Below are 57,671 nucleotides of genomic sequence, written 5' to 3' on the forward strand. Positions count from 1 at the left end.
TCTTCAGCTTCCGGGCGGTTCATCCGGAGCGGATGATCGAAGAGGGACCTCTCATTCTTGCCTCCAATCACCAGAGCTATTTTGATCCCCCGCTGGTCGGCATCTGCTCAAGACGGGGCGTCTATTATCTCGCCCGCAAAACCCTTCTTCAGATCCCCTTGCTGGGAAAGCTTCTCCCCCATATCAATGTCATCCTCGTCGACCGCGATGGTAATGACATGTCGGCGCTCAAGATCGTGATCCGCACGGTCAAATCGGGCAACGCCGTCGTCCTCTTTCCCGAGGGAACGCGATCGGTGGATGGCACTCTCCAACCGGCAAAGGCCGGGATCGGCCTGGTCATTGCAAAGACCCGAGCCCCCGTGCAACCGATGCGCATCTTCGGCTCCCACGAGGCCTTTCCGAAGGGATCAGGAAAAGTTTCCCTGACTCCAATCAGCGTAGTGGTAGGCAACCCGATCCGTTTCACACCCGAGGAACTGGATCCAGCTACCCATGGTGGCGATGACCGGGCTCTCTATCAGCATCTTTCCAATCGTGTCATGGAAGCGATCGGAGCCCTATCGCTTCCGGGGTCATCCCTGGAATCACTCTCGTCATCTTCCCAGACTTCCTAAGCCTTGCCATCCTCGCCTCCGATGCCGAATCTCTAACTTTCATGAGCGAATCAAAGACCCATGCCATCGTTGTCAACGATCTCGTGAAATCGTTTGGCGAGCGCCGTGCACTTGACGGAATCTCCCTCGAGGTGCGCCGCGGCGAACTCTTCTGCCTGCTGGGTCCGAATGGGGGAGGAAAGAGCACTCTCTTCCGAATCCTGGCGACCCTCTCCCTGCCCGATTCGGGTACGGCTAAAATCGCGGGTCATGATGTCGTTTCGGCCGCAGCCGAAGTCAGGGCCCGACTCGGCGTTGTCTTCCAGTCACCAAGTCTCGACGGCAAGCTGACCATTCTGGAGAACCTCCGTTGTGGCGGCGCCCTTTACGGGCTTACGGGAACGGAACTCGAATCCCGCATCATTGAGGCCACAAAGGCCCTCAACCTGACGGACCGACTTAATGACATTGTCGAGACCCTCTCCGGCGGACTTCAGCGCCGTGCTGAAATCGCCAAGTGCCTCCTGATCCGTCCGGAGGTACTTCTGCTCGACGAGCCCTCCACGGGACTCGACCCTGGAGCCCGCCTCGATCTCTGGGCTGCCCTGGAAAAACTTCGAAACGAGCACAACGTTACCGCTCTCTGCACCACGCATCTCATGGAGGAGGCGGCGCGAGCCGACCGGGTCGGCATAGTCAGTTCCGGAAAACTTGTCGCCCTTGGAACTCCCGATGAACTCACCTCCGCCATCGGCGGCGATGTGATCAGCCTCGGAGTTTCCAAAGAAACCGGAGCCGATCAACTCGCCAAACTCATTACCTCGAAGACCGGCATACCCGCGACAGTCGTGGAGGGAGAGGTTCGCATCGAGCATGTCGAGGCCTATGCGCTTGCAGCTCGGCTGGCCGGGGAATTCCCGAAAGAGATCACCTCCCTCCGAATTGCCCGACCCACCTTAGAGGATGTCTTCATCGCGAGGACGGGGCGCCTCTTTGCCGATCAGGATCTGGAGCCCGACATGAATGCGCCCGTTAAGAAAAAGAAGCACTGAGTTGCCAAAGCAGTTCCTTATGAAACCCACACGCCTTCTCTGGACTCCCGCCCTCGCCTTCTGGTGGCGCGATGTCATTCGCTTCCTGCGTCAGCGTAACCGCATCATCGGGGCCCTTGCCACTCCGCTTGTCTTTTGGCTGCTTGTCGGTTCAGGCTTCGGACCTTCCTTCCGCAATCCCGGAGCCCTGACTTCCGCCGCCGCCACGGGCAGCTACCTCGCCTATTTCTTTCCCGGCACGCTAGTGCTGATCATGCTCTTCACCGCGATCTTTTCGACGATCTCGGTCATTGAGGACCGTCGCGAGGGATTCCTTCAGGGTGCACTCGTTGCGCCGCTATCCCCCGCCGCTATCCCACTTGGAAAATTCCTGGGAGGAACGACCCTTGCGGTCCTTCAGGCAGCGCTATTCTGCGTGCTGGCCCCACTGGCAGGCCTGCCGATCGGTTGGCATCAGGCGGCCCTACTCCTGCCCGCCCTCGTTTTTGTCGGCTTCGCAATGACAGGGATGGGCTTCCTTGTTGCCTGGCCTATGGACTCAACCCAGGGATTTCACGCGATCATGAACATCTTCCTGATGCCCCTCTGGATGATGTCCGGAGCCCTCTTCCCCATGCCTGCAGGAACCGGCTGGCTCTACTGGGCCGGAGCGCTCAACCCTGTCAGCTACGGGGTCACGGCAATCCGTTCGTCCTTTGCTGCGACCAGCGGAACGGCACTGCCCGCCGGATATCTGACAGGCCTCGTCGTCACGGCGCTTTTTGCAGCCGTGATGTTTGTGATCAGCGTTAACCTAGTTGCCAAGCGCTCCAAGCGCAACTGAGTCAAACCGTCCTATCCATGGGGAACCTGCCTGACTTATTTGAAGAACTGAAGTCTGCAGTGCTTTGCGGTGATGGAGCGATGGGCACGCTCCTGGCCGAGAGGGGCGTTCCTGCGGGAAACTGCTTTGAGGAGCTCTGTCTCTCCCAACCGGAAACAATCTCCTCCATTCACCGCGAATACCTGGAGGCCGGAGCCCAACTCATCACCACCAACTCCTTCGGAGCGAATGCACGCAAGCTATTCGCGTTCGGTCTTGAAGGACGGGTGGGCGACATCAACAGAGCGGCCACCCGCTTGGCTCGGGAGGCTGTGGATGCCTCCGGAAGGCCTGCCCTGGTTGCCGGAAGTGTGGGCCCCCTTGGTTCTCACCAAGCGGAAGCCGACCAGAACCAAGAAGTTCTTTTCCGAGAGCAGATCAGCGGACTGCTCGAAGGAGGTGCGGACCTGATCCTGCTGGAGACCTTCCAGGATCCCGAGGAGCTCTCGCTAGCACTGCAAGTAGCCAAATCACTCGGCAACAAGCCGGTCATTACCCTGATCGCCTCTCCCGAGAGCGGGCGCTTACCCGGCGGAGCCTGGATCGGAGATGTCCTGGAATCCCTTGGTGAACAGGGTGCGGACCTGGTCGGTCTGAACTGCGTGAACGGTCCCCAGGCGATGCTTCGCCTCGTCGAAAAAATCGCACCCGCCCGCCCTCTCGCCGTCTATCCAAATGCCGGGCGGCCTACCTATCAGGAAGGCCGCATCGCTTACGGCACGACACCCGAATATTTCGCCGATCTAGGCCGCCGGATGGCCGAGGCTGGCGCCGCCTTGGTCGGTGGATGCTGCGGAACCTCTCCTCTTCATATCAAGGCGCTCAGCAAAGCGCTGCAAGGCCTCAAACCGACAACACGACAAACAACGGGAGTCGTCACCAGTCTAGAACCTCCCCCGGCCCCGGAACCCACCGAGAAAAGCATTCTCGACCTGATCGCCGGGGGAAAGACCGTTATCGTCACGGAACTGGATCCTCCCAAGACACTCCCTTTGGAAAAATTCTTCACTGCCGCCGAAGCACTCACCCGGGCGGGAAGTGACGCCATCACCCTGGCAGACAATTCACTCGCTATCCTGAGGGTCAGCAATTTCGCTGTAGCCGCAATGTTGAAGCAACGGGGAATCACCCCCCTTCTGCACGTGAGTTGCCGGGATCGCAATGTGATCGGCCTCCAGAGCGAACTCCTCGGCATGGCAGCGATGGGAATGCGCCATGTGCTTGCCCTGACGGGAGATCCCGCCAAGGGAGGAGACCATCCCGACGCAACCTCCGTCTATGACGTGAACTCCGTCGGCCTCCTGGAGATCATCCGCAGACTGAATGAAGGATATACGCTGGCCGGGACCGACCTGCAGGCGCGGCCCGATCTCATTGCGGGATGCACCTTCAACCCCAACGCCCGGAGTCTCGACACGCAGATCCAGCGCCTCGAGCGCAAGATCAAGGCCGGGGCACGGTATGTCATGACCCAACCGGTTTTTGAAACCGCCTTGGTCGAAGAGACCGCGAGACGGACCGCTCACTTCGGAGTGCCGGTCTTTATCGGCGTCTGGCCTCTGCTCAACGGACGCCAGGCAAAGTTCCTCCATAACGAGGTGCCCGGCATCACGATCCCCGTTCCCGTCATGGCCCGGATGGAGGGTCTCGAAGGTGCTGAGGGACGCAAGGAAGGTGTCGCCATCGCTAAGGAGGTGACTCGCTCCGTGCTTGATCACTTCCCGGGCGTCTACTTCATGACACCCTTCCTCGCCTATCAGACCACCGAGGAACTCTCCTCATTCGTCAGAGGACGCTGATCCGCAAATGCAGTCGGGGCTCGAAAGAGCATGTTCCCAATAAAAAAGCCCCTCTGCCGAAGCAGAGGGGCTTAGAATAACTAAAGAACGGAAAGAAGTTTACTTCTTCGGCTTCAGCTTCGCCTTTGTCTTGGCAACCACCTTCTTGACCGCGGTCTTTTTCTTGGGAGCCTCGACCTGCTTGGCTCCTTTGGCAATACGGGTGTTCAGACGGCTCTTCTTACGGGAAGCGACATTCTTGTGGATAGCCCCTTTCTTGGCGGCTTTATCAAGCGCGGAGGAAAAGTTCTGGTAGAGGGCTGTCACCTCATCGACACCAGCATGGAGGGCGGCACGTAGTTTTTTCTCTTCGGTCTTGAGACGGCTCAGGACGCTCGTGTTGCGGGCCTCGCGCTTGATAGTCTGACGCTTGCGCTTGAGTTCGGAGTTGCTTTTTTTGACTACTACTTTGGTTGTTGCCATAGGAAAGGTGTTGGGTGTCTTGAGTGGGTACGGTGGATAGTCGAGTGGTGCCAGTAGCAGGATTCGAACCTGCGACCAAGGGCTTATGAGTCCCCTACTCTACCGCTGAGCTATACTGGCGATGAGGGCGAAGCGTACCAATTCAACGCATCTCTTCAAGGGAGAATATGAAGCGGTGAAGATTCCTCTCCACTAAGCAAAGCACTTATTTGCCTCCGGTCACATAGGAAGCAGGGAAAAATACCCGACTAATCTATTGACAACTTTCTGCATAGGTCCTACCACTCAGCGTGTCAGTACAACCATAAACCAAAACTAAATGAACAAAACACTTACACTCCTCGCAGTTGTGATTGCTACCGCAGCGACCTCGTTCGCCGGTTCTGCAGTCTCCTCCAAGAAAGTTGTCGTCGCCCCTCAGGAAGATCTCTTCCGTGCCGGTGAAGTCCAGCTCGACGTATTCGCAGCTGGTGCTGCCGGTAACTACAAGGGCGGATCCGTCAACGGATTCGGCGGCGGTCTCGGCCTGAGCTACTTCTTCACGAAGTACTTTGGTATCGGAATCGACGACACCCTCACCAGCCTCAATGGCAATGGCCACACCTACAACAGCACTCAGGGCAACCTGATCGCCCGTCTCCCGATCGAGAGCCTTCACCTTGCTCCTTACGCCCTTGTTGGCGGTGGTGCAACCTGGGGCACACAGATCCAGGGCAACGGCAACGTTGGTGGTGGTCTTGAGTACCGCATCAACCGCGGCATCGGCCTCTTCGCTGATTCCCGTTACCTCTTCGGTAACAACGGTCTCAACGAGAGCCTCACCCGCGCCGGTCTCCGTTTCATCTTCTAAGAATCTCCTCCCGACAGCCTGATTCTATGACAACACCTGCACCATCATCCGAATCCCGACGCGTTGTCGTGGGAATGAGCGGAGGAGTGGACTCCAGCGTGGCTGCCTATCTGCTGAAGGAGCAGGGATGGGAGGTCATCGGCGTCACCATGAAACTCTGGCCCCAGGACTGCATGTCCCGAGCGGAGGATAAGTGCTGCGGCCCTCAGGCTATAGCCGATGCTCGCGGCGTGGCCCATGCGCTGGGAGTGCCCCATTACGTAATCGATGAAGCCGTGCCCTTCGAGCGGTTGGTAATCGATTACTTTGCCGATGAGTACAAGGCCGGGCGTACACCGAACCCCTGTGTCATGTGCAACGAGAAGCTGAAGTTTGGTAACCTCTGGGACAAGGCGACCGCCCTGGGCGCGGCCTACATAGCCACGGGCCACTATGCCTCCGTCGAGCATCCCGAGGATACAGACAAAGATAACAAGCTGAAGGCCCCGATCCTCCGTAAAGGACTCGACCCCAAGAAGGATCAGTCCTACTTCCTCTTCAGTTTGCGACGGGAGCAGCTCGCACGGGCTCTTTTCCCTCTCGGTTCCCTCACCAAAGAGGAAATCCGGAGCATCGCCCGCAAACTGGGCCTCAAGGTCGCCGATAAGGAGGATAGTCAGGAGATCTGCTTCGTGCCGGGCAAGGATTACAAGGCCTTCCTCAAAGATCGTTTCACAGATCGCGGCGAGACCTTTCAGCCGGGCGGTTTTTACGACATGCAGGGTAATCACATCGGGCCGCATGATGGGATCGAACTCTTCACGATCGGTCAGCGCAAAGGTCTTCCAGGAGGGGCGGGAACTCCCCGTTATGTCATCGATATCGACGCCGCAAGCGGCCGTGTCGTCCTGGGGGGGGAGGAGGACCTGCTTTGCGAGGAGTTCCTTGTCAATCGGACTAACTGGCATGGAGAGGCACCCTCAACCCCACGGAGACTTTCGGTGAAAGTCCGCCATGGTCACTCGGGAGACTTGGCCGAAGTGACCGCAGGGGAGAATGATACCGCCGTCATCCGCCCCCTCCAGCCCCTACGGGCCGTCACCCCGGGACAAGCCGCCGTCTTCTATGACGGCGATCGCGTCATCGGTGGCGGATGGATCGCCCGACGCACCACCCTTGATCCGGCAATGCTTCAAGATATCTCCGCTTCCTCCCTCGCATGAAAAAACTGCCTGTGAAGCCAAGAAAAGCTCCTCAAAAAAGAGCTTCCATCAAAGGCGCCAAATCCTCCGCCTTTGATTCCATTGCCGATGTGATCGAGGAGATACGCAGGGGGCATATGGTCATCGTCACCGATGACGAGGATCGTGAGAATGAAGGAGATCTCGTCATGGCCGCCTCCAAAGTCACGCCACAGGCAGTGAATTTCATGGCGACCCACGGGAGGGGACTCATCTGTGTTCCCATCACCGAGGACCGGGCTGCCCATCTTGGCCTCCAGCGCATGGTGGCCCATAATCGGGAACTCCACGCAACCGACTTCACCGTCTCGGTTGATGCCTCCCACGGCACAACCACCGGCATCAGCGCCCGCGACCGCGCGGCGACGATCAAGGTTTTGGCAAATCCCACAGCTGGCTCGAAGGATCTCCGTCAACCGGGACACATTTTCCCGCTTCAGGCCGCGGAGGGGGGGGTGCTCAAACGGGCCGGTCACACCGAGGCGGGGGTCGACTTGGCACGACTCGCGGGACTCGACCCATCGGGTGTCATCTGCGAGATCCTGAATGAGGACGGCTCGATGGCGCGCCTGCCCGATCTTTTGAAGTTCAAGAAGAAGCATGGTCTCAGGATCTGCTCGATCAGGGATCTCATCGCCTATCGCCGCAAGAGCGAGAAGCTCGTCCGCAGGGAACAGGAGATTGAGATGCCGACGGATTTCGGTGATTTCAAGATGTTCCTCTATCGCGCCGAGGTGGATAACCATCACCACCTGGCCCTGGTAAAGGGCCCTATTGATCCCAAGAAGCCGGCACTCGTGCGCGTCCATAGCGAATGCCTCACCGGCGATGTCTTCGGTTCCCGCCGTTGTGATTGCGGAAGCCAGTTGCACCGTGCACTAGCACAGATTGCTGAGAGCGGGCACGGCGTCCTTGTCTACATGCGTCATGAAGGCCGGGGGATCGGACTGCCGGCAAAGATCCATGCCTACAAGCTTCAGGAAGAAGGACTCGATACCGTCGAGGCAAACGAGCGCCTCGGCTACCCGGCCGACCTCCGTGACTACGGAACGGGCGCCCAGATCCTAGCGGACCTCGGAGTCACCAAGATCCGTCTTCTTACGAATAACCCCAGAAAGGTCGTTGGGCTTGAAGGTTACGGCATGGAGATCATCGAACGTGTCCCCATCCGCTCCGAGCCCAACCGGCACAACTTGCGCTATCTCTCCACGAAGAAGAAGAAGCTCGGGCACATGATCTAGGTGATAGGTTCTAGGAAATAGGGTGTCTGGAGAACAATCCTCTCGAATCTCCCTATTACTGATCTCCCATGACCAATCCCCCAAATCCCCTTTAGCCTTCATAATTCATCCTTTAGCCTTCATTCTTTCCCAGATGCTTAAGCCACTTCCACCCAGACCCCGACTTGGGTTCAAAGCTGCGAACCGCATTTCGATCGTAGCAAGCCGGTACAATGGGGAATTTGTGGAACCGATGCTGGCCAAGGCACTCGAAGAAATCACCCTGATTGAGCCGGAATCAAAGACGCACGTCGTTCATGCGCCGGGATCCTTTGAGATCCCTTATCTGGCCGGCCAGCTCATTCAAAAAAACAAACCCGATGCCGTCATTTGTTTCGGGGTCATTTTTCAGGGAGAGACCGCTCATGCCAACCTGATAGCTTCTTCCGTGAGCGATGCACTTTGCCGGATGTCGGTCGAGTCCGGCATCCCGATCATTCACAGTGTGCTTCTGCTTCAGAACGAAGAGCAGGCTCGGGAGCGCTGCCTGGGCAGCGAAAGCAACCGCGGCACCGAGGCTGCACGCGCTGCCATCGAGGTTATCCGCGCCTCTGCCGCCCTCACGACATCCGGAACCTAAACTATCATGGGAGTACGAAGCGAAGGCCGCGAGGCCGCAATCCAGTTTCTCTACCAGCGCGATCAGGGGGGGGGCGCGGGTGTTTCCGACCTCGAGGATTTCTATGCCTTCCGGGGACTTAGTCCTTCGGCTCGCCGGTTCTGCGAAGGTCTGGTGAGCGGCCTGCTCGAGCATTCCGCTGAGATCGACATCAAACTACGCGAGCACACCCAGAACTACGAGCTGGAGCGTCTCTCAGCCGTTGACCGCAACATCCTCCGATTGGCGATTCACGAGATGCTTTTTTGCGCCGAAATTCCACCCGTAGTCTCGATTAACGAGGCCATCAACATTGCCAAGAAGTATGGCACTGAGGAATCGGGACGTTTTGTGAACGGGGTCTTAGACAAGATCAAGTCAACGCTCCAGCGCCCGGACCGCACCCCCTCCCCGAGGAACGGGAGGGAGGCGATCGAGTCATCAGAGCCCTCTGAAGACTGATGGCTGGATGGCTTAAAAACGTCCTTGGCCGTATCACCGGCTCCCATCAGGCCGTGGATTGGGAGGAGGTCGAGGCTGCCCTCTGGCAGTCCGATCTCGGCGCGCCCACGGCGACCGCCATCCTCGAATCTCTCCGCAGCAAAGGTTTGACCCTCCATTCCGAGAACGTTCTGGAAGCCGCCCGTGAGGAGGCCTCAAAGTATCTTCCGGAGAAAGGAGAAGATCTCAGCCCCATGCCAGCCGGCTCGGAAGGCCCCGTTGTGATCCTCATGGTCGGGGTCAACGGTACAGGCAAGACCACCAGCAGTGCCAAACTCGCAGCCCTACTGAAGCTACGCGGCCACTCGGTTTTGCTCTGCGCGGCCGACACCTTCCGCGCAGCGGCTGTCGAGCAACTCAAGGCCTGGGGTGAGCGCCTTGGTATTGAGGTAGTGAGCAGTGAGTACGGAGCCGATCCCGCGGCTCTCTGCCACGATGCCCTTGCCAAGGCAAAGCGCCTGAAATCCGACTTCCTTATCTGTGACACCGCCGGCCGCCTCCATACCAAGTCGAACCTGATGCAGGAGCTTGCGAAAATGAAACGCTCCCTCGGCAAGATCGACCCGACCGCACCCCATGAGGTCCTCCTCGTGGCCGACACCACGACCGGCAGCAACGCCGTTGTGCAGGCTAGGGAATTCCATGCCGCCACCCCTCTCACCGGTTTGATCCTTACTAAGCTAGACGGCTCGGGCAAAGGCGGCGTCGCCGTGGCGATTGCCCGGGAAACCGGCATCACCCCCCGCTTCATCGGGACCGGGGAACAAGCTGAAGATCTCGCCCTCTTTGACCGCGCCTCCTTCCTGGAACGGATGTTATAAAAGATCAGCCTTGTTTGTGATGGCCTTCCTGCGAGTCGGAAGAGGAGCCCTTTTTTTCAATACGGCTTCCCAAGTCATGAATCCAGAGACTGAGGATATAGGTCAGAACTAAGGCGACGTAGAATTGACCGATGACCGCCTGGGTGATTGTCAGCACGCGTGCGATGTGAGTAGCAGGGAGGATATCGCCGAAGCCCAAAGTGGTCTGGGTTACAAAACTGAAATAGAGCATCTGCTGAACATCGTTTCTCCACTCAGAGACCGTCGGCACAACGGATCCCGCAGGCATGAACTGCGAATGACGGAATGCATGGTTGTTGATCCTCTCCACAATGGTGTAGAGGAGTGCAAAGGTTCCCCCAATCCAGACATACAGGTTGCAGGCCTCCAAGATCTTGTCCAATTTGGCATTCTTGGTGTTCAGAAGTCTCTTGATCCACGAAATGGTGCCGAAGATCAGCGTGGCCAACACCATCAGCACCGAGGCTTCCTCGGTAGCCTGCCCGAATGTGAGTACTTCACCTGCTAGCGACTTCCATCCGTTCAGCCAATAAACCATGAGGGAAACGAGGAAACTCCCCGAGGCCACCACGGCGACCTTCATGGTGTCCGCATGGGTTGTCACCGCCATGCAGGCGACAGCAAGAAAAACCAACACAATCAACTCAGTCGGCAGGTAGGGGCCAAAATAGAATAACCCGAGAAGCGTCAGACCACCTATGACGTGACGCCTCTCGGCTAGGTTGAGGATATGGCGATGAAGGGGGTGCATTATTCCGGGTAGTCTCGGGGCTTTATTTATGGGAGGAACAGCAGAAATCCTCAGATATGTCCCAGCGGCAGAATTTTGCTAACGGGTGTCAGAAGAACCCTGAAGGCTTCCGCATTGGTTCTGAAAACCCGGACCTCAGGGAACGCGACGCCTAATTTCGCGGCCCGGAGTGCCGATCTCGGGATCGGTTGAAGGCCAGTAAGGGAGACAATCAATCCACTGGCGAGCAACTGCTTCACGGTCATCACGAGTTGGGAGATGCCGGTGGAATCGATCAGTGGCACATCGGAGAGGTCGATAACTGCATACTTACCTCCCTCCTCCGGATGAATTTCGGAAGTCAACCGGCTCGCTGAACCGAAAAACAAGGCGCCGTTGACCTTAAAGTAGAGAATCCCATCGGGCACCGTAATCGGAGCGGTATTCTTTTCGGCTTCCTGATCATTGATAGGTTCATCAACCCCTTCCTTAGTCGCGGATATCTCTGACATGCGGTACATGAAGAGAATGGAGGTGACAATGACCCCAACTGCGATGGCGGTGACCATGTCAAAGAGGATGGTCAGTACCGCGCAAAGGAGAAGGGTCAACCATTCCTCCCTTTCGGCCGTGCGCACGATATCGACGCAACCTCTTAGATCACTCATGAAATAGGCAACATAGATCAACAACGCAGCCATGGCTGAAAGCGGCAGATAGCCGAGATAACGGGAGAATAGAAGGATCGAGGCCAGAAGAAAAACGGAATGCATCACCGAAGCCCAGGGGCTGGTTCCTCCGGCCTGGATATTGGCAGCCGTCCTCGGAATGGCACCGGAGACGCTGAAGCCCCCAAAAAACGGCGATATCATGTTCGCGAGACCGTGGCCGATCAATTCGCCGTTGGGATTGTTTCGTGTCGACGTCAACCTGTCACCGCAGACGGCGGTAACAAGAGTCTCGATTGCGCAGAGCACGGCGATAGCGAAGGCTCCCTTGAAAAGGCTCATGAATCCGGCAAAGGAGTCCAGGAGATGCATTCCGTCATGAAGCATCCAGGGAAGCTCAAATTGTGGCGGAATCGGCGGGATTCCGTGGAAAATCTTCCCGTTAGCCACGATGGAAAAATGGTTTTCAATCGTATCAAAATGAAGGGAGGGCTCCCAGGTCGGAAGAATCACTCCGAGCACGCAGGAAATGGGCAGAACGACCAGTGCCGCAGGGATATTCTTGAAAAAATAGGACCAACCAAAGAGCGCGACGAGCGTGAACGTCCCCAGAACCATATCGGCAACGTTGCAAGAGTGCCAGTGGCTCAAAACGGTGTTGAACTCGCTGACGATCGAGTTGGTGGGAGGCGCAATAACGCCGGAAAAACTCCGGAGTTGAAGGATGATCACCGAGATTGCGATCCCAAGGGTGAAGCCCGCAATGACGGGGAAGGAGATAAAATCAATCAGCTTCCCAAGCTTCAAGAGACCCAAGAGAAGCAGAATCAAGCCCGCGAAGGCGGTCGTGATCATCAATCCGGCAGGTCCAAAATCCCTCACGATCGGAATCAGGATGACAATGAAGGCGGCGGTCGGACCCGAGATCTGGTATTTTGAACCCCCAAAAATTCCAGCCACAAGGCCGCCCACAATTGCCGTGTAAAGTCCCGACTGCGGCGACATGCCCGAGGAGATGGCAAATGCCATCGAAAGCGGAAGCGAGATCGCGCCGACAACGATCCCGGCGATGGTATCGCGGAATAAGCGGTTGGCAGAGAGTCCCTCGTGGATACTGCTTCTCCAAGCGGCGCAGAAATCGGCAAAGTGGGCTAGGTTCATACCGATTCGGAGATTAATAATTAACGCCGTCAGCATAGCAACGCTCTTTTGGCTGAGGATGATCGGCTTTCCCTCATTGTTGGGCGTTGACCCGGGACGGGAGTCGCTTATTCTGAATTGATATTCCACATGCGGGGGAGCCAGCTGGCTGAGAGGTCCGGGACAGAACGGACGACCCTTTGAACCTGACACAGGTCAGGGAGAAGACTCAGGCTTTGGCAACTTCTCTCAAGTGTTTAAATCTACCCCACCCATGACAACACCAACTGTTGCAGAATACGTCCTCACGCGGCTCTCCCAACTCGGAATCGACAAAGTGTTCGGCGTCCCCGGGGACTACGCCTTCTCAATCGATGATGCTGTTGAGCAGGTTTCCGGCCTTGAGTGGGTTGTTTGCGCGAATGAACTGAACGCCGCGTATGCTGCCGACGGCTATGCCCGTGTCCGCGGGGCAGCGATCCTTACCACGACTTACGGCGTGGGCGAACTCTCCGCGATCAACGGTGTGATGGGTAGCAAGGCCTATAGACTACCGGTCTTTCACCTCGTGGGGATGCCCAGTGAGCGCATCCAGAAACAGTGGCTTCTGACGCACCACAACCTCGGGGATAACAACTATGATCGCTTCCTACCTCTTTCCGGGGCTGCTGCTTGCGTTACCGCCGTTCTCACCCCTGCCAATTGCATTGACGAACTCGAGCGAGTGATCCGAGAGGCGCTGCGGCAGAGCATGCCAGCCTATATCGCTATCTCGGAACTCTCCGGTTACTCCCCCTTGGTAGGCACCCCCGTCACAGGCAAACCGTTGGCTGAAATCAAGCGCCAGCAAAGCGTCCCTGAGGAACTCGAGGCAGCAGTTGCGTCCATTGTCTCGCGACTTGAAAAGGCCAAAAATCCGGTCGCGCTAGTCACTAATCTCACCTCGCGTTACGGGGTGAATGATCTTGCACTAGAGATCGTCAAGAAGGCGAACCTACCAACAGCCATCGCCTCCTACGATAAAGGAACGATGGACGAGTCCCTGCCTCAGTATATCGGACTTTATAACGGTAATTTTTCCGTTCCCTCCTCTGTCAAAGAAACGGTCGAAGGAGCCGATGTCGTCCTTGATATCGGAGGCATGATTCCGACCGAACTAAACACCGGCCTCTGGTCTGAAAATCTCGACACATCACGCCTGCTTTCTATTCACGACAACTGGGTGCGACTTGGCACCAAGGTCTTCATGAATGTCGCTATTGACGATCTGCTCAAGGCCCTCCTGGCGAGGGTTCCCAGCCGCAATGAGACGATCGCAACTTATAAGGATCTTTTACCACTCAAAGGAAACGGATCGGACACGCTCTCATCCGCTGCCTTCTATCCCCGCCTCCAACGCAGCTTGAAGTCGGGCGACACGCTGGTCATCGAGACCGGCACCTGCATGTTCCACCTCAACGGCATGATTCTGCCGCAGGGTGTCGGAGCGGAGGAATCGGGTCTCTGGGGATCAATCGGCTGGGCCACTCCAGCCACCCTGGGTGTTTCCATGGCCAAAAAAACCGGTCGCACTTGGATGGTTACAGGTGATGGCTCCCATCAACTCACCCTGAATGAACTGGGAGTGATGGGGCGTTATGGTGTGAAACCAATCATCTTTGTCCTCAACAATGATATCTTCGGAGTTGAGGACGTTCTCAGTGCGCGAGGCCATGTTTATGATGATCTGGCAAAGCTGAACTACCATCTGCTCCCTGAAGCCTTTGGCTGCAAGGGTTGGCTCACCGCTAAAGTGGGAACGGTAGCTGAGCTGGAGGATATCCTGGAGAAGATCCAGAATCACGATGGGGCGGCCTATATCCAAGTTCTGATTCCAGAATCCGAGAGCCAACCGATCTCAGAAGTCGACATCGATAGAGACTATAAACTCCGAGTTCCTCCGGTAGGCTAAGAGAAAGTCTTCTAAGGCCGCACTCCCCCGTTGACCCGTCCATTAGGCAGCCTATGCTTAGTGGACAACACATGCGGGGGAGCCGGTTGGCTGAGAGGTTCGGAATATACCGAACGACCCTTTGAACCTGACACGAGTAATGCCGTGCGAGGGAGAAGACTCAGGCCACGCCGTGTGAACCACGCGTGGCTCTTTATTTTCCTTCACCCATCCCTTTTTTCCTTCTCCTCCCTATCAGTCTAATAGCCTACAGCCTAAACTCCTCTTCCAATGATTGCTCCCAACGAATCCCTCACCGCATCCGACGAACCGCAGAGCACCGACGCCCTTCCAGCCAGTAGCCGCGTCTATGTGGAAGGAGCCATCCACACGGAGTTGCGCGTCCCGATGCGCGAGATCACGCTCTCACCGACCAAGAACTTCTCCGGTGAACTGGAGCCGAACGCTCCCGTCCGCGTCTATGACTGCAGCGGCCCCTGGGGAGATCCCGAGTTCGAGGGCGACTCCTCGGAGGGACTTCCGTCGCTCCGGTCTTCATGGATCGAGAAGCGTAGGGATGTCGCATCCTACGAGGGTCGTGAAGTCCAACCAATGGATAACGGCTACCTCTCAGGCAAGCATGCCGAGTACGCCAGCTCCTCCGAACGAAATCGACTGATTGAGTTCCCAGGTCTCACCGGCAGCAAGCGCAAGCCACTCCGCGCTTCCGCAGGCCATCCCGTCACCCAGCTCTGGTACGCACGCCAGGGGATCATCACCCCGGAGATGGAGTTCATCGCCATCCGCGAAAACATGGGCCGCGCCCAGCAGACAACTCTCTCCGATCTCTCAGGCGACATCGTGCGCAACGAACTCGGCAAGCAGCACTCCGGATCCGGCCAGCTTCCGGAGAGCCCCTACACCCCCTCCATCTTCATCCGCTTCCCTCAGCGTATTCCAGCTGAGATCACGCCCGAGTTCGTCCGCTCCGAGGTGGCTGCTGGAAGAGCTATCATCCCAGCAAACATCAATCATCCCGAGCTTGAGCCGATGATCATCGGCCGCAACTTCCTGGTGAAGATCAATGCGAATATCGGCAATAGCGCCGTAGCCTCCTCCATCGAGGAAGAGGTCGAGAAGATGCGTTGGGCCACCAAGTGGGGGGCCGACACCGTCATGGATCTCTCCACCGGAAAGAACATTCATGCTACCCGCGAATGGATCCTGCGGAACTCCCCCGTTCCGATCGGCACCGTCCCGATCTACCAAGCCCTGGAGAAAGTGAACGGCAAGGCCGAGGATCTGACCTGGGAGATCTTCCGCGACACCTTGATCGAGCAGGCCGAGCAGGGAGTCGATTACTTCACGATTCACGCCGGAGTTCTCCTGCGCTTCGTCCCGCTCACCGCCAAGCGCATGACCGGCATCGTCAGCCGCGGCGGATCGATCATGGCCAAGTGGTGTCTCGCCCATCACAAAGAGAACTTCCTCTACACCCACTGGGACGACATCTGCGACATCAGGGCCGCCTACGATGTCAGCTTCTCGATCGGAGACGGACTCCGTCCCGGCTCCGTGGCCGACGCCAACGACGAGGCGCAGTTCGGCGAGCTCAAGGTGCAGGGCGAACTCACCGAACGCGCCTGGGCCAAGGGAGTCCAGGTCATGAACGAGGGCCCCGGCCATGTCCCGATGCACATGATCGAAGAGAACATGGCGAAGCAACTCGAATGGTGTCACGAGGCCCCCTTCTACACACTCGGCCCCCTCACCACCGACATCGCCCCCGGCTACGACCACATCACCAGCGGCATCGGTGCCGCCATGATCGGCTGGTATGGCTGTGCCATGCTCTGCTACGTCACGCCAAAAGAGCACCTCGGCCTGCCGAACAAGAAGGATGTGAAGGATGGAGTCATCACCTACAAGATCGCCGCCCACGCCGCCGATCTCGCAAAGGGTCATCCCGGCGCCCAGTACCGCGACAATGCCCTCTCCAAGGCCCGCTTTGAGTTCCGCTGGGAGGATCAGTTCAACCTCGGCCTCGATCCGATTACCGCGCGTGAGTTCCATGACGAGACCCTCCCGCAAGAAGGAGCCAAATCAGCCCACTTCTGCTCCATGTGCGGCCCTCACTTCTGCTCCATGAAGATTTCGGAAGACGTCCGCCAATATGCTGCCGCCCAAAACCTCTCCGAAGAAGCAGCCCTCAAAAAGGGCATGGAGGAGAAAGCCCGCGAATTTGTAGAATCGGGGTCGAATGTTTTTGCAAAAGCATGAAAATCGAAAGCTCAAGCCGCCGGGCAGCGAGCGAGAAAGACTTTAGTAAAGCGAAAGGCCGTAGGCAGAGCCTGTCGGCACAGGCGAATCAATTCGCTGAGAAAGGCGCGGAACTCTACGCGAAGGCTTAATGGTTTTCATAATAGCCACCATCTCCCTGGAGCAGTCACTCTGCTTCTCTCTTTCGCCGTTGGAGTTATTGTCTTTGTGTGTGCTTCCGCCAATGCTGATCTCACTTCTAGGACTCTATCTTTTCAGAAAAGTAGTTCCCTTCCGTTTTCTCAAGCAGAGTCATGACGTCACAGGGCCGTTTTTCAGCACGCTTGGAACTGTCTATGGAATTTTTCTAGCCTTCGTCTTCACCGCGACCTGGCAGGCATATTCCACAACATCCACCAATGTCGTCCAGGAAGCTCGGTATCTCCGTGATCTCTATTTCGTCACCAAGGCATTTCCTCAACCGACTCAGGGAGAACTGCAACAACTCCTGCGAAATTATCGCGACTCCGTGGTGAATGATGAGTGGAAGTGCTTAGAAAAGGGCGATGCCAGTCCGAAAACCTCCCAATTACAGAAGAAGATTATCGAGGACTACCTGCGTTTCAATCCCGGCAATGATCAGGAAAAGGAGTTTTTACGCACGTCTATCCACTATATTACTACCATTGCTAGCTTGAGAGCATCGCGCATTGATGACTCATCATCCAACCTCCCTTCGGTTCTTTGGTTGGTTCTTCTAGTTGGCGCCGTTGCCACCATCGGCCTTTCTTATCTCTTTGAGGCACAAAACTTCTGGCTTCAAGCCATTCTGACTATCCTGCTAACTGGGGTGATCTGCATGACCTTTTACATCATCATTGATCTGGATTTTCCATTCATAGGAGGGACAACGATTTCGTCTGAACCCTTCCAGCGCGTCGAGATGAATTAGCCTCTCTTGCGGGAGAGCATAATCTCATTCCCCTCGGTATCCGCACACATCGCCAGGTGAGGCGGTTCCCCATTCTCCGGTTGTGGTTCACGAAGCAACTGACCACCCGCCGCAACGATCTCAGCAGCACCAGCGATCACATCAGCCACTTGGAAACTCATGCCGGTCCACGTGCGCTTTCCCTCGCCGCCGCCATGGACGCCGATGATGCCGTTGCAGACTTCGATATCGGTCACCGCTGGATTCTCTCGAATCACTTTCGCACCGAAGACGGTGGTATAGAACTTCACCGCGCGGGCCGTGTCCGCAGCCCAGATGATGTATTTGAGACGTTCGACAATCATGGGTTGGCCCTAGAAAGCTTACACGCAGACCAGAAGATAAATGTCATCCGGCAGAAGCGATGCCACCTCGCGGATGATATTTCCCCTCAGCACGTGCAGCAGGGTGTTCCGCTGGGGAGCGCCGAGCAGGACCCGCTCCGCTCCGATCGTGGAGGCAAGATCGGCGATGGTATGAGCCGGAGCATCGCTGACGGCATAGCAAGGGATGATCGTCTCACCGAGCCCCTTGTCCCTGAGTGACTCAAAGGTCTCACGGGCCTGCTTGTCCTCAGTCCATTTCCTGCGCCGGTCACCCGGCGCTATGACCGGCTGCTCACGAACGAAAAGAACATAGAGGGGCTGGCCGTTTTCTGCGGCTTCCTTGACAGCAAAATCGAGAGTGCGCCCCTTACCTCTGACTGCAACGAGGATGGGGCCGTTGTAGACTTTCGGAACAGGTACCGGTGCAGTGGCCGTTCCAGGGGCAGTGGGAATTTCCGGCAACGATGCATTAGCAGGCTCGCTGGCTATTGTTGGCATGGAAGTCTTGCCGCCACTCTCCATGGCAAGAACGGCCGCCTGAAGGGCCGCCTCCTGGGCTGCCTTCGCTTTTCGTTCCGAGCTTTCCTTGGCAAGCCCACGAAGCACCAGACCAATGGCCAACACCGTGAAGGCAAAGATCCTGGCATTCGGCTTGTCGATGAAGAGGGAGATCTCAATCACTGCCATGATCACAAAGGTCACGAACATGAGGGCGCGCTCGTGATTTTTCAGCGCAAGCTTCCAATCCGTGCTGGTTGCTCCAAGGTTCACCGCAATGGCTCCCACCACGCCTACCGCATAGAGATCGGCAAGACCCGACATGTCGCTGACAGCGATGACCAGACCTGCAGGCACAAGAACGGCGAAGAAAAGGCCGGCATTCGGGACGCCGAAGGAGTTCAGCTTTGCAAAGATCGGCGGCATCTCCTGGTCGCGGGCCATCAAGAAGGAAATTCCGCTCAGCGCCACGATCGCCGTGTTCACGGCACTTAGCAGAAGGACACCGAAAACGATGCTGACAGTCCAGGCCGCGATGTGTCCGAGGACAGGCCCAAAGAGGTTGCCTGCAAAAATCTGTGCCATGTAGCGGAGCATGTAGTCGCGAACCCCCTCGGCACCGGGGGCATTGACATCACCATTGACGACAACCATTCCCGGAAGCGCCGCCATGGCGAGACCCAAAAGGGCCGTGAAGAGACAGACCTCCAGCATTACGACGATAATGGCTTTGTTGGCGGTCTTGGAAACATTCGGCTTTTCAAGCGTGCTACCCGGATTGAGCTTCATCACACCCGTCGAGTTGGCGATCGCCTCGACACCTGAAAGCGCCAAAACAATAGCTACGAAGGCATTCCAATTATGAGGAAAACCGCCGTGAAGAGGTTGCGTGTGAATCACTGCGTCTCCCAGATGGGGAATAGCTAGGAGACCGAGCAGACCAACCACGATGACCGTGGGAATAGCAACAAGGATAGCGGCACCACCGGTATGCTTGGGGCCAAAGTAATTCAATGCTCCGATAATCGCGATGGAGCCGGCGGCAAACATCTCGGGGTGAGGCACTCCAAGATATAGGAAAGCGGAGAGGGCGCTGACAGCTGCCGTTACGATATAGTCGGCAATCAGCAGAAATGCGCCCACGATCGAGATGATCTCGGAGCGATGCCGGACGCTGGCGTAGACACCGCCGCCGTTCGGATAATGCCGGCAGATGACCATGTAATTGACGCCCACAAGCGCCGTGAGCAGACACATGGCTCCTATGAGCCATGGTGAGCTGTAACCCGCTACCGCAAAGGCCAGACCGATGACATAGGCCTTGCTGGTGCCCCAGTCGCCGTAGAGGATCGCGGCTGCCCTCTTCCAATCGACATTGCGGGGCCGCGTCGTTGTGTTGGATTCGAGCATGGGATGAAAAGATGGCGAAATTAATGGGCGCACCCGCAGGAACCATGAGCCTGCTGCTCAACAACCTGAGAGCTGCCGCAGCACCCTGTCTCCACATTTCCTCCGCAGCAACCCCCGCTGTCTGCAGCCACCTCGCCGATCACGACAACCTCAAGGCTGATCTGCTGGAGTGCCAGTTGGTCGCGGGCCCGTCCAAGGAAGCCCATTGCTTTCTCGGAAGGTTCCTCGGAAGTACGGAGTTCGATCCGCACGGGTTTTCCCTGAAGATGGGGAAAATTTTCCTTCATCTCGCCGTCCAGGATGAAGGAGACATAGGCATTCAGCTTTTCCTGGAGTTGGAAGAGTTGTCGCTCTCCATGCTCCCAGGAACGGGTCTCGAACATCGCAAGCACCAGGACATCCTCGCGGGTGTCGTGGGCAAAGGCGTCCAGCATACCGGCCCGCTCGATCCCCGAACCGGGCGGAGGGGAATTCGTGCCGGTTAGATCTTCGCGGAGGGAAACCATACGTAGAGCATGAAGTAAACGAGCACACCCGTAACCGAAACATAGAGCCAGATAGGGAGGGTCCAGCGTGCAATCCTCTTATGGGCATCAAAGCGCTGACGAAGAGCCGGGATGATGGTGAGGATGATCATCGGGACCACGACGATGGCAAGGGGGGTGTGGGTGCCAAGAATCAAGAGATAGAGGGCCTTGGGCCACCCCGGATAGGTGAAGTAGGTGACATGGCCCGCCTTCAGGAAGTGGTAGACCAGATAACAGGCCAGAAAGGCGGCTGAGGTCAGAATCGCACCAAGCATGCAGAGCGCGTGGAAGCACTTGCGCTCCGTCTTGATCATGATCCATCCGGTGGTGATCAGCAGGGTGCTGATCCCGTTGAGGGTGGCGTTAACTGCCGGGAGATCGGTAACCTTCATGCCTGCCTCAATATCTCCTCAGCTGTTCGGTGAGGAGGAGAGGGGCCGCTCCTGATTCAACTCTCGGCAGGTCTTGACCATGATCCAGATCATGAAGCTCACCACGGAAAAGAAAACGCCCAGCAGGAGCAGGGTGCTGGAGGAAAAGGCCATCTTGGACGTCATGGTCAGCGGTTCAATGAGGCCGCCGGAGCTCTTCAGGGCACAGTCTGGACAGGCAACAGCACTTTGAACGGCCAGGAAAAGGGCCGACAGAGCAAGGGAAGGCTTCAAGAACTTCATGGCACTGATGGTGTGGACTGAACAGCTTTAGGTTCACGCAGGAGACTTCCGATGTCGATCAAAAGCTTTTGCACCAACTCCGGCTCCTCCAACTTCCGCGCGGAACGGATCTTTCCTTCCCTATCCACAACCAGAAAGCGGGTCGAATGGGTAGGAACACCGGCCGGATCGGTGGCCAGGACCTGAAGCATCCCCTTGGTGGTGAACGCATCGATCTCTTTTTTCGGTCCGGTCAGGAAGCTCCATCGGCTCGGGTCGGCATTCAGACGCTTGGCATACGCCGAGAGGACAGAGGGAGTGTCGTTTTCTGGATCAATGGAAACGGAGACCAGTCGCACATCCTTGGCCTTTTTGAGTTCCTTGGAGATTTCAGCCATCCTTGAGGACATCACGGGGCAGGGGCCGGGACAGCGGGTGAAAAAGAAATCGACCACCCACACTTTCCCAAGCAGGTCGGCCTTCGAGAGGGTGCTTCCATCCTGGGTCGTGAACCGAAAGTCGGGAACAGTGCCGATCACTGAATTCTCATCGGTCGTCTTCCTCTCGGAGCCCCGGAAGAGTCGGTTTGCTCCAGCAATCAGGAGGCCGGCCACCAAAAACGCGATGACCCATGCCAGAAAGGGAAGCCTCTTGGGAGAAGATCCCCCCTCGTTCGTTGACTTCTCTGTCACAAGGCTCCCAATGATGTCTGAAAATCAGATGAGATAGAGAATCGTGTAGAGGAGAACCCAGACCACGTCCACGAAGTGCCAGTAGAGGCCCACGTTTTCGAGGGCGACATGACGCTTTGCCGTGAAGGTCCCCTTGGTCACCTGAAGGAAAAAGCACCAGAGGATCAGGAGGACGCCAATGCAGACATGGGCGCCGTGGAATCCCGTGAGCGTGAAGAAAGTGGAGCCGTAGACACCGCCTTTGTTGAACCAGAGGCCCTCATGGTAGAGCTCCGTCCACTCGATACACTGGATGCCGACAAACGTTGCTCCCATCAGCGCGGAGAGGAGCATCCATCCTGCACCTGATTTCCCTTTTTTTACCGCCACTTCGGCAAAGTGATAGACAAAGGAACTGGAGACTAGGATCACCGTATTGATGCCGGTCAGGAGCTTTGGCATCGGAGGAAGCTCGATACCATCACCGAAATTCGGCGGCCAAGAACCAGCCGCCTGCCGAAGCACGAGATAGGTTGCGATTAGTCCGCCGAAGAGCATTGCCTCAGAGCAAAGGAAAATGCACATGCCCAGCTTGCAGGTCGCGGGTGCGGTAGGCGGAGCTGCATGATGGTCATGCTCGGAAACAGACGCGACCATGGGCGCGTGAAAGAGGGCGGAGTCGTTATAGGCTGCGTTATTCATCGGTAAAGCTTCAGTAGGCCACGGCTGGACCGCGACGTAACATCATGAACACGACGAGCCCGCAGAGGGCGAGCGCAAAAATGACCAGACCCGCAAGAATTGCGAACTGGGTTTTGCGTTGACGAGGCGTAGTCATGGAAAGATCGGTTATTGGCGAGCGAAGGCGATCAGCACCCCAAGCAACAGCGGGAGGTAGATGATCGAGGCGAAGAAAAGACGGCGAGCCGAAGCGTTGGTCCTGTTCCTGATAAAAGCCACTGAGAGATAAATCATTGCGGCACCAAGGGCCAGTGCTGCAAAGAAATAGTAGGGGGAGGCCATCCCGAGGATACCCGGCAGGAGTGAGACGCCTAGAAGAGCCACGGAATAGATGAGGGCCTGCCACGCCGTGGACCATCCATCTGGGTCGCGAGTGCTGAGCATCTTGAATCCGGCCGCCGCATACTGGTCACGATAGAGCCAGGCGATGGCCAGGAAGTGAGGCATCTGCCAGAACCAGAGGATTAGAAAGAGGACCCATCCACCCAGACCTAGGTGATCTGTAGCGGCGGTCCATCCCAGCAATGGAGGAAGCGCCCCGGGGATGGCCCCGACAAGGGTATTCAGCTCCGTGAAACGCTTGAGCGGGGTGTAGAGGGCGGCGTAAATGAGAATAGTTAATCCCGCCAGCAACGCGGTCAAGGGATTGGCGAAGAAGGCAAGGATCGCAACCCCGCAACCACTGCAGAGCAAACCGAAGAGTAGGGCGTCGGAAGGGTGCATCCTGCGGGCAGGCAAGGGACGGTCCGAGGTCCTTGGCATCAGTGCATCGAGATCACGCTCCAGCCACTGGTTGAGGGCCGAGGCTCCGGCGGCACTCAGGGCCGTACCGAGTAGCGTGGCTACAAGCAGCGTGTAATCCATCGGGCCCCTCCATCCGAGCAGAAATCCGACCAGAGTGGTCATCAGGACCAGGAAGGAGAGACGCGCCTTTGAAAGCTCGCTCAGATTGGAGAGAAGTCCCACCTTGACCTCGGATTTCACGGTTCCCTCGGAAGCGCTCATGAGAGTGCCTCCCGAGAGTGAGATGTACCGGGGGATTCCGAACCGGCGCAGAAGAGCCGGAAGGTGAAGAGAATACCGAAGGCTGTCAGCAGCGCCCCGAGCGCCATGTGGGAGGTGGCGACATCAGCCGCCTTATTCGTCCAGATTGTCACAGCCCCAAGCAGGATCTGAAGCAGTATAGCGCCCACCCAGAGAAGACTCCAAACGCGGAGCCAATGTCCTAGAGGCGTCCGGGCCACGGCCAGCGCGGCGGTGGCGATCACGATAAGCAACAGCACAAAGGCTCCGGCACGGTGGGTCAACTGCAAGTGGATTTGAGCGACAGAAACAGGAGCTATCTTGTCATTGGCCCTCTCTTTGTTGATGCGCGTCAGGGCGCCCTCCGAGGTATCAGGAATAAGCGTGCCGTAGGCGGCTGGGAAATCACGGATCGCAAGCGGAGCGTGTTGGTGGCGGATGGTCGCGGCGATACCCAGCTGGAAATAGGTCAGCACAAGGCCGGCTAGCACGAGCCAACGAAGGGAGGCTGCCGCGCTGTCGGCAAACCAGACTCCCGAACGGAATCCCCTCCCCGTCACGGCGGTGATCACCAGCAGCAGGCCGAAGAAACTCTGGGCAAGCGCCGCATGGAAGATGCCGATCTGGTCCTTGTAGAGGGTCACGCGGAGACCACCGAGCACGCCCTGTGCTATCACGCCGATCACGGCCGCCACGGCCAGCCATTTCACCCAGGTTCGTTGTTCCTTCCAAAAGGTTACGCCGGCAAGCACCAGTGTGATCAGGCCGATTCCACTCGCCAGCAACCGATGCGAGTGCTCCCAGAAGATACCTCCTACCCACTTTGAGTAAGGAAAGAGGAACATGTTGTACCCGTAGGTGGTCGGCCAGTCCGGAACCGACATGCCGGCCCCCTTCGAGGTGACAAGGCCTCCCACAACAATCAAAAGGAATGTAGCCACCGAAGCGATCAGAGCACCTAGCCGTTGCCACAGTTACCCCTGTTCCCACAGGCTGACCCTAGTGGGATTCCAAAGTGATGTGGGCGGGGGCCTTCTCATTCTGAGGCAGGAAATCCCTTGCCAGACCGGGAACGCTATACTCGTAGGGACCGTGATAGACAGTCGGCGTCACTGCAAAGTTTCCGTGAGGGATCGGATGGGAAACCGTCCACTCCAGGGTGGTGGAGTTCCAGGGATTCGCAGGGGCCTTGGGACCATTCAACATGCTCCATACGATATTCACGACAAAGGGAATGGTGGCGAGTCCGAGGCCCATCGCCCCGATCGTGCAGACAACATTCAGGGGTTGGAGCTGCTTGAGGCAGTCGTAGACTGTCGGATCGGCAATGCGTCGCATCATGCCTCCAAGGCCGAGATTGTGCATCGGGAAGAAGGTCAGGTTAAAGAAGACGAAGGTCATCCAGAAATGGATCCAACCGAGCGTGTTATTGAACATTCTGCCCGACATCTTTGGGAACCAAAAATAGACTGCTGCGAAGATCGCGAACATGCTACCTCCGAAGAGGACGTAGTGGAAGTGGGCGACGATGAAGTAGGTATGGTGAACGAAGAGATCCACAGGCGTAGAAGCCATGAAGATGCCGCTGAGGCCGCCGATGACGAACATTGAGACAAAGGAGACAGCAAATGCCATCGGCACCGTGTAGTGGATCGACCCGCGCCAGATCGTCCCCATCCAGTTGAAGGTCTTGATAGCACTAGGAACCGCGATGACCATCGTCGAGACGGAGAAAGCCGCACTCAACGTGAGGTTCATGCCACTGACATACATATGGTGTCCCCAGACGATGAATCCGAGGAAGCCGATCGAGATCATTGCCCAGACCATGGCCTTGTAGCCGAAGACGGGCTTGCGGGAGAAAACCGAGAGAATTTCAGACGTGAGGCCGAACGCAGGCAGGATAAGGATGTAAACCTCGGGGTGCCCGAAAAACCAGAATAGGTGCTGCCAGAGAAGAGGTTGCCCGTAACCGGAGGGGCGGTAGAAAGTGGTGCCGAAATTTAAATCGAAGATGATCAGGGCCGCCGCCGCCGAAAGAACGGGGATCGCCAGAATGAGTAGGATCGCTGTCAGAAAGATCGCCCAGACGGGAAGCGGCATCCGAAACATTGTCATTCCGGGAGCCCTCATCGTGATCACGGTGGTGATGTAGTTGACCGCTCCGGTGATCGAGGAGAGACCGTTGATAAAGAGGGCGGCGCACCAGAGGCTCTGACCCATGGGCGTCTGGTTGTAAGCAGCAACACTACTGAGCGGAGCATAGGCGGTCCATCCGGTGCCTGGAGCGCCTCCTGGCACCCAGAAGGAGCTCAACATGATGACCCCGGAAAGAGCGAAGAGCCAGTAGCTCAACTCGTTCAGAGCAGGAAAGGCCATGTCACCGGCCCCGATTTTGAGCGGAATGAGGAAATTTCCGAAGACACCGATAAGCAGTGGCATCGCCACAAAGAAGACCAAAATAGTACCGTGCATGGTAACCAGCACGTTGTATCCACTCGGAATAATGGCCCCCTCGTCGTTCACGACACTATGGGGAAGGAGATTACCAATCAACGGAATGGGGTGACCGGGAAAGGCCAACTGCCAACGCATCGCCAAGGCCATCGCACCGCCGAAAAGAAGGAAGATCAAGGCAGACCAGAGAAACTGGAGCGCGATCATCTTGTGATCGGTGTTCCAGAGGTAGTGCATGATGCCGGGCTTCCCCTGCACATGTCCATGACCATGGTCATCATGATGACTGCCACCGTGGGTCTCCACGGTCGAGAGGCTGTCGTGGGTGAGTGAGTTACTCATAAGATTAAAGTTTATTTCCTACGGTCGGGGCGGTCAAGGAAGTCGCCTTTGCAGGACTTGGAACTGCAACAGGAAGAGATGGAGGAGCAGGTGAGATCCCCGCATTCTTCTGCTGACGAGGAGTCAGCCACTTCTGAAACTCCTCTTCAGAGACAATCTTGATCGGGGCCTTCATATTGTAGTGACCGGTTCCGCAAAGCTGGTTGCACGCTAGTTGAAAGTCACCGGTCTGTGTTGCTTGAAACCAGACCCAGCCGATGGTTCGGCCCGGAACACAATCCTGATAGAGGCGGAACTCAGGCACATAAAAGGAGTGGATCACATCGCGGGAGTGAAGAAGAACATGGACAGGACGGCCAACTGGAATCACGAGATCCGTGGTAATGACATCCTGGGCCGTCTTGGGGTTCTCGGGATCGGTGCCGAAAGGATTCTGCGGGGTTATGTTGCGTACATCCATCGGGGCGAGCTTGCCGCTAATTCCCGGATACCGCATCTGCCACCCGAACTGGTAGCTGGAGACATCGATGGTCAGGGCGTTATCGGGCGCCGGTCGGTGGATCTCCTCCCAGACACGGTTGCTATAGATGGCGAGAGCAAGGAAGATGATGGTTGGGGCCGTGGTCCAGATGATCTCCAGCTTATTGTTGCCATGGCTGTAATGGGCGGGAACTCCTGGTCGACGACGATAAACAATCAGGTAGTAAATGTAGACCCCCTGGGTAACAACGAAGACCACGGCCGTCAGCCAGAAGATCATCTTGATAATCGAGTCAATCTGCAGACCAGTGGTCGTGACACACGGCGGTAGTCCGTAGATGTTGCCATTGCGCTGCTCGGCCAAGAGACCTCCCGCCATTAGCATGGATGCGAGAAAAATGCCGCCCGTCAGGCAACGGGAAGCCATCCGTTTGGTGAAGAGTGAGAAAAACATGGCGGTGATCATTTCGTGGCCGGAGCAGGTCCTGCAGGAGCGGCGGGCTTGACTGGAGGAGTAGCCAGGAGTTGCTCCTGGGTCCAGGAATCAGTCTGGGCAGCGCCGGCTTTCCGGATTTGGGCAACAAAGTCAGCCGTGATAGCGGAGGCATTGTTACCCCAGTCGGAACGGATGTAGGTCAGGATGTCGGCGATCTGGTCGTCCGAGAGTTGCTTCCATGGCACCATGGCGTTGTTGTATTGCTGCCCCTTGACTTCGAAGGTCCCCTGCAGGCCGTTCAGGACAAGCATCACCAGATGATTTTCCGCGTGCTTCCCCTCGGTAAGCACCCACTCGCTGCCAGCAAGCGGAGGAAACTGGCCCGCCACCCCCATGCCGTTCGGTTGATGGCAGACAACGCAGTTCTGCGTGTAGAGGCGCTTGCCAACGACCTTGGGATCCACGGGAGCCGCAGCAGTAGCACCACCGCCGGCCCAGTTCACGGCATTGCTCTCATAGACATCCTGACGAAATCCACCGCTGTTAAAGCCGAGGTAGAGGCCACCCCAAATCAGAGCCAGCATGAAGGCTCCGACAAGCCAAGGAGACAGCGGCCTATTCGTCTCCTCAGTTACTTCCTTGGGATGTTGGTTGTGGTGATCGTTATTCACGGCTGGTCGTCTTATCGTCTTATTTTGCAGCCCCGATCTTCTTCACGGGAGCCTCCGGCAACGGGTAATCATGGCGCAGGGAAAGGAGATAGGCGACGAGGTTTTTGGCGTCGGCTGTGGGAACTACTTCATAGCCCTCCTGCGGAGCATCGTCCCCCGTCAGTGCAAGAGCCTCGTTGGATCGCTGGCCCTGGATCTTGCGGATAAGGAAAAGATCGCTGAAGCAGGGCATGAGCGACCCCTCGCAGACGGCGGAGGGATGGTAGAGGTGGATTAAGTGCCACTTGGCATCGGGACGACGCACACCGACGTTCGTGAGATCCTGCCCAAGGCGGCGTGATCCCAGGAAGGCCGTTGAGTCACGCAGATAGTCACGGGCTACAGAGGGACGAGCACCCCAACCCCGATCAATATCCGAAGAGGTAATGCTGGTCTGGCGCACTTGCTGGCTATGGCAGGAAATGCAACCCTCGGTCGCGTAGACGCGCTGTCCTGCAATGGCTTGACCGCCATAGGTAGGGGGAAGGGAGCCCCCGTTATCGGCATCGGCTACTGGAGTGAGACGACCAAGCTGGAGAGCCGGATAAGCGACGAGGCCGAGCCAAGAAGTCAGGAAGACCAAGAAGATACCGCTCAGCAATGTAGGGAGACGATGCATGTTATTTCCCGTTGTGCTTGTTAAGGAGATAATCACCCGCCAGAGCAAACGTGATGTTCGCGCCAAGAGTCAGCATGGCTATAAGGAGCAGCAACTGCGCCACACATTCCATCAAGTGAAAGGGGTAGGAGTAGGAGGTTATGTTGAGGAAGGAGACTGTGGGATCGGCAAGGGCAAGCCCAGTAAAGAGACCTCCGAGAAGCATCAAGACGACCAGCATACCGAGCCCCACCAAGGTCAGGATGTAATGGCGTCCCGCGAGCACCGGACACCAGCAATCGCGCCCGAGGAGTTGGGGCAGCGACTCGTAAAGCACGCCGAAAAGTGGCAGGGAGATGGCTCCTAGGATCCAGAGCTGGGTCTTAGCCTCAGTGAAGGCGGTGAACCGGACAGCTCCGCTGACATCCGGCAAGGAGGCGAGCGCTCCGATCACGCCAACGATGACTAGCGCATAGAGCCCCATCAGCAGAAAGCGACCAGGAAGACTTGCAGAAACAATGACTTCATTGCGAGGCATCCCGAGGAGATTGATCGAGATCATGATGATCGGAATCAGGAAAAGGACTCCGGCGACCACACCGGCAGAAGTCATCCAGGCTGGAACGGGTCCTCCGATGAGGCGGTCCATGCCATTCCATCCTCCAAGGAGAAGAAGCATCCAGAACCCGAGAGTAGAAAGATTGGGACGGTTCATGAGGCATCCCAGAAGTCGGGGAAGCAGCGCATAGGCGGATGCAAGCGCCACTGGTAACAGCCAGAGGGCCAGCAGGCTGCCGCAGTACCATGATTGGATCGGGCCTTGAGCCGAGGCCTGAACAGGCTTCCAGGTGAGGAGGAGATTGGCCGTTCCGTAAACCCATGGGAACCAGCAGAAGGCAGCGACAAGATACCACTGGGCCACCTCGGCGCGAGGGTTGCTCCGGCGATCAAAAAGCAGAACCGCCCAGATTCCGATCAGCAGGAATGAGAGCAGGAGCATCGCGGAAGCCCAGTTGGGATACTCGAGCCATTCGACACCCGTGCTGTAGCCTGCGAAGATCGCGAGCGTTCCGAGTAGGACAGCCAGATTCCAAAGCACCGTTGCGCTGATGATCAACGTCCTGAGCAGCATGCCACCCATGCCCTGGCCATCTCCACCACCGAGAGGACGACCACAGAGGCGGGCCATGAGCCAGACGCCGGCGCCAATCGCAGCTTGAGAAGCCCATCCGTAGAGCATGAGATCGCGGGCCATCGGAGCAAGGCGACCGTAGTTCAGGAAGCTGATACCTCCAAGGAATCCGGGAGCGATCAACTTGATGGAAACAACAAGAGAGAGTAAACAGGCGATCACTAGCCAGTGGATGGCGTTTCCGAAGAGGATGATCACCGGCAAGCGGACCGAGGCGTCGATGGCCTTGTTGTCGACGGGTTCATGACCCGGCGCGGGATGATGATGGGGAAGGGTGTGATGGCTCATGGCAATGGCAAGGCTATGGTTGGCCCTCCTTGGGAGCTTTGTTCGCAGAGTTTTGCAGGGTCGGAAGGACCAGTTCCAGCGCCCTGCCGATCGGAATATGGACGATTCCCTTGGCTTGATCATTCCAGCCATAGGTGGTGAGGGCGTTCGAATCGGCGGCCTGAAGCTCCGCGAGATTCTTCGTACGGACGGCAGCCCGGTCTGCATCTTCCGTTTCCGTGGCGGTGTTAGAGCGGTTGAGCCAGAGACCTCCTAGCACAGCCGCGAGCAGTAGAATCAGAACTCCGATCCAGAGCAGAATGCCGGTCGATAACCGCGGGTTTTCAGAATTGGACGTATGATTGTGGCTCATCAGTCGATGTAGTTGACGGCCTCAGCTAGACGGGGATCCCGCGAGGGCCAGAGTGGTGAATCGCCGAGGCGCTTCAGGAAGAAGGCACTCAGCGTGCAACCGATCGCAAGAAGCGAGACGACGTCTAGGACGGCAGGGTGGAAACCTTCCGGATGCAACACGGGCAGGATCATTGTATAAACGTCCAGCAGGTGCATGCAAAGAATCCAGCCAGCGACCAGACCGAGGAATCCGGAGCTGGCCTTGGGACCACGGAAGAGCAGTAGGACAAAGGGAACCAAGAAGTGGCCGACCACGAGAATGATCCCCAGAACATTCCAGGACGAAGAGGAGCGCAGGACGTAGTAAACGCTCTCTTCGGGGATGTTCGCATACCAAATGAGCATGTACTGGACGAAGGCAATCCAAGACCAGAAAAGCGTGAAACCAAGCAGTAACTTACCAAAGGCGAAGTTATGCTGAGCAGTCAGCACTTTCTTAAGATAGCCGGCGGAGCGAAGTGCATTCGAGAGCAGTATGATGACGCAGAGTGCCGATAGTACTGATCCGGCGAAGATGTAGAGTCCCCAGATCGTTGAGTTCCACTTCCAGTTCAGACCCATGATCCAATCGATCGACCAGAAAGTGAGTGAGATGGCACCAACCGGCACCAGGAAGAAGGCGACCCTGCGATTACGGATGGTGTGGATGGCTTCGCCATCCTTGTCCTGAGCCAAGGAATTACGACGGAGCAGCAGTGCTCCAACTCCGAAGAGCAGGAAGTAAAAGACCGTGCGAACCCAGAAGAAATTCACATTCAGGAAGGCGGATTTTTCTGCCAGCTCATGGTTGGTAGAGGGCGACAAAGCCATCCATGTCCAGAGATCCGAAGCCACAAAAAGAAGCGGCACCAGCAGCAGGGTCAGAAGCGGCAGCAGACAGGAGATATTCTCCAGTTGTCGTCGGATTCCGACGCTCCAGGCCGCATCCACTGCATGATGAACGACGATCCAGAAGAGCGATCCGATCAGGATCGTGAAGAAGAAACACCCTGCAAACAACCACGAGAAAGCGAACTGGTGGGGATTCGCTAGCCCGAGGATCAGCGAGAGCAAAAGCGTGAACAAGGCTGTCACACAGAGCCCGACAAAACGTCCGCCGACATGCTTGTAGTCGAAGGTCTCGGCGGGCGGAAGGATTCCGGATGCCGATCGTGCTTGCTGTGCAGGGAGTGATTTGTGTTCAGCGATCATGGCTTGGCGGGGCCGGTTGTGGCGGAAGCCGCGTTGGTGCCGGTGAGTGCGGCACGACTAGCCGCGGGCACGTCGTTGATCGTCGCATTCTGCGAACGCTGCAGGGCGCGCATGTAGGCAACGATGGCCCAGCGGTCTGGCACCTGGATCACCGAACCGTAGCCCATCATCGTATTCTTGCCGTTCACGATCGTGTTGTAGATCTCGCCATCACTCATATCGCGAATGCGCTGTTGCTGTAGGTTGGCGACGCCGACCAAGCCATATTTTGTAGCGATACCATTGCCGGCTCCCGTGGCGCCATGACAGACGGCACACTGAATCTGGTAACGCTCGCGTCCCCGTTCCAGAGTAGCCATGGTCGCGGAGAAGGGAATGCCATTGCCCCAGTTCGTTCCGATCTTGCCCGTGTCGGCATAGTCCTGCTTGCCGGAGAAAACAACAACGCTGTAGGGACTTCCCATGGTAGCGATTCCCTCAGAGGCCTGAGCACTGGACTCTGGAGCCGAGTAACCAACAGGAACAGTCCCGGCTACATTCGCACGAGCGCCGCGTCCATCGTCATAGAAGTCGCTCGGGGCCTGCGCCTTGACTTTGTCCTGACGGACCATATCGGGGAAGATCTCGATCGGAGGACGCTTGGTCTTGTGCGGCAGAAAGGAGTAGTCGCGCAGTCCGGCGATGGAGACCACCAGGATGGTGATCAGGACAAGAAGGAAAAGGAAATAGCGTACCATGGCAATTATTTCTCTTCTGAGGCCTCCTGATGGATGGCGGTGATGTCACCGGCACCGAGTTCATGGAGTAGCTCGGTCAGGGCCGAGGTTGAGAATTTCCGGTCGCGGGCTTCTATGGCAATGAAGAAACCGCGCGAAGCATCCTTGGCAAAGAGATCCCAGGCAAACATCGGATTATTCCATCGGGGCATCCCCCCCAGCAGGATCATCCCCGTAACGGCCGTGATCGCGCCGATCATGAGGGTCAGGGCCACCACGATAGGAACGTACTGAGGCAGCGCCAGAAGATTGAGAGGCTTCCCGTCAACCACCAGTGGATAGATGATGCAGCTGGGGATCAGTTGCATCGAGAGAGCAATCAGGACCGCGGAAACACCCCCACCCAGGACGAGTAAGCTCAGGATTGATTTGGGGAGCTTCATCGCCTCGGCAAGTCCGTGAATAGGGTAGGGGGTGAAGCACTCGTAGAGTGAAACTCCCTCGTCGCGGAGGCGATCGACGGCATGGACAAGGGCCTCAGGCGTCTCGAATCGGGCTCCAAGAGCATAGAGAGGCTCCTCTTTGGAACCAGCAATCGGCAGGTGATGACCTTGAAAATGATTGCTCATCTCAGTGTGTTTCCTCCGCGGAATTGTTGGAATGACTCGCGCCAGCATGAGGCTGGGTACCTGGCAGGACAGCCTTCAACTCGTTCATGCTCATGATTGGCACAAACCGGATGAAGAGCAGGAAGAGGGTGAAGAAAATGCCAAGTGTTCCGGTAGCCGTCAGGATATCGACGATTGTCGGGTGGAAGTTCCCCCAGGAAGAAGGAAGGAAATCGTGCGTGAGCGTCGAGGTAACGATCATGAAACGCTCGAACCACATGCCGACATTGCAGAGGATCGCAAGAATGAAGACCAGCGGAAGGCAGCGGCGGACCGCCTTGAACCAGAAGAGTTGAGGCACCGTCAGATTGATCGAGAGGCAGGTGATGGCGTACCAGCTGCAACTGCCGGTGAAGCGCTCCCAGAAAGCCCCGCGCTCGAAAGGATTCGCGCTATACCAGGCATTGAAGAGCTCGAACACATAGACATAAGCCACGCAGGAACCCATCATCAGGAGGAGCTTGCAGACCTTGTCGAGTTGGGACGGGGTAATCAGATCCCTGAGCTGAGGATAGATCAATCGCAACGGAAGCAGCAGCGTCAGGATCGCCGCACTGCCGCTATAAACCGCGCCGACCATAAAGTAGAACGGGAAGATCGTGGCATGCCATCCAGGAATCACCGAGGTGGCGCAATCGCTGGCCACGATCGTAGTGACGGTCACCACCAGCACAGAGGTAAGCCCGGCTAGCAGGACATACATCATCTCGTAATGGCGCCATTGACGCGCCGTACCAAGCCATCCTAGGGAGACGATACCGTAGGCGAACTTGCGAACTTTTGTCGTGGCGCGGTCTCGAAGGACGGCCAGATCGGGAATCATGCCGGCGAACCAGAAGAGCGAGGAGACAGTCAGGTAACTCGTCACTGCGAAGACATCCCAGAGAAGAGGGCTCGAGAAATTCGGCCACATGCCATAGCTGTTCGGCACAGGGAAGAGGAACCAGACAAACCAGACGCGGCCGATATGGATCGCGGGATAGACGCCGGCGCAGATAATCGCAAAGACCGTCATTGCTTCGGCCGCTCGGGAGATCGAAAGACTCCACTTCTGACGTGTCAGAAAGAGCAGGGCCGAGATGAGGGACCCGGCATGCGCCATAGAAACCCAGAAGATGAAATTGGTAATATCCCAAGCCCAGAAGCAAGGGCTGTTTGATCCCCAGACACCCACACCGGTGCAGATCATGTAGAGGATGCAGGCTCCGCCAATCGCAGCGAAGGTGCCCGTGAAGGCGATCGCTGCATACCACCAGAGCGGGGTTTTCCCTTCAACAATTGAACAGACCGCGTCAGTTACCCAGAGGGGGCCGCGGTTGTTGAGTACCTGCGGCGGACGCTCCAAGACATGAAGGTCTGGCGTCTCAGTCTCGGCGGCAGTGATGATCGAAGGAGTGGACATGGACATGCTCGCTCTTAGGAATGGTCTGCCTGTTCAGCGCCACGATTCGCGGCGCCGACGAGATCGGCTCCCGGCATCGCAGGGTTGGGATTGCGGATCCTTGCCATGTAGGTCACGCGGGGACGCGTGTTCAGATAGGCAAGTGAGGAATAGGTGCGTGGGTCGGCCTTGGCCTGTGAGACGGCGCTCTTGGGATCATTGATGTTGCCGAAGACGATCGACTCGGATGGGCAGGCCTGCTGGCAGGCGCTCTTGAAGACTGGGAGAGGGGTCTTGGTGACATCACTGGCACCGGCCTTGACCGAGCGGGCGATCTTCGCCTCCTCGATGCGCTGGATGCAGAAGGTGCACTTCTCCATGACACCGCGCATACGGACAGTCACGTTAGGGTTCTTCGACATCTTGAGGCTGTCGGCCATTCCCTTCGGTGCAAGCGGTCCGTAGTAGAGCTCATCCAGCGGACGCTCGTTGTAGTCGAACCAGTTGAAGCGGCGGACCTTCCAGGGGCAGTTGTTCGCGCAGTAGCGGGTACCAATGCAACGGTTGTAGGCCATCAAGTTCAGACCCTCCTCGCTGTGGACGGTTGCGTTCGCCGGGCAGACCGCCTCGCAGGGTGCGCTCTCGCACTGCTGACACATGATGGCCATCGGGATCATCTCGAGGCTTTCCTCCTTATGATCCGCGCTCGCGAACCAGCGGTCGATGCGGATCCAGGCCATATCACGGCCGCGGCGGACCTGATCCTTGCCGACGACCGGGATGTTGTTCTCAGCCTGGCAGGCAACGATGCAGGCATTGCAACCGATGCAGGAGTTGAGATCGACCGAGAGCCCCCACTGGAGATCGGAGGTAAGGGGGGGATTCGGGTAGATGGAGATCGGCTCCGGCAGTTCGCCATCCATTTCGCGGGCGAATTCGGGCTGCTTCTGGAGGGTAGCAAGAGTTCCCGTACGGGCGAGGTTGCGACCTTCCATGTTCTGGTGCTCCTGGGTGCGGGCAAAGACGTAGGAATCCTTGGGCAGAGCCTGCACCTTGACGCCCGATCGGAAGCAAAGGCTTGAGGAATGACGCAGCGGGTAAGCGTCAAATCCAACGTTCTCCATCACATGGGAGACGCCCTTGCGGCCGTAGCCGAGGGCGATGCTCAGCGACTTGTCGACATGGCCGGGAGCAACGATCGCCGCGGCCTCGATCGAGCGGACTCCTGCAGTTATCTTCAGCCAATCACCATCCTTGATGCCAAGCATGCGGGCGTCGGCCGGGCTGACAAGAGCTGCATTATCCCAGACCAGCTTGGTGACATAGTCAGGGGTTTCCTGAAGCCAGGAATTATTCGCGTAGCGGCCATCATCGATGCTGGAACTGCGTAGGAAGACCACTTCGAAATCTTTGGAATCCAACTTCGGAGCCGACTGAACCGCAGCAAGCGCGGCGGAGGCACTAAAGGAAGGCTTGGAGACCGGCCATGCGGTTCTGGCCGCAAACCCGTTTCTCAGGAACTCATTCCAAGATGCATCGGAGCCATCCTTGGTCACTGATGAAAAGGTGGTTCGGACTACGGAAGGCCCGTCGACTTTCTCTCCGGCCAAGGCGGCAAGGATCTCGAGGGACGAAATGCCATTCCAGAGCGGCAGGATCATCGGCTGGACGGAGCAGATTGTTCCGTCGATCGATCGGGCATCGCCCCAGCGCTCGAGATAGTGGGCGGCAGGCACCTGCCAATGGGTCACCTTGCTGGTCTCATCAACGAACTGGGAGAGATGCAAGGTCTCGGCAACTCCAGACAGCAGGTTCGGAAAATTCAATTCAGCAGGGGCGGTGAGCACTGGGTTGCCCTCTAGGATGAGCAGGGTCTTGACCGAACCTGAACCCATGGCCTTTGCGAGATCGGCAAGCGTTGCGGCGGGCTTCATTCCGGTCTGGACCACATTGATGGTCGAACCAAGATTGCCGAGCGTGTTGTTGATGCCTAGGGCCATCGCCTGCACCGCGACGGACTGACCGGCTCCCAGTATCACAACTCCCTTACCCTTGGCTGAGATGAGGTCATCAGCCACGCCGTTTACCCATGCAGGGTCAAAAGAGACACCCGAAGCGGGATATGCCGCCGCCAGCGAGGAGAGGGATGTGTTGCCCGACTTCGTGGCGATGACCTTGGCTAACGCAGCAGTGAAGTCACCGATTTCACTGGCTCGCACACGGAGGCGATGGTCGGCCATTCCGCCTGTGAGCGAGAAGTGATTCTCGACCACATAAAGACGATTCATGGTTCTCCCATTGGAACCATTAGGATTGCGCCGCTTTGCAAAGCCCTTTGCGAATCCAAGTCCGCTCTCGGAGGGATTCAAGAAATCACTGCCTAGTGAGAGGATCACGTCGGCCTTCTTGAAATCATAAACGGGCCGAGCGCCGGCACCTAGCAGAGAGTCGAAGGCGGCTTCATCCGACTGGATCGCCTCATCCTGCACCCATAGAAGCTTGGGGAACTGGGAGGTGAGTTCCGTCCGGAGACGCTCGACGGTCGGTGAGTTCTCCTTGCCGACCACGATCGCAAGCCCGTCACCGCCATTGGTTCCCGCAGCAGCGCGGATCTTGGAGATTAAAGAGTCCAGGTCGGAGCGGGAGGCCTTGGCGAAGTCCCGGGTGATCTCCTTGGATCTGTAAGGGTCGTAGAGGCCCAAGATAGAGGCCTGGGCAAAGACGTCGGTCGAGCCGTTGCTGACGGGATGAAGTGGGTTGCCCTCGATCTTGGTGGGACGACCGTCCGAGGTCGTGATAGTGAGCGGCACAGCTCCCGCCGGGGTCGGCATGGAGCTGGCGTAGTAGAGGAACTTGCCGGGGATCGTCCACTCGGCGCTCTTCGCGAAGGGAACGAGATGAGCCTCGGGACGGCGGCAACCAGTGAGTCCGACGCCGGTCAGCGCGGTAGCTGCTCCCATCAGACGGACGAAGTCGCGGCGGGAGAGATTGTTATCCTCACCATCGGATCCCGCGGCGCCGGGAGTGAACTCGCGGGCGAGATCTTCGGCAAAGGCAGGCGAGTTCTCGCGCTCTCCCTGACTTCTCCAGAGGGCTGGCTTCAGATCACGCGTGGGATGTTGGAAAATCTTTTTCATCGGTGGCAGCCTCCGCAGTTGACGGGTGGATTGACCTTCCACTCCTCTTTGAACTTTGTTCCCAGCTCACGCTGCGCCTCGGGCGAGGCGGGATGCCAGTTCATGTTAAAGATCTCCGAGGGAGGGCGAAGGAAATTCTCAGGGGCGCGATGGCAGTCCAGGCACCACTTCATGCTGAGTGACTCGGCCTCGTAGACAACGCTCATCTCGTTTACTGCACCATGACAGCTGTAGCAGCTGACCCCACGGTTCACATGGACCGCATGGTTGAAGTAGGCGTAATCCGGCAGGCGGTGGATCTGCACCCAAGGAATCGGCTGGCCTGTCTCCCAGCTGTCGCGCACAGCGGCCAGACGGGGACTGTTCGGCAGGATCTTGCCCTGGCCATGGCAGTTGATGCAGGTCTGGGTGGCAGGCAGGTTCGAGTGACCGGCTACCTCGACGAAGCTATGGCAATAGCGACAGTCCATCCCGAGCTGCTTCACGTGCAGGGCATGGGAGAAGGGCACCGGCTGGTCGGGCTGATAGCCGACGCGGGTGTACTTCGGCGTGAAATAGTACCAGATCCCGAGAGTGATGGGTCCACCGATCACCAGGCCGCAGACAAGCAGCTGGAGCGGAAGCCAATTGGCCCATCTGGGAAAGAAATTCGACATTCGGGTGTTAGAGAAACGCCCGGATGGAGGAATTCTCAGGCCTGAACAGAGTAGAAAGTCAGCGGCCGAAGGCAAGAAATTTGCCGCAAAAAATCAAGAAGAGCCGAATGATCTCGCGCAGCCGTAACGTATGCGAAGCAACGGCCGGGCAAGCAAACGCAGAGAACGCAGAGAGAAGAAAATGAGAAATCTCTTTTTCCTGAATTCCTTATTTTATGCTCACGCCTATGATTGCGAAACATTCAACGGCATCCCTATGAAAAAAATGCTCCCGCTTCTGCTTTCAGTTTTCTTTTCGTTATTGCCACTCCAGGCCGCGCCTAAGCCTCAGACCAACCTTCCCAAGGCAACACTTTCCCTTGGGACCAACTCTCTGAATGCCCAGATCGCGGCCGATGATGCCTCACGGGAACTTGGCCTGATGTCGCGGACGAATCTCGGGACCGACGAGGCGATGGTCTTCGTATTTCCTCACCCCCGATCCGTCACTTTCTGGATGAAGGATACCCCGCTCCCACTCTCCATCGCCTACGTGGGTCGCTCGGGTATGATCTTCGAAATCCATGACATGAAGCCCTTCGATGAAACCCCCATCCCCAGCGCCTCAAGCGCCGTCATCTACGCAATCGAGACACCGGTGGGTTGGTTTGAAAAACACGGCGTGATGGCTGGCAGCACGGTCGGTGGACTTCCTTCTCCCGGCACGGCGAAGTAGGGAGTGGGGAAAAGTGGGAAAGTGAAAGGTTAGAAAGTCGCAACCCTTAGAGCATTTGCGGTTTTTTCTGACGCATGTACACGTGAAGATATCTCGCGCTGAGGCGCAGAGGCGCAGAGTTTTTAGACTAATGGCTGCGCTTCTTTGGAAACACATCTCCCTTGGAAGAAGTCGTCAGACCCCATTGTGAATCGATTAAATGATTCTCCGATTTGAGTGGCATAACGGTGACTATATTTTCTGGACCCCATCCTTTGTCTTTTCCTCCGCGCCTCTGCGACTCTGCGCGAGTCCTTTTATTCATCGACAGTCAAGTTGATCGCCCAAGCAGCCAAGAAAATCCACGAAATCCAATCCTGATAAGAACTCCCGGAGCATTCCTCTCGTTTGTGCCGTTCTTGCCATTCGTGGTTTCAACAATTCGAACTCTCCAACAAAAAAACCCGCTCCTTTTCAGGAAGCGGGGTTTATTTGAAAGCGTCTTGGTTTAAGCTGAGCGCTTGCGGCGGTAGGCCACCACGAGGGCTAGCGCACCGAGGCCCATGAGGGCGTAGGTGGAGGGCTCGGGAATGGCATCGTAGGTGTAGTCGATAGAGACGCTCCCAGAAGCAAACATTTGACTGTAATCGACCGTCGTATTGCCCGAGTTGTCGGACGTTAGCACGAAGGGCTGTACTAGCGTTGAAGACAGCGTTCCCGTGCCAGTGAAGAACTCGGCAAACGCGAACAGGTTGTTGTTCACGGAACCGAGGGACTGCGGATTCAGGCCCAAGTTGAAGGATTGATTGGAATTCGTTGCAATTGTAAACTGCATGGCCGGGATTGTCGTCAGGGTGGTCTGCGCGGTCTGCTGCGCCGACGGCGCTCCTAAACCGCTGAATGTCAGCCGCAGGCGATCCTTCGGGTTGGAGAGAGTCGCAGGATCGACTAGGTCGGAGTTGAATACGTCGAAAGAACCGGTCACCGTCCCATCAATGATCAATGAGATCCCCGTCAGCGTGCCAAGCGCAGAATCGAACTGGTTCCAAGTAAGGACCAGGGAATTGGTGGATAAACTACTAAACGACTGCAACTGGTTGATCGTTGCGGCGTTTGCTGTTCCAGAGGCTAGAATGCCGCCAAGGCAGAGCGCGGCAAGGAGGGGTAGGGGCTTTTTCATGGGTGCTATAAAACTAGGCAGAACAACTAGAGTGTCAAACGGTATTTTTTGAAAACAGACATTGTGGTTTTTCTCCAGAAACAGCCCAAAGAGAGCCTATAAAAAACCCCGCTTTCCCTTTCGGGAGGCGGGGATGTTTTTCGGCCTCTGACCTAACAGTCTAACAGCCTACAGTCTAATAGCCTGTTTGATGGAGGCTCTGCCTCCATCAAACCTTCAGCTCCTCATTGGTCTGCGCATTCGCGACAGTGAACTTCTCCACATGGAGTGTCGGGTCGGACTTAAAGGAGAGTCGACCGGCGTACTTGCGCTCGATGTCGATAAGGAGTTCCTCGTCCTCGGTGCGGAGGCGGTTGAGAAGCTCCGGATGAACGGTGACCTTAAACTCATGGATCTCCTCCTGGTGACGCTTCATGAGAGTGTGAAGCGCCCGCTGAAGCTCGACGCTCATGGTCATTTGGCTCTTCACGACGCCCTTGCCGTGGCAATAGGAGCAGTTCGTGTAGAGCGAGCTGGAGAGACTCTCTTGAGCTCGCTGACGGGTCATCTCCATGAGGCCGAGCGCGGAGATTGGGAGAACATGGGTGCGGGCCTTGTCGCGACGCAGGCGGTCGCGCATGCGCTGGTAGACGGCTTGCTGATCCTTACGGTTCTTCATATCGATGAAGTCGACAACGATTAGTCCGCCGATATTACGCAGACGCAGCTGGCGAGCGACCTCATCAGCCGCCTCCATGTTGGTTTGGAAGATGGTCTTGTCCATGTCCTTGCTACCCTTGTTCCGCCCAGTGTTCACGTCGACGGCGATCATGGCCTCGGTCTCATCGATGACGAGATAGCCGCCGCACGGTAGCCAGACCTGGCGCAGGAAGGCGTTATCGATCTGAGTCTGAACGGCGAAATTGTCGAAGATAGGCTTCTGGCCGCTGTAGAAGTGGATCGATTTCTTGGCGCGCTTGGAGATCTGGCCTACGAGTTCCTGCATGCGTTCGCAGGCCTTGATGTCATCGACATGAACGGCATCCACACTCTCTGTCAGGAGATCGCGGACCGTACGATCGACCAGATCGGGCTCGAGGATCAGTGTGCTGGCGGCCGGCTTCTCGGCCATCCCCTTCTCCACTTCGCGCCACTGGTCGAGCAGGAAGCCGAGATCGCGGACGAAGAAACGGGCCTTCTGCCCCTCTCCTGCGGTGCGGATGATAATGCCCATTCCCTCAGGCAGGGTTAGCTCGGTCAGGATCTTACGGAGACGTGCGCGCTCCTTAGGATCCTCGATCTTGCGGGAGATGCCGCACTGGTCGTTGAAAGGCATGAGGACCATGTAACGGCCAGCCATGGAAATGTTGGTGGTGATCCGGGGCCCCTTGGTGCCGATCGGTCCCTTGGTCACCTGGACCATGATCTCGCTTCCGACAGGATAGACATTGGGGATGTCCTTGGCGGTGATCTGCGGCTTCTTTTTTGGGTTGCTTCCTCCTCCTGCGCGCTGGACGGTCTCAATGCCGCTATCAAGAGCCGCCGGGATGGCGTCCCAGAAGTGAAGGAAGGCGTTCTTCTCGAAGCCGATGTCTACAAACATGGCCTTGAGGCCATGCTCGATGTTGCGGACCTTGCCCTTGAAGATGCCGCCGACGATGTTGCGCTCGCTGTCGCGCTCGATGGAGTATTCTTCCAGCTTGCCGTCCTCGAGGAGGGCGACTCGTTTCTCGAGTTTCTCGCAGCTGACGATTAGCTCGATGCGGGGGCCTGATTTTTTGACGCCTAGGAGGCGTTTGACGGTTTCAATGATGCTCATGGAATTAGGTTATTAGGGGTTTAGGGGTTAGGTAATTAGACTGAAGGCTGAAGGCTGTTGGGTCAGGTTGATGAAGAATGAGACCTGAAACTTGAAACCTGAATGACTGCACTGCAGAAGGCAGCAATTCGAGGTTTAATAAACAGATCGTGAATTGATGTTTTTGGTTTGGGAGGTTGGGTTGTTGGGGCGTAGCTATGGAAGGATGAGACCTGAAACTTGAAACCTGAATGACAGAAAAGGCCGGCCAACCTAAGTGAAAGCTGCAGGTTTGAATTGGGTTTTTTTTGTCGAATCGTTGCGTTGTGTTTGGAGTAATTTGGGAAATTTCAGCTTTCAGGTTTGCTTGCCCGGCCGTTGCTTCGCATCCGTTACGGCAGGTTTCTGATCGCCTAGTTCGATTGTTTCGGAACGGCCGAGCGGCCGCCACCTAGGAAGTTGAAGAATTTCTGAAGTCCTCCTTGAGCCTGGGGTTTCCGGTTTTTCACATGGCTGTCGGCATCCTCCCGGATATCAGGCTTGGCTGCAGGGGTGCCTCCATTTGATCCGTTCCCGGACTCGCGAGATTCCTCGGCTGCAGGATCTGGAGAGGTGGCGCTGTCGCCTCCGTACTGCGCGGGGAGATCCCGTGAGAAGTCGATTCCGGCAATCGGCTGGAAGTTGCCAATAGCCGGGCTAATTGCCTCCAGCTTGACCTCCTGCCCTTTCTCCATGGCGGTGATCTGCTCCAGGATCTTCGCGGCGATCGGGGCGGGCACGGAGCCGCCGGATTTACCACCCTGGACAAAGACGCAGATGACATAGCGAGGCTTATCATAAGGGGCGAAGCAAATGAACCAGGTGTGGTAGTCCTTGATGCCATTGCGCCAGAACTGCGCGGTGCCGGTCTTCCCTGCCACCGGCACGTCCTTGACCCGTGCCTTGCGGGCGGTGCCGTCCGAGTCGTTGACGACCCGCCACATCCCCTTGCGCACCTTCTCTAGCTGATCGGCGGTGATTCCTGATTCCTTCAGAAAGTCGGTGCGGATCTTGACTGGCTCCTCCTTAACCACCGCGCCATCCTGACTCACGACCTTCTCGACGAGGTGTGGCTGATAAACGATGCCGCCGTTGGCCACGGTCGCGGCCATGTTGGCCACTTGCAGCGGGGTCGCAAGGACGAAGCCCTGGCCGATCGCGGTGTTGGCCGTGTAGCCGGGGCTCCAGCGTTCGCGGGGATAGTTCTGCGCAAGCCAAGCGGTGCCCGGCATCACACCCGAGGCCACGTTGTTGAGCGGGAGTTCTGTCTTCTGGCCCAGACCAAGCATGCCACCTACCGCGTCGATCTGGTCGATGCCGGCGGCATTGCCGTACTGGTAGAAGAAGGGATCGCAGGAATTCTTGATAGCCGTGGTCAGGTCCTGGCGGCCATGGGGCGGCATGGGAGGCTTGGCGGTGAGTACCCAGCACTTCATGTACTTGTTGCCGTACTGGACGCCCCCGGTGCACTCGAACTGCCTATCGCCAACACCCGCGCGGATACCGGCCAGCGCGGTGCAGAGCTTGAAGGTAGAGCCAGGCGCGTAGGCGTTCACCGCTCGGTTCATGAGGGGATCTGTCTGGTCTTTGGCGAGTTTCTCCCAGTCAGCCTTGGAAATCGAAGGAACGAACTGATTAGGATCAAAGGAGGGTACCGAGGCCATGGCCAAAATCTCTCCGGAGTTCGGATCGAGCACGATCGCCGCCCCGCGACCGACAACACGGAGGGCCTTCTCCACAATGAACTGGATGCGGGCGTCGATGGTCAGGCAAACCTTGGAACCTTGCTTCGGCTCGATCCTCTTGGTCTCCCCATCGATGACCCCATGGGCGTTACGCTGAAGAAATTTGGTCCCGGGCGTGCCGCGGAGGACATCGTCGTAGGCCTGTTCGATCTGCGCTTTTCCCTCCACATCGGGCTGGTAGAAATTGAACTGAGCCGCCTCCTCCTTGTTGATCTCCTTGGGAAGGCCGACATAGCCGAAGAGATGAGCGGCCAGGGCCCCATAAACATAGTGCCGGACGGGCTTGAGCGTCACCGTAACACCCGGAAGATCGAGGCTGTTCTCGCTGAACCGGGCCATGGTCTCGAAATCAAGGTCCTGGCGGTAGACATAGGGAACCTCGGCGTTATCGCGGAAATGCACCTGCAGCTTGCGGCTATTATAGTCACCGGCAAGCCCCAGCTTCTCGAGGTGAGGAACGATCGACTCGTTGATGATCTTCACGATGTCGGGCTCGGATTTGAGAGCTCTCATGCCGTGGTCGAGTCCCCAGTACTTGCGGATGGGCACCTCGTCATGCTCTTCCTTCCAGGCACGGACGATGTCGGGCAGGTAGAACTCCACCTCCATGCTGGCCCGGTTCTCGACTAACGGCACCCCTCTGCGGTCGCAGATCTCGCCGCGCACGGCCGGGAGCCTAACCGTCAGCTGGGAGTGTCCCTTGATGCGGCCCTTGTAGTCGGCATACTTGTAAATCTGGACATACCACATTCGCGCCAGGAGCAGAACGAGTGAAAAGGCCAGAATCCCCCTGAGGATGAGGATCTTGCGTAGCGAGTCGTCGAACAATTTCATGGCCTTACCTGCTGAAATTGGGTTTTTGGGGAAGATGGGCCTCATCGATGAAGACTGGCACCATTTTCCGAAGCGTGAAGTAAAGCAGCGGCGCGATCAGCAGTGATGCCGCCGAGGGAATCACGATCCGAAGCAGAACCGTCATCTCCAGCGGAAATCCTCCCCGTCTGACACAGAGCACCAGGAATTCAACGCCCAGGAGTGACAAGGTCACCACGGCACTCCCAAGGGCATGAACTTCCCATCTCGTCCCATGGGTCGCCTCACTTGCCATTTGGAGAACAATCGCCCAGACCAGAAAAAACACAACGGGCACCGTGAGTCCGAGTTCCGCCTGCCCGGACTGGATCTGCAGCACTACGAGTCCCTGGACCAAGGCGGTCGCCAGCGCGAAAAAGAGCGCGGGCACAAGAGGAAGAGCCATCGCCCCGAAACAAAAAACCACGGGAAGCAGCAGGATCCTAGCCTGGAAGGGCGGAATGGCTGGCAGCAGATCCTGGACGGCCACGGCAATCGGCAGCAGGAGCAGGAGAATGACGAATAGAATGGCTTGCCTCATTTCGCGCCGGTGACAATGAAGACCTCCTCGAGCGTGCCGAGATCGGCGGAGGGCTCGAGGATGGCTTCGCCATCAAGTTCGCGGGCGTGAAAACTTTTCACCGTGCCGAGAGCGATGCCGGAGGGGAAGATCCCTCCGCTCACACCCGCCGTGTAAACTTTCTGCCCGGGCTGAAGATCAGCCAGTTTGCTCAAAAACGTCAGACGCAACTCACCCACCGGGTCACGCGACCCTGCACTGATTCCCTGTTCCTTGGTTCCCTCCACCTTGGCTGCCACCTTGCAGTTTTCATCCGTAACCAGAAGCACCTCGGATAGGTTGCCGGAAACGGCCGATACCTTCCCGACCAGCCCCTTGTCGGTAATCACCGGCATGTCAGGCGCGATGCCATCGGCCGAACCTCGGTTGATCTTGATCGTGCTCCACCAGACGCCGGCATCATGGCCAAGCACCAGCGCAGGAACGAGGCGGAACGAGGAGCGTTCCCGGTAACCCAAGACCTGTCGGAGATGATCGTTGTCCTGCTGGAGATCGCGCAGTCCGTTATTCTCCGCGCGGAGCTTTCGGTTCTCGGCGAGCATCCGCTCATACTCTGCCTGGAGTTGATCCAGTGACAGAAGATCCTTGCCGAGAGTGCCGATGCTGCTTTTCACCGCACTCCCCGAACGGCTGATCGGCGAGATAACTCCGAGCAGTCCGGACTGGAGCCATGTCAGGGTGCCGGATTCGAGCAGGCAGACGGCGATCGCGAGCACGGTGAAAACGACAAGGGAGGCGATCTGGATTTTTTTCATCCCGATAGTGTTCCTGCTGGTGATTTCCTGATCGTGGCCCCGGAAAGGGAGTGGAAGAGATCCGGGAGGGGATTACTCCGCCATCCCGGAAACGGCTTCAGGCCCTGGGACGATCGACTGCGGCGACGGCCCGCAGGAACTCGATTTCCTGAAGGGCCTTGCCGGTTCCTTCGGCCACGGCGCTGAGCGGATCTTCGGCCACGTGGACTGGAAGCCCCGTCTCCTCGGCGATAAGCTTGTCGAGCCCGCGCAGAAGGGCTCCGCCGCCTGCCAGGACAACTCCGCGGTCGACGAGGTCGGCGGAGAGTTCGGGTGGGCAACGCTCGAGGGTGATGCGGATCGCCTCGACGATGCGAGAGACCGGCTCCACGAGGGCTTCGCGGATCTCCTGTGACGTGATGGTGATGGTCTTGGGGAGTCCGGCAACCTGATCGCGCCCTTTGACCTCCATGGTGAGTTCCTTCTCCAGGGGGTAGGCACTGCCGAGACGCAGCTTGATCTCTTCCGCCGTGCGCTCGCCGATCAGCAGGTTGTAAGCGCGCTTGAGATATTGGGTGATGGCGTCATCCAGCTCGTCGCCCGCAACACGCACACTCCTACTGAAGACGATGCCTGCCAGCGAGATGATGGCCACTTCGGTGGTGCCACCGCCGATATCGATGATCATGTTGGCGGCGGGATCTGTGACAGGAAGCCCAACGCCAATTGCGGCAGCCATCGGCTCCTCGATCAGGTAAACCTCGCGAGCCCCGGCATGCATAGCCGAATCTTTCACGGCACGCTTCTCCACCTCAGTGATGCCGCTTGGCACGGCGATCACGACACGGGGACGGACAAACCGACGATTGCCATGGGCCTTGGTAATAAAATGCCGGAGCATCGCCTCGGTGATCTCAAAGTCGGCAATGACACCATCCTTGAGGGGCCTGATCGCGGTGATATTACCGGGCGTGCGCCCGAGCATGCGCTTCGCCTCTTCGCCAACCGCAAGCACATGGGTTGTGCCCGCCTTAACGGCAACAATGGAGGGTTCGCGAAGGACGATGCCCTTGTCCTTGACATAAACCAAGGTGTTGGCAGTTCCGAGATCGATGCCGATGTCACTGGAGAAGAATCCGAAAATTTTATTAAACATGATGATTATAAGTGGCTGAAAGTTAGGAAGTCTTGAATGAAATGAAGCCATGCGATGACAGACCCCGTCACGACGACCCATTTCCGAAAAACTCGGCGGGCTCTCATGACACGGAGTGCAATCTTAAAGCTGCAACCTATGCAATAAAACCATGGCACGAGCGCGTCAAGCACCCCTCTCCTAGAAATACATGGGGAACTCCCGGACCAGTATGCTTCGAGATGACAAGAAAAGCCGCCTTGCGCAAATAACTGCAGGCGATGTGTAGCCGACTCGCAGGTGATTGGGGGCGATTTTGCGTGAGTTGACCTGCCGGAGCACCCATACTAATCACCTTTATGGCCAGTATCTTTGGAACTCTCTTCCGTGTCTCCACTTGGGGTGAATCCCATGGCGGAGGAGTCGGCTGCGTCATCGACGGCTGTCCCTCCCGGCTCCCTATCACTGCGGAGGAGATCCAGGTCGAGCTTGACCGGCGTCGCCCTGGCCAGAGCGACATCGTCACCCCGCGTCAGGAGGAGGACAAGTGCCGCATCCTCTCCGGAGTATTTCAGGGCCAGACCCTCGGCACTCCGATCCTTGTGGCCGTCGATAACAAGGATGCGCGCCCCTCGGCCTACTCCGAGATGGAGACGATGTTCCGCCCCTCGCATGCCGATTTCACCTACCAGAGCAAGTACGGCATCCGGAACTGGGAAGGCGGTGGCCGCTCTTCCGCACGCGAGACCATCGGCCGTGTGGCCGCTGGCGTCGTGGCGCGCAAGGTAATCCGCACGCTTCACCCGGCCTATGAGGTCGTCGCCTACGTCCGCTCCATCCACGATCTGGACTCCGAAGTCAACCAAGCGACCGTCACGACAGCTCAGGTCGATGCCACCCCGGTGCGCTGCCCTGATCTGAAAGCCGCCGAGGCGATGATCGCCCGCATCAAGGAAGTCCGATCCCAGGGCGACAGCATTGGCGGCACCATCGAGTGCGTCGTTCGCGGAGTCCCTCCCGCTCTGGGCGAGCCCGTCTTTGACAAGCTGGAGGCAGACCTTGCCAAGGCGATGATGAGCCTTCCCGCCACAAAGGGATTTGAGATTGGTAGCGGCTTCGCGGGAACACGCCTCACTGGCAGCGAGCACAATGACGCCTTCGTCATTGAGGAGGGGAAAGTCTCCACAGCCACGAACCGCTCCGGCGGCATCCAAGGTGGCATCAGCAATGGCGAGCACATCTTCTTCCGTGTCGCCTTCAAGCCGACCGCCACGATTGCGAAGATTCAGCAGACAGTCACCGTAGAGGGAGAGGCTGCCGAGTTGGCTGCACGCGGGCGCCACGATGCCTGCGTCCTGCCGCGCGCCGTCCCTATGGTCGAGGCGATGGTACATCTCGTGCTCTGCGACCACCTGCTCCGCCAGCACGGCCAGAATGTCCTCCCCTGATTCCACCCAATTCGTTCAATTCGTTCCTTTGGCAGAGGCTCTCCGTGAGCGCCTTGCAGTCATTGCAGATCATGCGCACAGGGATCGGGATGCCGAGGGTCATCTGAAGCGACTCATCGAGGTTTCCGGACGGATCGACGCGCTGATCGCTGCGTTGCCTGCAAGCCAACTCGACCCCCAGTTCCACCACTACCTCGAGCGCCGCAGTTACGACAAAGCTCTTGCCTGGATCGAAGAGTCGGCGGGTTAAACGCCGACCCCCTACCGAACTATCGGAAAATCATTTCTCGCTCCTCGATCGAGAGTTCTCTCCAGGCACCAGAAGCAAGTGATCCCATAGTCAGCTTCCCGATGCTCTTTCTGATAAGCCTGAGCGTTGGGTGACCGATAACCGCTGTCATCCGGCGCACCTGACGGTTTTTACCCTCGTGGAGTTCCAGGGCGATCCAGCAATCGGGGACATTTTTGCGCATGCGGATCGGGGGATCTCGCGGAGGCAGATTGGGCTGGGGATCAAGCAGCCATGCCTTGCAAGCACGGGTTTTGTAATCCTGGATAGTTACGCCGGAGGCAAGTTGAGTCAGCGCTTCGGGGGTTGGGATTCGTTCCACCTGGGCCCAGTAGATCCGTGAATGGCCACGTTCCGGATCGAGCAGACGCGTGTTAAGACCCGCTTCGTCGCTCAGCAACAGGAGTCCCTCGGAATCAGCATCCAGTCGGCCCAGCGGGTAAACCTCCTTCGGAAAGCCAAACTCCGCAAGAGTCCGGTTTAACGATCCATCCGGCGTGAACTGCGAGAGCACGCCGTAAGGTTTGTTAAAGGCCAAGATCATTGCCCGGGATGAATGGAGGGAGCATTGAGCAGGGAGAGATGTTTCCTGAATGCAAAGAAAAGGATGCCGCAGGTCAGCAGTAGCCAGAACGGGAGAAATCCGAAGGCGTGACCCAGCTGTTCCTGCGCATTCGAGCCGGGAACCGCACGAAGAGCCAAGGCAAAGAGCAGGCTGATTCCCGCATAGGCGAGATTGATCGTCACACCCTTGAACGAGAGAACGGTCGCCCGGTGATGCGAGTCGACGAGTTGGTTGAGATAAGTCGAGACCGCGTAACCGATCATTGTCATGGCACCCCAGAGGAGATAGCCGAAGAGCAGTCCCCAGTAAGGAGGATGGAAGGCCACGCCCACGAGTCCCACAAAGACGACTCCGGTCATGATCGCAAAACTGGCACCAATGCTGCGGGTGGTCACCATCCGGCGGATCCATGGTGATACAAGGAGACCAATAGCTCCCATAGCGGCACCGAGCACCCCGAAGGCAATCTCGGGAATCTCAATCAGTCGGAAATAGGAAGTGCTGAAGACAAGGAAGAGTCTAACCACGCAATCCAGCACAAAACCGGCACAGACAACAAAGAGCGCGACCGGACTACTCAGCAGCCAACGTCCTGCCTGGAGCGTGAAGGCGAACGCCCCTAAGGCCGAGGAGGCCCGGTGCCCCTCGGGATCTTCCAGGGAGTGGGGCTGATGCCGCAGGGGCTCGCGGAAATTCAGGGCCAGGAGCAGCACTCCCACGGCGCTGATCAGTGTCAGAACGAGCGGGAGTCGAAGCGTGGTCGCCTGATCCAGATGGGCGGTGATCCCCACCAAAGCGAGGGCTCCATTCACAAAACCGGGTGCATAGACCGCTCCGCCCACCAGCATGACAAAGACAAAACTCATCGACTGCCATCTGGTCAGTTGCTCCATCACGCCATGCCACTCACCTTCGCGACCACTCTCCGCCAGTGAGTCGAAGACGATGGCTTCGTCGGCGCCGCTCGCGGCCCCCTCGGCCAGGCCGCTCAGGATCCGGTTTGCCAGACAGAAGAGAAAGAGCACCAGTCCCCCGTTGTGAGGGGCAAAACAGAGGATTGCCATCTCCGCGACCATGCAGCAACCGGCGGCCACGAGCAGCGGCTTGCGTCCGATCCGGTCAGCCAGCACGCCGGCGGGAATGTCGGAGAGCAGGCTCGCCGCGGCCCAAGCCACATTCAGCAGAGTGTACTGGATAGCTGTCAGTCCCAGGTCCAGGAAGAGCACCGCCATCACCGGGTAGTAGAACCGCGCCGAAAACAGAACGCGAAACCAGAGAAAGATGCGCCAGTTCCGATCAGCATCGGAGGGAACCGCCCGACTTATTCCCTGACTCATGCCTTGAGAATGACCTCTATTTTCTGAAGCTCCTCCTGATCAAACACGGTGTTCGAGACGGCGGCCACGCATTCTTCCAACTGGCTGATCTTGCTGGCGCCGATCAGCGCCGTGGTCACGCGTGCGTCTCGAAGCACCCAGGCCAAGGCGAGTTGGGCGATACTCTGGCTTCGGGCAGCGGCAATCTCGCCGAGCTCGCGAACTTTTGCGATGATCTCAGGCTTTACTCCCTCGGGCCTAAGGAAACCATGTTCCTTTGCTGCCCGAGCATCCCCGGGAATCCCTCCCAGATAGCGTTGCGAGAGCAGGCCCTGGGCCAATGGTGAAAAAGGAATGCACCCGACACCTTCGCGCTCCAGCACGTCGAGGAGGCCATGCTCGGCCGTTCGCTCGAACATATTGTACTTGGGTTGGTGGATCAGCAGGGGCGTGCCCATCTCGCGAAGCAGGGTGGCTGCCCGCGCGGTCATTTCGGGGTTGTAGTTTGAAATGCCCGCATACAGCGCCTTTCCGGATTTCACGGCATGGGCAAGGGCCCCCATCGTTTCCTCGAGAGGTGTGGAGGGATCCATCCGGTGGCTGTAGAAGATATCGACATAATCGAGGCCCATCCGTTTCAGAGACTGGTTGAGCGAGGAGAGAAGGTATTTTCTGGAACCCCAGTCGCCATAGGGTCCCGGCCACATCGTGTAGCCGGCCTTGGTGGTAATGATCAGTTCATCCCGGTAAGCTGCCAGATCGGACGAGAGTAGTTTCCCGAATGTGGATTCGGCCGAACCCGGAGGGGGGCCGTAGTTGTTTGCCAGATCGAAATGGGTGACCCCGAGGTCGAAGGCCCGCAACACGATCCCTCGAGCCGTCTCGAAGGAGTCGACTTCACCGAAATTGTGCCACAAACCCAGGGAAATTCTGGGAAGCAGCAGCCCCGACTTGCCGCACCGGGCAAAGAAATCGGAACGGTCATAGCGATTGGGGTCGGCAAGATAGGGCATGGGATTGGAGGCGTAGCCCCTGAATTGAACCGCGATAACGGAAGATATCAAGGCTCGGGAAAGAAGATCCATCCGCTAAGAAATCACCGACAGCGGCTCACTAAGACATTCTTCAAAAAAATCCCTCGTCTGGAACGCCATTTGCTTGCGGCAAGGGAAACCATCCACGACATTATATGGTTCGCTTCTGCTTTGCCTCGGCTAATAGCATCGACGAACTCCATAACTGCATTCCACGCACCCATTCTTATGATGAATCATTCCCTACCCCACCATCAGAGCAGCACCTCGCTCTATGATCCGTCTTTTGAGAAAGACGCCTGCGGCGTCGGCATGGTTGCTCAAATCAGCGGCCAGCGCTCCAACGAGATCCTGCGCATCGGTCTTCGCTCCATCTGCAACTTGATGCACCGCGGAGCCCTGGATGCCGATGCCCGGACGGGTGACGGTGCGGGCATCTCGACTCAGATTCCCTACAAGCTCTTCCGTCCCATTATCGAAAGCTGGGGCAAGTCCCTCTACAGCGACACCGATCTCGGCGTCGGGGTCATGTACCTTCCCAAGGAGAACGAGTATGCCAAGGCCCGGGCCAAGGCCATCACCGAGGAGGTTCTGGAAAAGAGGGGCTTCTATCTTTTCGGCTGGCGTGAGGTTCCGACCAACAAGCAGATCCTCGGCACCAAGGCCCTGCTGACCCTGCCCGATATCGAGCAGGTCCTGGTTGGCAAGGTTGAGGGGATGACGGCCGATGAGTTCGAGCGGCGTCTTTTTCTCGCTCGCAACGAGATTGAGAAGCGCGTGGCCGCCGACAAAATCGAGGATTTCTACATCCCTTCGCTGTCTCACCGCCTGATCGTCTACAAGGGTCTTCTTGTCTCCTCGTCACTAGAGAAGTTCTTTCCCGACCTCTCCAACCCCGACTACGAGACCGCTCTCTGCGTCTATCACCAGCGCTACAGCACGAATACCTTCCCAACCTGGCCGCTTGCCCATCCCTTCCGAATCCTGGCTCACAACGGTGAGATCAATACCGTCCGAGGCAACCGCAACTGGACCCAGGCGCGCGAAGCGGAACTGAAAGCCGATTTCTGGGGCGAGGACATCGAGTTGCTACACCCGATCATCCAGCCCGGTGGCTCTGACTCCGCCAGTTTGGACAATGTCCTCGAGGTCCTGACCATGTCAGGGCGTTCGATCCTGCACTCGATGACCATGCTGGTTCCTCCGGCCTGGCGCGGCGACAAAGAGATCAGCCCCGAACTCGCCGCCTTCTACGAGTACCACACCTGCCTCTGCGAGCCCTGGGACGGTCCCGCGGCCCTAGTCTTCACCGACGGCATCACCATCGGTGCCTGCCTTGATCGCAATGGTCTGCGCCCGGCCCGCTACCAGATCACGGACAGCGGCATTTTCAGTCTTGGATCCGAGATGGGGGTCGATGGCCTCAATCAGGACTCTATCATCGAGAAGGGGCGTCTTGCCCCGGGCGAGATGATCGCCATCGATACCGCTGCCGGCGTCCTGATGCGCGACACCGAGATCAAGCAGTCGCTCGCGACACGCCACAATTACCGGAAGATGGTGGATGACCATCGTGTCCGTCTCGCCCCCTTCAAGGCCGAGCAGCTCGCTCCCGCGAAAGGCGACCTCGACATCATCGACCTGACTCAGCGCCAGGTCTCCTTCGGCTACACCAGCGAGGAGCTCGACATGATCTTCAAGCCAATGATCAAGGATGGCGCCGAGGCCGTCGGCTCCATGGGGGACGACACGCCGCTTGCGGTCCTTTCTCTGCGGCCGCGTCTTCTCTACACCTACTTCAGCCAGCTCTTTGCACAGGTCACGAATCCGCCGATCGACCCGATCCGCGAGCGCCTGGTCATGTCGCTTTTCACCACCCTGGGCTGGAGACGCAATCTCCTCTCCGAGACCCCGGAGCATGCCTCTCAGGTCTCTCTCGACTCCCCGATATTGTTCAACGAGGAGCTGGAGTCCATCCGCAAGATTGGCGGGGATCACAAGGCGACCACCCTTTCCTCACTCTGGAAGGCATCCTCGGGCCCCACAGGACTCGCCACTGCGGTTCATGAACTCTGCAAGGCAGCCGAGAAGGCTGTTGATGAAGAAACCCGCATACTCGTTCTCAGCGACAGGGGAATCGATGCGGAGAACCTCGCGATCCCTGCACTTCTGGCTGTCGGCGCTGTCCATCATCATCTCCGTCGTGTCGGCAAGCGCATGCGGGTGAGTATCGTCTGCGAGACAGGCGAGGCCCGCGATGTCCACCAGATGGCCTGCCTGATCGGCTATGGCGTGAGCGCCATTAATCCCTACCTGGCCATCGAGACCATCCGCGAGATGATCGAAAAGGGCTCCGTGGAGATCGACTTCGCCACCGCCCAGCTCAACTACAAGAAGGCGCTCCAAAGCGGCCTCCTCAAGATCATGTCGAAGATGGGCATCTCCGTCATCGGCAGCTACCGCGGAGCCCAGACCTTCGAGGCAACCGGCATCTCGACCAAACTTGTCGAGGAGTGCTTCACCGCAACCCCCACCCAGATCGAGGGTGTCGGTTTCGAGGAGATCGCGCGCGAGTCCCTAGCCCGCCACGAGATGGCCTACGCCGCTCCCCTACCCGTCGAGGAAGGCAAGGAGGCCGCCGCACTCCAGCTCGGAGACCCCGGGTTTTATCGCATCCGACGGGGCGGTGAGCTCCATGCCGTGACCCCCCCGGTCATCAAGAACTTCCACAGCTTCGTCCGCACCAACAAGCCCGAGGACTACAAGGCCTATGTCGATGCCGTCCTGGCCTCGACCCCTCACTCCCCGCGCAACCTGCTCGAGTTCGTCGCCCTCCCCTCCGGCCCGGTGCCGATCGAGGAGGTCGAGTCGATCGAGGAAATCCGCCGTCGCTTCACCACGGCCGGAATGTCGCTAGGAGCCCTGAGCCCCGAGGCCCACGAGACTCTGGCGATCGCCATGAACCGCATCGGCGGGAAGTCGAACAGCGGTGAGGGTGGCGAAGATCCCCGCCGCTTCAAGCGTCAGGAGAATGGCGACTGGGCCAACAGCGCCATCAAACAGATCGCCTCCGGTCGCTTTGGCGTCCATGCCGCCTACCTTGCGAGCGCCAAAGAGATCGAGATCAAGATGGCCCAGGGTGCCAAGCCCGGAGAGGGTGGACAGCTTCCCGGTCACAAGGTTACCGCCTATATCGCCAAGCTCCGCAACTCGGTTCCTGGCGTCACTCTCATTTCGCCGCCGCCTCATCACGACATCTACTCGATCGAGGATCTGGCCCAGCTCATTTATGACCTCAAGCAGGTCAATCCACGTGCACGCGTCACTGTGAAGCTCGTCGCCGAGGCGGGCGTCGGGACTGTGGCCGCAGGCGTGGCGAAGGCTCATGCCGACATCATCTTGGTCAGCGGTCACGACGGCGGAACCGGCGCTTCGCCGCTCAGCTCTGTGAAACACGCTGGTGGCGCCTGGGAACTCGGCGTCGCCGAGACCCATCAGGTCCTGCTGCTGAATGGCCTCCGTAACCGTGTCACGCTTCGTACCGATGGCGGGATGCGGACCGGCGAGGACATCATCCACGCCACACTGCTCGGTGCCGAGGAGTACAACTTCGGAACCGCCGCCCTTATTGCTATGGGCTGCGTCTATGTCCGCCAGTGCCATCTCAACAACTGTCCGGTCGGCGTCGCCACCCTCGACGATCGTCTCCGCGGAAAGTTCAAAGGGAAGCCCGAGAATGTCGTCAACTTCTTCAACGCCGTTGCCGAAGAGGTCCGGGGTATCATGGCCCGCCTCGGCTTCCGTACCATCGATGAGATGGTCGGCCGCACCGAGTGCCTCCGCCAGAAGCACATCGAGGGTCATCCGAAGGCCAACACCGTCGACCTCTCACGCCTCCTCAAGGATGTCGTGAAGGATGATCCGACGGCCGTCCGTTACGCCACGCGCGACCGCAACGATCCCGAGCACGACCAACCGCTCGATGACATCATTCTGCAGGATGCCGAGGAGTCCATCCGCGACGCAAAGGCCGTGAAGCTTTCCTACAAGGTCGACAACACGAACCGCTCGCTGGCCACCAAGGTTTCGGGAGAGATCGCCTACCAGTACGGCGAAGAGGGCCTTCCGGAAGGAACCCTCGAACTCGACCTGACCGGCACGGCAGGCCAGAGCTTCGGAGCCTTCCTGGCTCCGGGTATCAAACTCGTCCTCACGGGCGAGGGAAATGATTATGTCGGTAAGAGCATGAGCGGAGGAGAGATCATCGTCAGACCTCTGCCCGATCACCGCTTTGTCCCCGAGAAGAACAGCATCATCGGCAACACCGTCATGTATGGAGCCATCGCTGGACACCTCTTTGCCAATGGCCGTGCTGGCGAGCGTTTCTGCGTTCGCAACTCGGGAGGCACTGCCGTCGTCGAGGGGATCGGCGACCATGGTTGCGAATACATGACCGGCGGCACCGTTGTGGTCCTTGGCTCCACGGGCAAGAACTTCGGCGCTGGCATGACCGGCGGCGAGGCCTTCGTCCTTGATCTGGAGGACAAGTTCCTTGGGCGCTACAACGACCAGCTTGTCGGAGCCGACCGGATTACCTCCGCCGAGGACGAAGCCAAGCTGAAGGATCTCGTCATCAAGCATCAGGAGAAGACCGGCAGCCCGCTGGCCGCACGCATCCTCGCCGACTGGAAGCGTCATCTCGCAGCCTTCTGGAAGGTCACCCCTCATGTCCCCGCGGCCCAGCCGATCGAGGAAAAGAAGGTCGAGGAAGGCAAGACCATCATCACGGAACACATCACGGCTTCGCCGAAGGCCTAGCCCAACTGGAGACTGTTAGGTCAGCAGACCAAGAGAGGGATGGAAGCTCATCCTTTTTCTCTGCGTCTCTGCGCCTCTGCGGGAAAATATTGCCCCTTTGTCTGCCGGTCGTCCCCGACCAGGCATCCTCGATTTGCTGATCTTGGGACTTCTCGGCCTTCACCTCGAATGACTAAGCCGCGGTCCCACGCGCCTTTTCTCCTTCTTTTCTTTATAATCAGGGCTACGTTGAAGCCATGAAGAAGGCTGATCCTTTGGCTCCAAGGATTGTTCAGCAATTGGCTGTCTTTCTTGAGAACAAACCGGGCGCACTGGCCGCCGTCTGCGATGCACTGGCCGGCGCGAGGATCAACATCTACGGACTCACCGTCTCCGACACCACGGATCATGCAGTTGTTAGGATGGTTGTCAGCAATACCGATCGGGCAATGACGCTCTTCGAGTCATACGGCACACTGGTCGTTGAGAGCGACGTGCTGATGATCCAGAACGACAACAAGCCGGGTAGCCTCTCCCGGATCGCCCATGCCCTCTCTTCCAGGAAGATCAACATCGACTACGGCTACCTGGCCTCAATGCCTTCGGCGAAAAAGGGCCTTCTTATTCTGCGTGTGACAGATCCCAAAAGGGCGCTTTCCGTCCTCAAAAAGCTCGATGCCGAGTAATCGGCCCACTTTTCGGCCGCAAAAGGGTGACGGACATTGGTAGGATTCACTATTCTAAGTCGTTACCCCCTACCTATGACCCTTTCCTCAAACGAAGTTACTTCGACGATTCAGTTGGCGCTGGCACCGGTCTTTCTTCTTACCGCCGTGGTCATGCTCATCAATGCGATTAGCGGACGATTGGCCCGCGCCATCGATCGGATGCGATTCATTCACGGCGAGCTCTTTGCTGCCGAAAAACTCACCCCTGCGCTTGAGTCACACTATCGTGTCGAATTTCGCGAGGTTCGCATCAGGGGGCGGATGTGTGCGCTTGCCATCTTCTTTGATGTCCTAAGCGGGGTGCTCATCTCCCTGACTGTTCTGGAAATCTTTTTCTTCGAGGCAGGAGTCAGACACTTTCAAGGTAGCTATGTGGTCACAACCTTTGTGGCGGGATTGATTTTCTTCATGACCGCTCTGGTAGTGGTACTGGTCGAGGTGGTCTATGCCCACCGATCGGTTGGCTGGGATCTGCCGAGCCATC

At 57.7% G+C, this 57,671-nt stretch carries 52 protein-coding genes and 1 tRNA gene (2 of these 53 only partly in view); 19 read left to right on the forward strand and 34 right to left on the reverse strand.

The genetic code is table 11. From position 1 onward, the window contains the following. The 4 genes in view from K8R57_00285 to K8R57_00300 are tightly spaced (at most 41 nt apart) and all read left to right on the forward strand, a layout consistent with a single transcriptional unit that may run on beyond the window. Positions 1 to 617 carry the 3' portion of a 1-acyl-sn-glycerol-3-phosphate acyltransferase gene (locus K8R57_00285; GenBank protein ID MCE9586738.1) on the forward strand. The gene continues 58 nt to the left of window position 1, outside the view, so 617 of the gene's 675 nt are visible here — the last part of the coding sequence; its start codon lies off the left edge, out of view; it ends in the stop codon at positions 615 to 617. Between the two features lie 41 nt (positions 618 to 658). Then, the gene (locus K8R57_00290) at positions 659 to 1,648 is read left to right on the forward strand and encodes an ATP-binding cassette domain-containing protein (GenBank protein ID MCE9586739.1); all 990 of its coding nucleotides are present in this window, start codon (positions 659 to 661) and stop codon (positions 1,646 to 1,648) included. A gap of 19 nt (positions 1,649 to 1,667) precedes the next feature. After that, positions 1,668 to 2,471 carry an ABC transporter permease gene (locus K8R57_00295; GenBank protein MCE9586740.1) on the forward strand — a complete coding sequence of 268 codons (804 nt, stop codon included), beginning with the start codon at positions 1,668 to 1,670 and terminating at the stop codon, positions 2,469 to 2,471. A 17-nt stretch (positions 2,472 to 2,488) separates the two neighbouring features. Beyond that, on the forward strand, positions 2,489 to 4,309 hold the full coding sequence (locus tag K8R57_00300; GenBank protein MCE9586741.1) for a bifunctional homocysteine S-methyltransferase/methylenetetrahydrofolate reductase: 1,821 nt from the start codon (positions 2,489 to 2,491) through the stop codon (positions 4,307 to 4,309). A gap of 99 nt (positions 4,310 to 4,408) precedes the next feature. Here the strand turns inward: K8R57_00300 and rpsT are convergent, their stop codons facing one another. Both rpsT and K8R57_00310 read right to left on the reverse strand, forming a co-directional pair. Further along, positions 4,409 to 4,771 carry a 30S ribosomal protein S20 gene (gene rpsT / locus K8R57_00305; protein MCE9586742.1) on the reverse strand — a complete coding sequence of 121 codons (363 nt, stop codon included), beginning with the start codon at positions 4,769 to 4,771 and terminating at the stop codon, positions 4,409 to 4,411. A gap of 45 nt (positions 4,772 to 4,816) precedes the next feature. Then, a tRNA-Met gene (locus K8R57_00310) sits at positions 4,817 to 4,891 on the reverse strand. 199 nt (positions 4,892 to 5,090) lie between these two features. On the opposite strand from K8R57_00310, the gene K8R57_00315 reads away from it, so the two are divergent. The 6 genes from K8R57_00315 to ftsY all read left to right on the forward strand — a co-directional run bounded on the left by K8R57_00315 (position 5,091) and on the right by ftsY (position 10,041). Beyond that, positions 5,091 to 5,621: a hypothetical protein gene (locus K8R57_00315; protein ID MCE9586743.1), complete on the forward strand. Its 531-nt coding sequence runs from the start codon at positions 5,091 to 5,093 to the stop codon at positions 5,619 to 5,621. Between the two features lie 26 nt (positions 5,622 to 5,647). Continuing rightward, positions 5,648 to 6,823: a tRNA 2-thiouridine(34) synthase MnmA gene (mnmA, locus tag K8R57_00320; GenBank protein ID MCE9586744.1), complete on the forward strand. Its 1,176-nt coding sequence runs from the start codon at positions 5,648 to 5,650 to the stop codon at positions 6,821 to 6,823. Continuing rightward, positions 6,820 to 8,082: a bifunctional 3,4-dihydroxy-2-butanone-4-phosphate synthase/GTP cyclohydrolase II gene (locus tag K8R57_00325; GenBank protein MCE9586745.1), complete on the forward strand. Its 1,263-nt coding sequence runs from the start codon at positions 6,820 to 6,822 to the stop codon at positions 8,080 to 8,082. Before mnmA ends, K8R57_00325 begins: the two co-directional genes overlap by 4 nt. Before the next feature lie 133 nt (positions 8,083 to 8,215). Next, positions 8,216 to 8,701, forward strand: a complete 486-nt coding sequence (gene ribH / locus K8R57_00330) for a 6,7-dimethyl-8-ribityllumazine synthase (GenBank protein MCE9586746.1) — start codon at positions 8,216 to 8,218, stop codon at positions 8,699 to 8,701. A 6-nt stretch (positions 8,702 to 8,707) separates the two neighbouring features. Next, the gene (nusB, locus tag K8R57_00335; protein ID MCE9586747.1) at positions 8,708 to 9,181 is read left to right on the forward strand and encodes a transcription antitermination factor NusB; all 474 of its coding nucleotides are present in this window, start codon (positions 8,708 to 8,710) and stop codon (positions 9,179 to 9,181) included. Next, entirely contained in the window at positions 9,181 to 10,041 is an 861-nt protein-coding gene (gene ftsY, locus K8R57_00340; GenBank protein MCE9586748.1) for a signal recognition particle-docking protein FtsY, read from the forward strand. Before nusB ends, ftsY begins: the two co-directional genes overlap by 1 nt. Positions 10,042 to 10,045: 4 nt before the next feature. Here the strand turns inward: ftsY and K8R57_00345 are convergent, their stop codons facing one another. Both K8R57_00345 and K8R57_00350 read right to left on the reverse strand, forming a co-directional pair. Next, positions 10,046 to 10,813: a potassium channel family protein gene (locus tag K8R57_00345; GenBank protein ID MCE9586749.1), complete on the reverse strand. Its 768-nt coding sequence runs from the start codon at positions 10,811 to 10,813 to the stop codon at positions 10,046 to 10,048. 50 nt (positions 10,814 to 10,863) lie between these two features. Continuing rightward, a complete protein-coding gene (locus tag K8R57_00350; protein MCE9586750.1) occupies positions 10,864 to 12,621 on the reverse strand; it encodes an STAS domain-containing protein in 1,758 nt (585 codons plus the stop codon). A gap of 253 nt (positions 12,622 to 12,874) precedes the next feature. On the opposite strand from K8R57_00350, the gene K8R57_00355 reads away from it, so the two are divergent. The 3 genes from K8R57_00355 to K8R57_00365 all read left to right on the forward strand — a co-directional run bounded on the left by K8R57_00355 (position 12,875) and on the right by K8R57_00365 (position 17,741). Continuing rightward, entirely contained in the window at positions 12,875 to 14,551 is a 1,677-nt protein-coding gene (locus K8R57_00355) for an alpha-keto acid decarboxylase family protein (protein ID MCE9586751.1), read from the forward strand. 270 nt (positions 14,552 to 14,821) lie between these two features. Next, positions 14,822 to 16,810 carry a phosphomethylpyrimidine synthase ThiC gene (gene thiC, locus K8R57_00360; GenBank protein ID MCE9586752.1) on the forward strand — a complete coding sequence of 663 codons (1,989 nt, stop codon included), beginning with the start codon at positions 14,822 to 14,824 and terminating at the stop codon, positions 16,808 to 16,810. A gap of 223 nt (positions 16,811 to 17,033) precedes the next feature. After that, positions 17,034 to 17,741, forward strand: a complete 708-nt coding sequence (locus K8R57_00365) for a DUF4239 domain-containing protein (protein ID MCE9586753.1) — start codon at positions 17,034 to 17,036, stop codon at positions 17,739 to 17,741. Here the strand turns inward: K8R57_00365 and K8R57_00370 are convergent. The 21 genes from K8R57_00370 to K8R57_00470 form a co-directional block, all read right to left on the reverse strand. After that, positions 17,738 to 18,085, reverse strand: a complete 348-nt coding sequence (locus K8R57_00370) for a VOC family protein (GenBank protein MCE9586754.1) — start codon at positions 18,083 to 18,085, stop codon at positions 17,738 to 17,740. The two genes, K8R57_00365 and K8R57_00370, sit on opposite strands and share 4 nt — an antisense overlap. Before the next feature lie 18 nt (positions 18,086 to 18,103). Next, a complete protein-coding gene (locus K8R57_00375) occupies positions 18,104 to 20,014 on the reverse strand; it encodes an APC family permease (GenBank protein MCE9586755.1) in 1,911 nt (636 codons plus the stop codon). A gap of 20 nt (positions 20,015 to 20,034) precedes the next feature. After that, positions 20,035 to 20,520, reverse strand: coding sequence for a hypothetical protein (locus tag K8R57_00380; protein MCE9586756.1), 486 nt, complete (start codon positions 20,518 to 20,520; stop codon positions 20,035 to 20,037). Further along, positions 20,496 to 20,933: a DUF420 domain-containing protein gene (locus K8R57_00385; protein MCE9586757.1), complete on the reverse strand. Its 438-nt coding sequence runs from the start codon at positions 20,931 to 20,933 to the stop codon at positions 20,496 to 20,498. The genes K8R57_00380 and K8R57_00385 overlap by 25 nt, the downstream gene beginning before the upstream one ends. Positions 20,934 to 20,951: 18 nt before the next feature. Beyond that, positions 20,952 to 21,215 (reverse strand): hypothetical protein, encoded by a 264-nt coding sequence (locus K8R57_00390; protein ID MCE9586758.1) that lies wholly within the window; start codon positions 21,213 to 21,215, stop codon positions 20,952 to 20,954. Beyond that, complete coding sequence (locus tag K8R57_00395) at positions 21,212 to 21,886, reverse strand: SCO family protein (protein ID MCE9586759.1); 675 nt, start codon at positions 21,884 to 21,886, stop codon at positions 21,212 to 21,214. The genes K8R57_00390 and K8R57_00395 overlap by 4 nt, the downstream gene beginning before the upstream one ends. A 24-nt stretch (positions 21,887 to 21,910) precedes the next feature. After that, entirely contained in the window at positions 21,911 to 22,567 is a 657-nt protein-coding gene (locus K8R57_00400; protein ID MCE9586760.1) for a heme-copper oxidase subunit III, read from the reverse strand. A 147-nt stretch (positions 22,568 to 22,714) separates the two neighbouring features. Beyond that, positions 22,715 to 23,611, reverse strand: a complete 897-nt coding sequence (gene cyoE, locus K8R57_00405; GenBank protein ID MCE9586761.1) for a heme o synthase — start codon at positions 23,609 to 23,611, stop codon at positions 22,715 to 22,717. After that, positions 23,608 to 24,570, reverse strand: coding sequence for a COX15/CtaA family protein (locus K8R57_00410; protein MCE9586762.1), 963 nt, complete (start codon positions 24,568 to 24,570; stop codon positions 23,608 to 23,610). The genes cyoE and K8R57_00410 overlap by 4 nt, the downstream gene beginning before the upstream one ends. 58 nt (positions 24,571 to 24,628) lie before the next feature. Continuing rightward, positions 24,629 to 26,323, reverse strand: coding sequence for a cbb3-type cytochrome c oxidase subunit I (locus K8R57_00415; GenBank protein MCE9586763.1), 1,695 nt, complete (start codon positions 26,321 to 26,323; stop codon positions 24,629 to 24,631). Between the two features lie 109 nt (positions 26,324 to 26,432). Further along, positions 26,433 to 27,362, reverse strand: a complete 930-nt coding sequence (gene coxB, locus K8R57_00420) for a cytochrome c oxidase subunit II (protein MCE9586764.1) — start codon at positions 27,360 to 27,362, stop codon at positions 26,433 to 26,435. A gap of 8 nt (positions 27,363 to 27,370) precedes the next feature. Beyond that, the gene (locus tag K8R57_00425) at positions 27,371 to 28,015 is read right to left on the reverse strand and encodes a cytochrome c (GenBank protein MCE9586765.1); all 645 of its coding nucleotides are present in this window, start codon (positions 28,013 to 28,015) and stop codon (positions 27,371 to 27,373) included. A 19-nt stretch (positions 28,016 to 28,034) separates the two neighbouring features. Continuing rightward, positions 28,035 to 28,673 carry a cbb3-type cytochrome c oxidase subunit II gene (locus tag K8R57_00430; protein MCE9586766.1) on the reverse strand — a complete coding sequence of 213 codons (639 nt, stop codon included), beginning with the start codon at positions 28,671 to 28,673 and terminating at the stop codon, positions 28,035 to 28,037. Between the two features lies 1 nt (position 28,674). Continuing rightward, positions 28,675 to 30,132, reverse strand: coding sequence for a cbb3-type cytochrome c oxidase subunit I (locus K8R57_00435; GenBank protein ID MCE9586767.1), 1,458 nt, complete (start codon positions 30,130 to 30,132; stop codon positions 28,675 to 28,677). 13 nt (positions 30,133 to 30,145) lie between these two features. Then, the gene (locus tag K8R57_00440) at positions 30,146 to 30,484 is read right to left on the reverse strand and encodes a hypothetical protein (GenBank protein MCE9586768.1); all 339 of its coding nucleotides are present in this window, start codon (positions 30,482 to 30,484) and stop codon (positions 30,146 to 30,148) included. After that, entirely contained in the window at positions 30,484 to 31,716 is a 1,233-nt protein-coding gene (locus K8R57_00445; GenBank protein ID MCE9586769.1) for a hypothetical protein, read from the reverse strand. The genes K8R57_00440 and K8R57_00445 overlap by 1 nt, the downstream gene beginning before the upstream one ends. Then, positions 31,713 to 32,453: a cytochrome c gene (locus tag K8R57_00450; GenBank protein MCE9586770.1), complete on the reverse strand. Its 741-nt coding sequence runs from the start codon at positions 32,451 to 32,453 to the stop codon at positions 31,713 to 31,715. The genes K8R57_00445 and K8R57_00450 overlap by 4 nt, the downstream gene beginning before the upstream one ends. A gap of 5 nt (positions 32,454 to 32,458) precedes the next feature. Next, the gene (locus K8R57_00455) at positions 32,459 to 33,061 is read right to left on the reverse strand and encodes a DUF3341 domain-containing protein (GenBank protein MCE9586771.1); all 603 of its coding nucleotides are present in this window, start codon (positions 33,059 to 33,061) and stop codon (positions 32,459 to 32,461) included. Position 33,062: 1 nt separating this feature from the next. Beyond that, a complete protein-coding gene (gene nrfD / locus K8R57_00460; GenBank protein ID MCE9586772.1) occupies positions 33,063 to 34,502 on the reverse strand; it encodes a polysulfide reductase NrfD in 1,440 nt (479 codons plus the stop codon). Positions 34,503 to 34,516: 14 nt separating this feature from the next. Continuing rightward, positions 34,517 to 37,618, reverse strand: coding sequence for a TAT-variant-translocated molybdopterin oxidoreductase (locus K8R57_00465; GenBank protein MCE9586773.1), 3,102 nt, complete (start codon positions 37,616 to 37,618; stop codon positions 34,517 to 34,519). Next, positions 37,615 to 38,274 carry a cytochrome c family protein gene (locus tag K8R57_00470; GenBank protein MCE9586774.1) on the reverse strand — a complete coding sequence of 220 codons (660 nt, stop codon included), beginning with the start codon at positions 38,272 to 38,274 and terminating at the stop codon, positions 37,615 to 37,617. The genes K8R57_00465 and K8R57_00470 overlap by 4 nt, the downstream gene beginning before the upstream one ends. A 256-nt stretch (positions 38,275 to 38,530) precedes the next feature. Between K8R57_00470 and K8R57_00475 the strand changes: the two genes are divergently transcribed. Beyond that, positions 38,531 to 38,989 (forward strand): DUF192 domain-containing protein, encoded by a 459-nt coding sequence (locus tag K8R57_00475; protein ID MCE9586775.1) that lies wholly within the window; start codon positions 38,531 to 38,533, stop codon positions 38,987 to 38,989. Positions 38,990 to 39,476: 487 nt separating this feature from the next. On the opposite strand, the gene K8R57_00480 is transcribed toward K8R57_00475, so the two are convergent. The 6 genes from K8R57_00480 to K8R57_00505 form a co-directional block, all read right to left on the reverse strand. Next, positions 39,477 to 40,148: a PEP-CTERM sorting domain-containing protein gene (locus tag K8R57_00480; GenBank protein ID MCE9586776.1), complete on the reverse strand. Its 672-nt coding sequence runs from the start codon at positions 40,146 to 40,148 to the stop codon at positions 39,477 to 39,479. Positions 40,149 to 40,356: 208 nt separating this feature from the next. Next, positions 40,357 to 41,940, reverse strand: coding sequence for an Rne/Rng family ribonuclease (locus K8R57_00485; GenBank protein ID MCE9586777.1), 1,584 nt, complete (start codon positions 41,938 to 41,940; stop codon positions 40,357 to 40,359). Positions 41,941 to 42,338: 398 nt separating this feature from the next. Next, positions 42,339 to 44,543, reverse strand: coding sequence for a penicillin-binding protein 2 (gene mrdA / locus K8R57_00490; protein ID MCE9586778.1), 2,205 nt, complete (start codon positions 44,541 to 44,543; stop codon positions 42,339 to 42,341). A 4-nt stretch (positions 44,544 to 44,547) separates the two neighbouring features. Beyond that, complete coding sequence (locus K8R57_00495; protein ID MCE9586779.1) at positions 44,548 to 45,102, reverse strand: hypothetical protein; 555 nt, start codon at positions 45,100 to 45,102, stop codon at positions 44,548 to 44,550. Continuing rightward, on the reverse strand, positions 45,099 to 45,896 hold the full coding sequence (mreC, locus tag K8R57_00500) for a rod shape-determining protein MreC (protein MCE9586780.1): 798 nt from the start codon (positions 45,894 to 45,896) through the stop codon (positions 45,099 to 45,101). Before mreC ends, K8R57_00495 begins: the two co-directional genes overlap by 4 nt. A 97-nt stretch (positions 45,897 to 45,993) precedes the next feature. Then, positions 45,994 to 47,031: a rod shape-determining protein gene (locus K8R57_00505; GenBank protein ID MCE9586781.1), complete on the reverse strand. Its 1,038-nt coding sequence runs from the start codon at positions 47,029 to 47,031 to the stop codon at positions 45,994 to 45,996. A 338-nt stretch (positions 47,032 to 47,369) separates the two neighbouring features. Between K8R57_00505 and aroC the strand changes: the two genes are divergently transcribed. Together aroC and K8R57_00515 are read left to right on the forward strand one after the other, a co-directional pair. Then, complete coding sequence (gene aroC / locus K8R57_00510) at positions 47,370 to 48,458, forward strand: chorismate synthase (GenBank protein ID MCE9586782.1); 1,089 nt, start codon at positions 47,370 to 47,372, stop codon at positions 48,456 to 48,458. Beyond that, positions 48,445 to 48,708, forward strand: a complete 264-nt coding sequence (locus K8R57_00515) for a hypothetical protein (protein MCE9586783.1) — start codon at positions 48,445 to 48,447, stop codon at positions 48,706 to 48,708. The genes aroC and K8R57_00515 overlap by 14 nt, the downstream gene beginning before the upstream one ends. Positions 48,709 to 48,727: 19 nt before the next feature. Here K8R57_00515 and K8R57_00520 read toward each other — a convergent pair whose 3' ends face one another. From K8R57_00520 to mgrA, 3 genes are read right to left on the reverse strand one after another with little or no spacing between them, the layout of a single operon-like run. Beyond that, positions 48,728 to 49,291, reverse strand: a complete 564-nt coding sequence (locus K8R57_00520) for a pseudouridine synthase (protein ID MCE9586784.1) — start codon at positions 49,289 to 49,291, stop codon at positions 48,728 to 48,730. Next, complete coding sequence (locus tag K8R57_00525; GenBank protein ID MCE9586785.1) at positions 49,288 to 50,649, reverse strand: MFS transporter; 1,362 nt, start codon at positions 50,647 to 50,649, stop codon at positions 49,288 to 49,290. Before K8R57_00525 ends, K8R57_00520 begins: the two co-directional genes overlap by 4 nt. Then, positions 50,646 to 51,641 carry an L-glyceraldehyde 3-phosphate reductase gene (mgrA, locus tag K8R57_00530; protein MCE9586786.1) on the reverse strand — a complete coding sequence of 332 codons (996 nt, stop codon included), beginning with the start codon at positions 51,639 to 51,641 and terminating at the stop codon, positions 50,646 to 50,648. The genes K8R57_00525 and mgrA overlap by 4 nt, the downstream gene beginning before the upstream one ends. A gap of 249 nt (positions 51,642 to 51,890) precedes the next feature. Between mgrA and gltB the strand changes: the two genes are divergently transcribed. The 3 genes from gltB to K8R57_00545 all read left to right on the forward strand — a co-directional run. After that, entirely contained in the window at positions 51,891 to 56,480 is a 4,590-nt protein-coding gene (gene gltB / locus K8R57_00535) for a glutamate synthase large subunit (GenBank protein MCE9586787.1), read from the forward strand. Positions 56,481 to 56,716: 236 nt separating this feature from the next. Beyond that, positions 56,717 to 57,145 carry an ACT domain-containing protein gene (locus K8R57_00540; protein ID MCE9586788.1) on the forward strand — a complete coding sequence of 143 codons (429 nt, stop codon included), beginning with the start codon at positions 56,717 to 56,719 and terminating at the stop codon, positions 57,143 to 57,145. A gap of 75 nt (positions 57,146 to 57,220) precedes the next feature. Continuing rightward, positions 57,221 to 57,671: the 5' portion of a DUF2721 domain-containing protein gene (locus K8R57_00545; GenBank protein MCE9586789.1), read on the forward strand. It continues 17 nt past the right edge of the window; the window shows 451 of its 468 coding nt (coding positions 1-451); the start codon lies at positions 57,221 to 57,223; its stop codon lies beyond the right edge, outside the window.

The sequence above is a fragment of the Verrucomicrobiota bacterium genome (assembly GCA_021413925.1).
Lineage (GTDB): Bacteria > Verrucomicrobiota > Verrucomicrobiia > Chthoniobacterales > UBA6821 > UBA6821.

Coding starts and splice junctions, on each gene's coding strand:
- K8R57_00540 (MCE9586788.1), top strand. CDS start 56,717: ATGAAGAAGGCTGATCCTTTGGCTCCAAGGATTGTTCAGCAATTGGCT.
- mreC (MCE9586780.1), bottom strand. CDS start 45,896: ATGAAAAAAATCCAGATCGCCTCCCTTGTCGTTTTCACCGTGCTCGCG.
- K8R57_00465 (MCE9586773.1), bottom strand. CDS start 37,618: ATGAAAAAGATTTTCCAACATCCCACGCGTGATCTGAAGCCAGCCCTC.
- ribH (MCE9586746.1), top strand. CDS start 8,216: ATGCTTAAGCCACTTCCACCCAGACCCCGACTTGGGTTCAAAGCTGCG.
- K8R57_00470 (MCE9586774.1), bottom strand. CDS start 38,274: ATGTCGAATTTCTTTCCCAGATGGGCCAATTGGCTTCCGCTCCAGCTG.
- cyoE (MCE9586761.1), bottom strand. CDS start 23,611: ATGAGCGCTTCCGAGGGAACCGTGAAATCCGAGGTCAAGGTGGGACTT.
- coxB (MCE9586764.1), bottom strand. CDS start 27,362: ATGTTTTTCTCACTCTTCACCAAACGGATGGCTTCCCGTTGCCTGACG.
- K8R57_00525 (MCE9586785.1), bottom strand. CDS start 50,649: ATGAGTCAGGGAATAAGTCGGGCGGTTCCCTCCGATGCTGATCGGAAC.
- nrfD (MCE9586772.1), bottom strand. CDS start 34,502: ATGTCCACTCCTTCGATCATCACTGCCGCCGAGACTGAGACGCCAGAC.
- ftsY (MCE9586748.1), top strand. CDS start 9,181: ATGGCTGGATGGCTTAAAAACGTCCTTGGCCGTATCACCGGCTCCCAT.
- K8R57_00390 (MCE9586758.1), bottom strand. CDS start 21,215: ATGAAGTTCTTGAAGCCTTCCCTTGCTCTGTCGGCCCTTTTCCTGGCC.
- aroC (MCE9586782.1), top strand. CDS start 47,370: ATGGCCAGTATCTTTGGAACTCTCTTCCGTGTCTCCACTTGGGGTGAA.
- K8R57_00415 (MCE9586763.1), bottom strand. CDS start 26,323: ATGCACTACCTCTGGAACACCGATCACAAGATGATCGCGCTCCAGTTT.
- K8R57_00505 (MCE9586781.1), bottom strand. CDS start 47,031: ATGTTTAATAAAATTTTCGGATTCTTCTCCAGTGACATCGGCATCGAT.
- K8R57_00430 (MCE9586766.1), bottom strand. CDS start 28,673: ATGCATCGTCTCCCTACATTGCTGAGCGGTATCTTCTTGGTCTTCCTG.
- K8R57_00325 (MCE9586745.1), top strand. CDS start 6,820: ATGAAAAAACTGCCTGTGAAGCCAAGAAAAGCTCCTCAAAAAAGAGCT.
- K8R57_00365 (MCE9586753.1), top strand. CDS start 17,034: ATGCTGATCTCACTTCTAGGACTCTATCTTTTCAGAAAAGTAGTTCCC.
- gltB (MCE9586787.1), top strand. CDS start 51,891: ATGATGAATCATTCCCTACCCCACCATCAGAGCAGCACCTCGCTCTAT.
- K8R57_00400 (MCE9586760.1), bottom strand. CDS start 22,567: ATGAATAACGCAGCCTATAACGACTCCGCCCTCTTTCACGCGCCCATG.
- mrdA (MCE9586778.1), bottom strand. CDS start 44,543: ATGAAATTGTTCGACGACTCGCTACGCAAGATCCTCATCCTCAGGGGG.
- K8R57_00370 (MCE9586754.1), bottom strand. CDS start 18,085: ATGATTGTCGAACGTCTCAAATACATCATCTGGGCTGCGGACACGGCC.
- K8R57_00350 (MCE9586750.1), bottom strand. CDS start 12,621: ATGAACCTAGCCCACTTTGCCGATTTCTGCGCCGCTTGGAGAAGCAGT.
- K8R57_00385 (MCE9586757.1), bottom strand. CDS start 20,933: ATGAAGGTTACCGATCTCCCGGCAGTTAACGCCACCCTCAACGGGATC.
- K8R57_00435 (MCE9586767.1), bottom strand. CDS start 30,132: ATGAGCCATCACACCCTTCCCCATCATCATCCCGCGCCGGGTCATGAA.
- K8R57_00375 (MCE9586755.1), bottom strand. CDS start 20,014: ATGCTCGAATCCAACACAACGACGCGGCCCCGCAATGTCGATTGGAAG.
- K8R57_00520 (MCE9586784.1), bottom strand. CDS start 49,291: ATGATCTTGGCCTTTAACAAACCTTACGGCGTGCTCTCGCAGTTCACG.
- K8R57_00495 (MCE9586779.1), bottom strand. CDS start 45,102: ATGAGGCAAGCCATTCTATTCGTCATTCTCCTGCTCCTGCTGCCGATT.
- K8R57_00290 (MCE9586739.1), top strand. CDS start 659: ATGAGCGAATCAAAGACCCATGCCATCGTTGTCAACGATCTCGTGAAA.
- mnmA (MCE9586744.1), top strand. CDS start 5,648: ATGACAACACCTGCACCATCATCCGAATCCCGACGCGTTGTCGTGGGA.
- K8R57_00345 (MCE9586749.1), bottom strand. CDS start 10,813: ATGCACCCCCTTCATCGCCATATCCTCAACCTAGCCGAGAGGCGTCAC.
- rpsT (MCE9586742.1), bottom strand. CDS start 4,771: ATGGCAACAACCAAAGTAGTAGTCAAAAAAAGCAACTCCGAACTCAAG.
- K8R57_00445 (MCE9586769.1), bottom strand. CDS start 31,716: ATGATCGCTGAACACAAATCACTCCCTGCACAGCAAGCACGATCGGCA.
- K8R57_00475 (MCE9586775.1), top strand. CDS start 38,531: ATGAAAAAAATGCTCCCGCTTCTGCTTTCAGTTTTCTTTTCGTTATTG.
- K8R57_00295 (MCE9586740.1), top strand. CDS start 1,668: ATGAAACCCACACGCCTTCTCTGGACTCCCGCCCTCGCCTTCTGGTGG.
- K8R57_00515 (MCE9586783.1), top strand. CDS start 48,445: ATGTCCTCCCCTGATTCCACCCAATTCGTTCAATTCGTTCCTTTGGCA.
- K8R57_00450 (MCE9586770.1), bottom strand. CDS start 32,453: ATGGTACGCTATTTCCTTTTCCTTCTTGTCCTGATCACCATCCTGGTG.
- K8R57_00315 (MCE9586743.1), top strand. CDS start 5,091: ATGAACAAAACACTTACACTCCTCGCAGTTGTGATTGCTACCGCAGCG.
- mgrA (MCE9586786.1), bottom strand. CDS start 51,641: ATGCCCTATCTTGCCGACCCCAATCGCTATGACCGTTCCGATTTCTTT.
- K8R57_00380 (MCE9586756.1), bottom strand. CDS start 20,520: ATGGTTTCCCTCCGCGAAGATCTAACCGGCACGAATTCCCCTCCGCCC.
- K8R57_00300 (MCE9586741.1), top strand. CDS start 2,489: ATGGGGAACCTGCCTGACTTATTTGAAGAACTGAAGTCTGCAGTGCTT.
- K8R57_00355 (MCE9586751.1), top strand. CDS start 12,875: ATGACAACACCAACTGTTGCAGAATACGTCCTCACGCGGCTCTCCCAA.
- nusB (MCE9586747.1), top strand. CDS start 8,708: ATGGGAGTACGAAGCGAAGGCCGCGAGGCCGCAATCCAGTTTCTCTAC.
- thiC (MCE9586752.1), top strand. CDS start 14,822: ATGATTGCTCCCAACGAATCCCTCACCGCATCCGACGAACCGCAGAGC.
- K8R57_00455 (MCE9586771.1), bottom strand. CDS start 33,061: ATGAGCAATCATTTTCAAGGTCATCACCTGCCGATTGCTGGTTCCAAA.
- K8R57_00440 (MCE9586768.1), bottom strand. CDS start 30,484: ATGAGCCACAATCATACGTCCAATTCTGAAAACCCGCGGTTATCGACC.
- K8R57_00480 (MCE9586776.1), bottom strand. CDS start 40,148: ATGAAAAAGCCCCTACCCCTCCTTGCCGCGCTCTGCCTTGGCGGCATT.